This is a genomic window from Streptomyces sp. NPDC054834, from assembly GCF_053611185.1.
In genome coordinates, this window is the sequence record NZ_JBSGZV010000001.1 from 57142 (window position 1) to 113269 (window position 56128).

Annotated in this window: 53 protein-coding genes, 1 tRNA gene and 1 pseudogene (2 of these 55 running past the window's edge); 26 read left to right on the forward strand and 29 right to left on the reverse strand. The window is 70.8% G+C overall.

Features of this window, described 5'->3' with window-relative positions:
* A protein-coding gene (locus tag ACWGJM_RS00260; protein WP_453409403.1) for a sensor histidine kinase crosses the window boundary here: on the reverse strand, positions 1-1242 show its 5' portion. 60 nt of this gene lie to the left of the window's left edge; the window shows 1242 of its 1302 coding nt (coding positions 1-1242); the start codon lies at positions 1240-1242; the stop codon falls past the left edge of the window.
* 167 nt (positions 1243-1409) lie between these two features.
* On the opposite strand from ACWGJM_RS00260, the gene ACWGJM_RS00265 reads away from it, so the two are divergent.
* The 7 genes from ACWGJM_RS00265 to ACWGJM_RS00295 all read left to right on the forward strand — a co-directional run bounded on the left by ACWGJM_RS00265 (position 1410) and on the right by ACWGJM_RS00295 (position 7018).
* Positions 1410-2270 (forward strand): hypothetical protein, encoded by an 861-nt coding sequence (locus tag ACWGJM_RS00265; protein WP_453409404.1) that lies wholly within the window; start codon positions 1410-1412, stop codon positions 2268-2270.
* 14 nt (positions 2271-2284) lie between these two features.
* Positions 2285-2358, forward strand: a tRNA-Gln gene (locus tag ACWGJM_RS00270).
* Positions 2359-2482: 124 nt separating this feature from the next.
* Positions 2483-3931, forward strand: a complete 1449-nt coding sequence (gene glmU / locus ACWGJM_RS00275) for a bifunctional UDP-N-acetylglucosamine diphosphorylase/glucosamine-1-phosphate N-acetyltransferase GlmU (protein ID WP_453409405.1) — start codon at positions 2483-2485, stop codon at positions 3929-3931.
* Positions 3932-4019: 88 nt separating this feature from the next.
* On the forward strand, positions 4020-5000 hold the full coding sequence (locus tag ACWGJM_RS00280; RefSeq protein WP_453409406.1) for a ribose-phosphate diphosphokinase: 981 nt from the start codon (positions 4020-4022) through the stop codon (positions 4998-5000).
* A gap of 196 nt (positions 5001-5196) precedes the next feature.
* Positions 5197-5793: a 50S ribosomal protein L25/general stress protein Ctc gene (locus ACWGJM_RS00285; RefSeq protein WP_453409407.1), complete on the forward strand. Its 597-nt coding sequence runs from the start codon at positions 5197-5199 to the stop codon at positions 5791-5793.
* A gap of 73 nt (positions 5794-5866) precedes the next feature.
* On the forward strand, positions 5867-6469 hold the full coding sequence (pth, locus tag ACWGJM_RS00290; RefSeq protein WP_453409826.1) for an aminoacyl-tRNA hydrolase: 603 nt from the start codon (positions 5867-5869) through the stop codon (positions 6467-6469).
* A gap of 42 nt (positions 6470-6511) precedes the next feature.
* Entirely contained in the window at positions 6512-7018 is a 507-nt protein-coding gene (locus tag ACWGJM_RS00295; protein WP_453409408.1) for a hypothetical protein, read from the forward strand.
* Positions 7019-7092: 74 nt separating this feature from the next.
* Here the strand turns inward: ACWGJM_RS00295 and ppc are convergent, their stop codons facing one another.
* Positions 7093-9825: a phosphoenolpyruvate carboxylase gene (gene ppc, locus ACWGJM_RS00300; RefSeq protein WP_453409409.1), complete on the reverse strand. Its 2733-nt coding sequence runs from the start codon at positions 9823-9825 to the stop codon at positions 7093-7095.
* A gap of 310 nt (positions 9826-10135) precedes the next feature.
* On the opposite strand from ppc, the gene ACWGJM_RS00305 reads away from it, so the two are divergent.
* The 4 genes from ACWGJM_RS00305 (at position 10136) to ACWGJM_RS00320 (ending at position 12375) form a co-directional block, all read left to right on the forward strand.
* The gene (locus ACWGJM_RS00305) at positions 10136-11143 is read left to right on the forward strand and encodes an acyl-CoA desaturase (RefSeq protein ID WP_453409410.1); all 1008 of its coding nucleotides are present in this window, start codon (positions 10136-10138) and stop codon (positions 11141-11143) included.
* A complete protein-coding gene (locus ACWGJM_RS00310) occupies positions 11140-11817 on the forward strand; it encodes a TetR/AcrR family transcriptional regulator (protein ID WP_095754963.1) in 678 nt (225 codons plus the stop codon). Before ACWGJM_RS00305 ends, ACWGJM_RS00310 begins: the two co-directional genes overlap by 4 nt.
* A gap of 61 nt (positions 11818-11878) precedes the next feature.
* Entirely contained in the window at positions 11879-12130 is a 252-nt protein-coding gene (locus ACWGJM_RS00315; protein WP_453409411.1) for a type II toxin-antitoxin system Phd/YefM family antitoxin, read from the forward strand.
* Entirely contained in the window at positions 12127-12375 is a 249-nt protein-coding gene (locus tag ACWGJM_RS00320) for a type II toxin-antitoxin system RelE family toxin (RefSeq protein WP_453409412.1), read from the forward strand. The genes ACWGJM_RS00315 and ACWGJM_RS00320 overlap by 4 nt, the downstream gene beginning before the upstream one ends.
* On the opposite strand, the gene ACWGJM_RS00325 is transcribed toward ACWGJM_RS00320, so the two are convergent.
* Together ACWGJM_RS00325 and ACWGJM_RS00330 are read right to left on the reverse strand one after the other, a co-directional pair.
* Positions 12350-12754, reverse strand: coding sequence for a VOC family protein (locus tag ACWGJM_RS00325; protein ID WP_453409413.1), 405 nt, complete (start codon positions 12752-12754; stop codon positions 12350-12352). The two genes, ACWGJM_RS00320 and ACWGJM_RS00325, sit on opposite strands and share 26 nt — an antisense overlap.
* A complete protein-coding gene (locus ACWGJM_RS00330) occupies positions 12754-13563 on the reverse strand; it encodes a trans-aconitate 2-methyltransferase (RefSeq protein ID WP_453409414.1) in 810 nt (269 codons plus the stop codon). Before ACWGJM_RS00330 ends, ACWGJM_RS00325 begins: the two co-directional genes overlap by 1 nt.
* Before the next feature lie 89 nt (positions 13564-13652).
* On the opposite strand from ACWGJM_RS00330, the gene tamR reads away from it, so the two are divergent.
* The gene (gene tamR / locus ACWGJM_RS00335; protein ID WP_453409415.1) at positions 13653-14150 is read left to right on the forward strand and encodes a MarR family transcriptional regulator TamR; all 498 of its coding nucleotides are present in this window, start codon (positions 13653-13655) and stop codon (positions 14148-14150) included.
* On the opposite strand, the gene ACWGJM_RS00340 is transcribed toward tamR, so the two are convergent.
* Positions 14109-14876: a LuxR C-terminal-related transcriptional regulator gene (locus ACWGJM_RS00340; RefSeq protein ID WP_390739876.1), complete on the reverse strand. Its 768-nt coding sequence runs from the start codon at positions 14874-14876 to the stop codon at positions 14109-14111. The two genes, tamR and ACWGJM_RS00340, sit on opposite strands and share 42 nt — an antisense overlap.
* A gap of 232 nt (positions 14877-15108) precedes the next feature.
* Between ACWGJM_RS00340 and ACWGJM_RS00345 the strand changes: the two genes are divergently transcribed.
* Positions 15109-15564, forward strand: a complete 456-nt coding sequence (locus tag ACWGJM_RS00345) for a GNAT family N-acetyltransferase (RefSeq protein ID WP_453409416.1) — start codon at positions 15109-15111, stop codon at positions 15562-15564.
* A gap of 5 nt (positions 15565-15569) precedes the next feature.
* Here the strand turns inward: ACWGJM_RS00345 and galK are convergent, their stop codons facing one another.
* Genes galK through galT form a run of 3 tightly spaced genes read right to left on the reverse strand, consistent with a single transcriptional unit; the run spans position 15570 to position 18750 of the window.
* Positions 15570-16724: a galactokinase gene (gene galK / locus ACWGJM_RS00350; RefSeq protein ID WP_453409417.1), complete on the reverse strand. Its 1155-nt coding sequence runs from the start codon at positions 16722-16724 to the stop codon at positions 15570-15572.
* Positions 16724-17692 carry a UDP-glucose 4-epimerase GalE gene (gene galE / locus ACWGJM_RS00355; RefSeq protein WP_453409418.1) on the reverse strand — a complete coding sequence of 323 codons (969 nt, stop codon included), beginning with the start codon at positions 17690-17692 and terminating at the stop codon, positions 16724-16726. The genes galK and galE overlap by 1 nt, the downstream gene beginning before the upstream one ends.
* A complete protein-coding gene (galT, locus tag ACWGJM_RS00360) occupies positions 17689-18750 on the reverse strand; it encodes a galactose-1-phosphate uridylyltransferase (RefSeq protein WP_453409419.1) in 1062 nt (353 codons plus the stop codon). The genes galE and galT overlap by 4 nt, the downstream gene beginning before the upstream one ends.
* A 121-nt stretch (positions 18751-18871) precedes the next feature.
* On the opposite strand from galT, the gene ACWGJM_RS00365 reads away from it, so the two are divergent.
* Both ACWGJM_RS00365 and ACWGJM_RS00370 read left to right on the forward strand, forming a co-directional pair.
* Positions 18872-20557 carry a sodium:solute symporter family protein gene (locus ACWGJM_RS00365; protein WP_453409420.1) on the forward strand — a complete coding sequence of 562 codons (1686 nt, stop codon included), beginning with the start codon at positions 18872-18874 and terminating at the stop codon, positions 20555-20557.
* Between the two features lie 21 nt (positions 20558-20578).
* Positions 20579-20914, forward strand: coding sequence for a hypothetical protein (locus ACWGJM_RS00370; RefSeq protein ID WP_453409421.1), 336 nt, complete (start codon positions 20579-20581; stop codon positions 20912-20914).
* A gap of 16 nt (positions 20915-20930) precedes the next feature.
* On the opposite strand, the gene ACWGJM_RS00375 is transcribed toward ACWGJM_RS00370, so the two are convergent.
* The 4 genes from ACWGJM_RS00375 to ACWGJM_RS00390 form a co-directional block, all read right to left on the reverse strand.
* Entirely contained in the window at positions 20931-21608 is a 678-nt protein-coding gene (locus ACWGJM_RS00375) for a helix-turn-helix transcriptional regulator (RefSeq protein ID WP_453409422.1), read from the reverse strand.
* Positions 21609-21811: 203 nt separating this feature from the next.
* Entirely contained in the window at positions 21812-23614 is a 1803-nt protein-coding gene (locus ACWGJM_RS00380) for an outer membrane protein assembly factor BamB family protein (protein ID WP_453409423.1), read from the reverse strand.
* Positions 23615-23675: 61 nt separating this feature from the next.
* Entirely contained in the window at positions 23676-25445 is a 1770-nt protein-coding gene (locus tag ACWGJM_RS00385; protein ID WP_453409424.1) for an outer membrane protein assembly factor BamB family protein, read from the reverse strand.
* Positions 25446-25649: 204 nt separating this feature from the next.
* The gene (locus ACWGJM_RS00390; protein ID WP_453409425.1) at positions 25650-27458 is read right to left on the reverse strand and encodes an ABC-F family ATP-binding cassette domain-containing protein; all 1809 of its coding nucleotides are present in this window, start codon (positions 27456-27458) and stop codon (positions 25650-25652) included.
* A 182-nt stretch (positions 27459-27640) separates the two neighbouring features.
* Here ACWGJM_RS00390 and ACWGJM_RS00395 point away from each other — a divergent pair, with 182 nt between their 5' ends.
* Entirely contained in the window at positions 27641-28234 is a 594-nt protein-coding gene (locus tag ACWGJM_RS00395; RefSeq protein WP_453409426.1) for a Uma2 family endonuclease, read from the forward strand.
* A gap of 288 nt (positions 28235-28522) precedes the next feature.
* Here the strand turns inward: ACWGJM_RS00395 and ACWGJM_RS00400 are convergent.
* The 7 genes and pseudogenes from ACWGJM_RS00400 to rsmI all read right to left on the reverse strand — a co-directional run.
* A pseudogene (locus ACWGJM_RS00400) lies at positions 28523-28690 on the reverse strand (hypothetical protein); the annotation flags it as partial.
* A gap of 69 nt (positions 28691-28759) precedes the next feature.
* Positions 28760-29668, reverse strand: coding sequence for a 4-(cytidine 5'-diphospho)-2-C-methyl-D-erythritol kinase (locus tag ACWGJM_RS00405; RefSeq protein ID WP_453409427.1), 909 nt, complete (start codon positions 29666-29668; stop codon positions 28760-28762).
* Complete coding sequence (rsmA, locus tag ACWGJM_RS00410; protein WP_453409428.1) at positions 29665-30570, reverse strand: 16S rRNA (adenine(1518)-N(6)/adenine(1519)-N(6))-dimethyltransferase RsmA; 906 nt, start codon at positions 30568-30570, stop codon at positions 29665-29667. The genes ACWGJM_RS00405 and rsmA overlap by 4 nt, the downstream gene beginning before the upstream one ends.
* Before the next feature lie 33 nt (positions 30571-30603).
* The gene (locus ACWGJM_RS00415; protein ID WP_453409429.1) at positions 30604-31998 is read right to left on the reverse strand and encodes a ubiquitin-like domain-containing protein; all 1395 of its coding nucleotides are present in this window, start codon (positions 31996-31998) and stop codon (positions 30604-30606) included.
* Positions 31999-32130: 132 nt separating this feature from the next.
* Positions 32131-33039, reverse strand: a complete 909-nt coding sequence (locus ACWGJM_RS00420; protein ID WP_453409430.1) for a TatD family hydrolase — start codon at positions 33037-33039, stop codon at positions 32131-32133.
* 34 nt (positions 33040-33073) lie between these two features.
* A complete protein-coding gene (locus tag ACWGJM_RS00425; protein ID WP_453409431.1) occupies positions 33074-33496 on the reverse strand; it encodes a hypothetical protein in 423 nt (140 codons plus the stop codon).
* 243 nt (positions 33497-33739) lie between these two features.
* The gene (gene rsmI, locus ACWGJM_RS00430; protein ID WP_453409432.1) at positions 33740-34591 is read right to left on the reverse strand and encodes a 16S rRNA (cytidine(1402)-2'-O)-methyltransferase; all 852 of its coding nucleotides are present in this window, start codon (positions 34589-34591) and stop codon (positions 33740-33742) included.
* A 136-nt stretch (positions 34592-34727) separates the two neighbouring features.
* On the opposite strand from rsmI, the gene ACWGJM_RS00435 reads away from it, so the two are divergent.
* The 3 genes from ACWGJM_RS00435 to ACWGJM_RS00445 all read left to right on the forward strand — a co-directional run bounded on the left by ACWGJM_RS00435 (position 34728) and on the right by ACWGJM_RS00445 (position 39983).
* Complete coding sequence (locus ACWGJM_RS00435; RefSeq protein ID WP_453409433.1) at positions 34728-36464, forward strand: dolichyl-phosphate-mannose--protein mannosyltransferase; 1737 nt, start codon at positions 34728-34730, stop codon at positions 36462-36464.
* Positions 36465-36590: 126 nt separating this feature from the next.
* On the forward strand, positions 36591-38210 hold the full coding sequence (locus tag ACWGJM_RS00440; RefSeq protein ID WP_453409434.1) for a penicillin-binding transpeptidase domain-containing protein: 1620 nt from the start codon (positions 36591-36593) through the stop codon (positions 38208-38210).
* A 105-nt stretch (positions 38211-38315) separates the two neighbouring features.
* Positions 38316-39983: a penicillin-binding transpeptidase domain-containing protein gene (locus tag ACWGJM_RS00445; RefSeq protein ID WP_453409435.1), complete on the forward strand. Its 1668-nt coding sequence runs from the start codon at positions 38316-38318 to the stop codon at positions 39981-39983.
* A gap of 7 nt (positions 39984-39990) precedes the next feature.
* Here the strand turns inward: ACWGJM_RS00445 and ACWGJM_RS00450 are convergent, their stop codons facing one another.
* On the reverse strand, positions 39991-40338 hold the full coding sequence (locus tag ACWGJM_RS00450) for an SsgA family sporulation/cell division regulator (RefSeq protein ID WP_453409436.1): 348 nt from the start codon (positions 40336-40338) through the stop codon (positions 39991-39993).
* Positions 40339-40480: 142 nt separating this feature from the next.
* Here ACWGJM_RS00450 and ACWGJM_RS00455 point away from each other — a divergent pair, with 142 nt between their 5' ends.
* From ACWGJM_RS00455 to ACWGJM_RS00480, 6 genes are all read left to right on the forward strand, one after another.
* Positions 40481-41542 (forward strand): energy-coupling factor ABC transporter permease, encoded by a 1062-nt coding sequence (locus tag ACWGJM_RS00455; protein ID WP_453409437.1) that lies wholly within the window; start codon positions 40481-40483, stop codon positions 41540-41542.
* Between the two features lies 1 nt (position 41543).
* On the forward strand, positions 41544-42305 hold the full coding sequence (cbiQ, locus tag ACWGJM_RS00460) for a cobalt ECF transporter T component CbiQ (RefSeq protein ID WP_453409438.1): 762 nt from the start codon (positions 41544-41546) through the stop codon (positions 42303-42305).
* On the forward strand, positions 42293-43078 hold the full coding sequence (locus ACWGJM_RS00465) for an energy-coupling factor ABC transporter ATP-binding protein (RefSeq protein ID WP_453409439.1): 786 nt from the start codon (positions 42293-42295) through the stop codon (positions 43076-43078). Before cbiQ ends, ACWGJM_RS00465 begins: the two co-directional genes overlap by 13 nt.
* Complete coding sequence (locus ACWGJM_RS00470; protein ID WP_453409440.1) at positions 43075-43539, forward strand: MarR family winged helix-turn-helix transcriptional regulator; 465 nt, start codon at positions 43075-43077, stop codon at positions 43537-43539. The genes ACWGJM_RS00465 and ACWGJM_RS00470 overlap by 4 nt, the downstream gene beginning before the upstream one ends.
* 99 nt (positions 43540-43638) lie before the next feature.
* Entirely contained in the window at positions 43639-44085 is a 447-nt protein-coding gene (locus tag ACWGJM_RS00475; RefSeq protein WP_453409441.1) for an organic hydroperoxide resistance protein, read from the forward strand.
* 77 nt (positions 44086-44162) lie between these two features.
* Positions 44163-45338: a serine hydrolase domain-containing protein gene (locus ACWGJM_RS00480; RefSeq protein WP_453409442.1), complete on the forward strand. Its 1176-nt coding sequence runs from the start codon at positions 44163-44165 to the stop codon at positions 45336-45338.
* A 45-nt stretch (positions 45339-45383) separates the two neighbouring features.
* On the opposite strand, the gene ACWGJM_RS00485 is transcribed toward ACWGJM_RS00480, so the two are convergent.
* The 6 genes from ACWGJM_RS00485 to ACWGJM_RS00510 all read right to left on the reverse strand — a co-directional run bounded on the left by ACWGJM_RS00485 (position 45384) and on the right by ACWGJM_RS00510 (position 51121).
* Complete coding sequence (locus ACWGJM_RS00485) at positions 45384-45656, reverse strand: DUF1876 domain-containing protein (RefSeq protein ID WP_453409443.1); 273 nt, start codon at positions 45654-45656, stop codon at positions 45384-45386.
* An 88-nt stretch (positions 45657-45744) separates the two neighbouring features.
* Positions 45745-46635, reverse strand: coding sequence for an NAD(P)-dependent oxidoreductase (locus ACWGJM_RS00490; RefSeq protein WP_453409444.1), 891 nt, complete (start codon positions 46633-46635; stop codon positions 45745-45747).
* Between the two features lie 60 nt (positions 46636-46695).
* The gene (locus ACWGJM_RS00495) at positions 46696-47541 is read right to left on the reverse strand and encodes an EamA family transporter (protein WP_453409445.1); all 846 of its coding nucleotides are present in this window, start codon (positions 47539-47541) and stop codon (positions 46696-46698) included.
* Positions 47538-48053 (reverse strand): YbaK/EbsC family protein, encoded by a 516-nt coding sequence (locus ACWGJM_RS00500; protein ID WP_453409446.1) that lies wholly within the window; start codon positions 48051-48053, stop codon positions 47538-47540. The genes ACWGJM_RS00495 and ACWGJM_RS00500 overlap by 4 nt, the downstream gene beginning before the upstream one ends.
* 130 nt (positions 48054-48183) lie before the next feature.
* Positions 48184-50415 (reverse strand): MMPL family transporter, encoded by a 2232-nt coding sequence (locus ACWGJM_RS00505; protein ID WP_453409447.1) that lies wholly within the window; start codon positions 50413-50415, stop codon positions 48184-48186.
* Between the two features lie 103 nt (positions 50416-50518).
* Positions 50519-51121 carry a TetR/AcrR family transcriptional regulator gene (locus tag ACWGJM_RS00510; RefSeq protein ID WP_453409448.1) on the reverse strand — a complete coding sequence of 201 codons (603 nt, stop codon included), beginning with the start codon at positions 51119-51121 and terminating at the stop codon, positions 50519-50521.
* A 165-nt stretch (positions 51122-51286) separates the two neighbouring features.
* On the opposite strand from ACWGJM_RS00510, the gene ACWGJM_RS00515 reads away from it, so the two are divergent.
* A complete protein-coding gene (locus tag ACWGJM_RS00515; protein WP_453409449.1) occupies positions 51287-54751 on the forward strand; it encodes a S41 family peptidase in 3465 nt (1154 codons plus the stop codon).
* A 70-nt stretch (positions 54752-54821) separates the two neighbouring features.
* Here the strand turns inward: ACWGJM_RS00515 and ACWGJM_RS00520 are convergent, their stop codons facing one another.
* The 3 genes from ACWGJM_RS00520 to ACWGJM_RS00530 form a co-directional block, all read right to left on the reverse strand.
* On the reverse strand, positions 54822-55076 hold the full coding sequence (locus ACWGJM_RS00520; protein ID WP_453409450.1) for a hypothetical protein: 255 nt from the start codon (positions 55074-55076) through the stop codon (positions 54822-54824).
* A 123-nt stretch (positions 55077-55199) separates the two neighbouring features.
* Positions 55200-56084 carry an SDR family oxidoreductase gene (locus tag ACWGJM_RS00525; RefSeq protein WP_453409451.1) on the reverse strand — a complete coding sequence of 295 codons (885 nt, stop codon included), beginning with the start codon at positions 56082-56084 and terminating at the stop codon, positions 55200-55202.
* Positions 56081-56128 carry the 3' end of an alpha/beta fold hydrolase gene (locus ACWGJM_RS00530; protein ID WP_453409452.1) on the reverse strand. 876 nt of this gene lie beyond the right edge of the window, so only the last 48 of its 924 coding nucleotides appear in the window; the start codon falls outside the window, past its right edge — the gene reads right to left on this strand; it ends in the stop codon at positions 56081-56083. The genes ACWGJM_RS00525 and ACWGJM_RS00530 overlap by 4 nt, the downstream gene beginning before the upstream one ends.

Consider the following 56128-nt stretch of genomic DNA (forward strand, 5'->3'; position numbering starts at 1 on the left):
GAACACCCCACCCAGCGCCGCGACCCGCTCCCGCATCCCCACCAGCCCATTACCACCCGACGGCAACCCCACCGCCGACGCCGGCCCCAGCTCCGGCGGCGGCTCGTTCTCCACCTGCATCGCGATCTCCGACACCCGATGCGCGAGCCGCACATACGTCTTTGCACCCGCCGCATGCTTGTGGACGTTCGTCAACGCCTCCTGCACCACGCGGTACGCCGTCTGCTCGATCTCCCGCGCATACGACCGCGCATCCCCCTCCACCGACAGATCCACCACCATCCCCGCGGCGGCCGACTGCCCCACCAGCTCATCCAGCTCCGACAGATACGGCCCGTCCTCCTCCACGGCCCGGGAAGCAGCCTTCGCGGCAACCACATCCACAGCCGCCAACTGCGCCTGCACGGCCCGCCGTTCCACACCGTCCCCCGAGCGCAGCACCCCCAGCATCTCCCGCAACTCGGTCAACGCCTGACGCCCCATGTCCCCCACCAGCGCCGCGTTCCGCGCCGCCTTCTCGGGATCCTTCCGCGCCACCGCCTGCAACGCGGCCGCGTGCACCACCATCAGGCTCACCCGGTGCGCGACCACGTCATGCATCTCCCGCGCGATCCGCGTCCGCTCCTCGCCACGCGCCCACTCGGCCCGCTCCTCCGCCCGCTCGGCCAGCAGCTGAAGCTCCCGCTCCAGACTGTCCGCCCGCTCCCGCAGACTCTCCATGAGCCGGCGCCGGGCACCGACGTACAGGCCGAGGAGAACCGGGGGCGCCGTCAGCCCGAGCGAGGTCGTGATCGCGGCGAACGGGACGAACCAGTCCCCCAGCGTCAGATCCCCCCGCGCCATGTCCTGCCGCACCCGCACGAACGTCACGATCATCGTCCCCACCAGGGACATCCCCGCCAGCGCCACGATGATCCGACGCGGCAGCTCGCAGGCGGCGAGCGTGTACAGGCCCACGATGCCCATCAGGAAACCCATCTGGGCCGGCGTGATCGCGATCGCCACCAGCACCACCGCGATCGGCCACCTGCGACGAATCAGCAGCACCGAACCCGTGAGCAACCCGAACACAATGCCGACGCCCAACGGAATACCGGCATCACGCGCGAACGGGATCCCCTCCGCGCCGCACTCCAGAGCCGACACCAGCGCGAGACTCCCGTCGAGCACCGCACTGCGCCACCTCGCCCACCACCACGGGCCGGTCGGGCCCGTGTCGTGCTCTTCCCCCGTCGTGGTCATGCGTCCAGCCTACGTTCGGCGGGTGGCGCTTTTTCCGGTGAGTTTCGCGGACTGGCCTACACCACACTCCGTAATCGAATAACAGCGAAACCGGCCGGTATCCCTCGAACTGCTGAACCACACCCGTTCGAGCCCGGAAGCGGGCATTCCGCCCGGACGGTATGCCTATGGCACATTCAGCAGGCAAGTACGCGGACTTCGAGGGGTTGCGGGAGCGGGCGGTCGCCTTGCGGCGGGCGGGGCTCAGTCTTCGACAGATCCGGGACGAGCTGAAGATCTTCAACAACGACATCCTCAACCAGTTGGTGAAAGGGGAACCGCCGCCGGAGTGGACGAAGCGGCCGAACGCGAAGGACGACCTGCGAGCGAAGGCCCGGGAGCTGCGGCTGCAAGGGTGGACGTACGACCAGATCGAGGTGGAGCTGGGGTGTTCGAGGAGCTCGGTGTCGCTGTGGGTGCGGGATCTACCGAAGCCGGAGCCTCGCTACACCCAGCAGGAGCATCGTGAACTCATGCAGGCTGGGCTGGCGCGCCTGCGCCATGCACAGGACGAGGAACGCAAGCGGGTCAAGGACGGCGCAGCCGAGGAGGTCGGCGACCTCAGCGACCGGGACTTGTTCATGGCTGGCGTCGCGCTCTACTGGGCTGAGGGGCAAAAGAGCAAGCCGTACCAACGCCGTGAGGTGGTCACCTTCGTCAACAGCGACCCTGCGGTGATCCAGGTCTTCCTCGCCTGGCTCGACTTGCTGGGCGTGGGCCGTGAGCACCTCGGGTTCCGGGTAATGATCCACGAGAGCGCAGATGTAGTCGGCGCCGAGCGGTACTGGGCTGACCTCGTCGGGATCGACACGTCCGCCCTGCAACGGACGACGCTGAAGAAGCACAACCCCAAGACCGTCCGCAAGAACATCGGCGATGACTATCACGGCTGTCTTGTCGTCCGGGTACGGCAAGGAGCCGAACTCTACTGCCGCATCGAGGGCTGGTGGAGGGCAATAGCTGCTGGCGCCACCGCGCGACTCCGGTAAGGTCTGAGGCGCTGTCCCCCGTGGTGTAACCCGGCAGCACACCAAGTTTTGGTCTTGGCAGGTCAAGGTTCGAATCCTTGCGGGGGAGCTACGGTGCACAACACTTCAGTTCGGGCCCTGACCTCACCGTCAGGGCCCGCTCTCATGTCCCCCGAGAAACGCCCCGGTATCCTGCGGATGTCCCCACCCGTCCAAAGCCGAAGGGCAACCCCGTGAGCGCCATTCGCCCGGCAGCCGTCGTCGTTCTCGCAGCGGGTGAGGGCACCCGTATGAAGTCGGCCACACCGAAGGTCCTGCACGAGATCTGCGGCCGTTCCCTGGTGGGCCATGTGCTGGCCGCCGCCGATGAGTTGAACCCCCAGAACCTGGTCGTCGTGGTCGGGCACGCCCGCGAGCAAGTGACCGCCCACCTCGGCAAGGTCGACCCGAACGTGCGCACGGCGGTGCAGGAGAAGCAGAAGGGCACCGGGCACGCCGTACGGATGGGCCTGGAGGAGCTCGGCAGCGGGGTCGACGGAACCGTTGTCGTCGTCTGCGGGGACACCCCCCTCCTCACCGGCGAGACCCTCCAGCGGCTCGCCGAGACGCACCACGCCGACGGCAACGCCGTCACCGTGCTGACCGCCGAGGTCCCCGACGCCACCGGATACGGCCGCATCGTCCGTGACGATGCCACCGGTGCCGTCACCGCGATCGTCGAGCACAAGGACGCAACCGCCGCCCAGCGGGAGATCCGGGAGATCAACTCGGGTGTCTTCGCCTTCGACGGGCAGCTGCTCGCCGACGCGCTGAAGAAGGTGCGGACGAACAACAGTCAGGGCGAGGAGTACCTGACGGACGTGCTCGGGATCCTGCGTGAGGCCGGTCACCGGGTCGGGGCTTCCGTCGCGGGTGATCACCGTGAGATCGCCGGGATCAACAACCGCGTGCAGCTCTCGGAGGCGCGTCGCATCCTCAACGACCGGTTGCTGGAGCGGGCGATGCTCGCCGGTGTGACCGTCATCGATCCGGCGACCACCTGGGTGGACGTCACGGTCACCTTCGAGCAGGACGCCGTCGTCCACCCGGGGACGCAGCTCCACGGATCGACGCACCTCGGCGAGGGCGCCGAGGTCGGGCCGAACAGCCGGCTGAAGGACACCCACGTCGGCGCCGGGGCCCGGGTGGACAACACCGTGTCCGACGGGGCTCGCATCGGTGCGCAGGCGAGCGTGGGGCCGTACGCCTATCTCCGTCCCGGGACCCGGCTCGGCGTGAAGGGCAAGATCGGGACGTACGTGGAGACGAAGAACTCTTCCATCGGTGAGGGGACGAAGGTCCCGCATCTGTCGTACGTGGGTGACGCGACGATCGGTGACCACACGAACATCGGTGCCGCGAGTGTCTTTGTGAACTACGACGGGGAGAGCAAGCACCACACCACCGTCGGTTCGCACTGCAAGACGGGTTCGGACAACATGTTTGTGGCGCCTGTCACGGTCGGGGACGGTGCGTACACCGCCGCGGGGTCCGTGATCACGAAGGATGTGCCGCCCGGTTCGCTGGCCGTGGCCCGTGGTCAGCAGCGGAATATCGAGGGTTGGGTGGCTCGTAAGCGTCCGGGGAGTGCGGCCGCGAAGGCGGCTGAGGCGGCTTCTGGGCAGGGGTCGCGCGAGGGCTGACCGGAAACGGGTGCGTCAAACACGGCGTACCGTGATAAGTGCACATCCTGCACCCCACCTGCTGAGAGACCTCTGAGGAGACAGTGCTGTGACCGGGATCAAGACGACCGGCGAGAAGAAGTTGATGTTCTTCTCCGGCCGCGCCCACCCCGAGCTTGCCGAGGAGGTTGCCCAGCAGCTGGGTGTCGGGGTTGTCCCGACGAAGGCCTTCGACTTCGCGAATGGCGAGATCTATGTGCGGTATCAGGAGTCGGCGCGTGGTGCGGACTGTTTCCTGATTCAGAGCCACACGGCTCCGATCAACAAGTGGATCATGGAGCAGTTGATCATGATCGACGCGTTGAAGCGTGCGTCGGCCCGCTCCATCACCGTCATCGTGCCGTTCTACGGTTACGCGCGGCAGGACAAGAAGCACCGTGGTCGTGAACCGATCTCGGCGCGTCTGATCGCGGACATGATGAAGACGGCGGGTGCGGACCGCATCCTGACGGTGGATCTGCACACGGATCAGATCCAGGGCTTCTTCGACGGGCCGGTGGACCACCTGTTCGCCCTTCCGCTGCTGGCGGACTACGTGGGCGGGAAGGTGGACCGGAACAAGCTGACCGTGGTTTCCCCGGACGCGGGCCGTGTGCGGGTGGCGGATCGTTGGTGCGACCGGCTCGGTGCGCCGCTCGCCATCGTGCACAAGCGGCGTGACAAGGACGTGGCGAACCAGGTGACCGTCCACGAGGTCGTGGGTGAGGTCAAGGGGCGTGTGTGTGTCCTCGTGGATGACATGATCGACACGGGTGGGACCATCTGTGCGGCCGCCGACGCGCTGTTCGCGCATGGTGCGGAGGATGTGATCGTGACGGCGACGCATGGTGTGCTGTCGGGGCCGGCGGCGGATCGGCTGAAGAACTCGCGGGTGAGTGAGTTCGTGTTCACGAACACGCTGCCGACGCCGGGTGAGCTGAACCGGGAGCTGGACAAGATCACGGTGTTGTCGATCGCTCCGACGATCGCGAGTGCGGTGCGTGAGGTGTTCGAGGACGGTTCGGTGACGAGCCTGTTCGACGAGCAGTGAGGTTTCTTCACTAGCGCTCGCTGAAGATCCTTTTGGTACGGCCTCCCTTGCCGAGTAGACTGCTTCAGTTGCTCGGCGAGGGAGGCCGTACCCGTTTTCGGGGCTGTACGGCGATCCGTTATCGACGCGCTCTTCGTAGCAGGCCGTTCGTGGCCGGGTGACCACGTCCGTTTCCTATGTTCTACGAGGAGTGAACATGTCCGAGGTGAAGATCACCGCCGAGACCCGTAGCGAGTTCGGCAAGGGTGCCGCCCGTCGTATCCGCCGTGACAGCAAGGTTCCCGGTGTGCTGTACGGCCACGGTTCCGACCCGCTGCACCTGACCCTGCCGGGCCACGACCTGCTCCTGGCGCTGCGTACGCCGAACGTCCTGATCTCCCTGGACATCGACGGCAAGACCAACGAGCTGGCGATCCCGAAGTCCGTGCAGCGTGACCCGATCAAGGGCTTCCTGGAGCACGTGGACCTGCTGCTGGTGAAGCGCGGCGAGAAGGTCAACGTCGAGATCCCGGTGCACGCCGAGGGCGAGCTGGCCCCGGGTGGCAACCTGCTGGAGCACGTCCTGAACGCGCTGCCGGTCGAGGCCGAGGCCACGCACATCCCCGAGTCGGTCACGGTGTCGGTGGAGGGTCTGGCGGCCGGTGCCTCGATCCACGCCAAGGACATCACGCTGCCGAGCGGTGTGACCCTGGCCGTCGATGAGGACGCGGTCGTTCTCCAGGTCCTGGCCGCGCAGGTCGAGGAGGCCCCGGAGGGCGAGGGGACCGAGGGCGAAGAGGTCGCCGAGGCCTGATCCTCGTTTCTCATCATCGTTTCGTCAGCCGCTGTTCCCGTGGGGGGCAGCGGCTGGCGCGTATCAAGGAGACATAGACGTGACCGCTGGCGCCAACGCCCCCTGGCTCGTCGTGGGGCTCGGTAATCCGGGGCCCGAGTACGCGATGAACCGGCACAACGTGGGTTTCATGGTGGCCGATCTGCTGGCCGAGCGGATCGGGGGGAGGTTCAAGCGTGCGGGCAAGGCGCAGGCGCAGGTGGTGGAGGGGCGGATCGGTCCTCCGGGGCCGGCGAACCGGCGGGTGATTCTGGCGAAGCCGATGTCGTACATGAATCTGTCGGGTGGTCCGGTGAACGCGTTGCGGGACTTCTACAAGGTGCCGGTGGCGAACATCGTGGCCGTGCATGACGAGCTGGACATCGATTACGGGACGTTGCGGCTGAAGCTGGGCGGCGGGGACAACGGGCACAACGGGTTGAAGTCGATGACGAAGGTGATGGGGTCGGACTATCACCGGGTGCGGTTCGGGATCGGGCGGCCGCCGGGGCGGATGCAGGTCGCCGATTTCGTGTTGAAGGATTTCTCCTCCGCCGAGCGGAAGGAGTTGGACTACTTCGTGGACCGGGCGGCGGACGCGGTGGAGTGTCTGGTGATCGAGGGGTTGGAGCGGGCGCAGGGTACGTACAACTCCTGACTTGTCGCCCGGGGAGGTTGACCGGTCGTAGGGGGATGGCCAATGATCCCCGCCATGCCTGCTGCCGCTGCCACTCGTTCTCGTCAGGCCTCGTCCGTTGCGCTCCGGTTCGGTCGGGTCGCTGCGATGGGGACGGTCACGGCGCTGATCCTGATCGCGGGGGTGTGGGCGTCGTGGGGTACGGCGCAGCACGTGATGCTGGCGAAGGGGCGGGAGCACGGCACGATCACGGTGGCGTCGTGTGGTGAGGAGACGTGTACCGGGTCGTATCGGCCGGTGTCTTCGGGGTCGAGGGCGCGGGGTCGGGTGGTGATCGCTCAGACGGTGGCGGTGCGCCGGGGTGGTGTGTACAGCGTGGTGGTGAAGCCGGGGACGGACGAGGTGGTGCGTTCGGGGCCGGCGGGGATTCTTTACGCGTGGGTGCCGTTGGGTGGTGCGCTGTTGCTGGCGTCGGTGGTGGTGGCGGGTGGTCTGCGGCGGACGCGGGCGGCCTGGGTTTTGGCGGGGTCGGGGGTCGGGCTGCTGACGGCGGCGTTCGTGACGGTGTGACCTCTCCGCCTTATGTACGGAACGACAAGTGCCCCCGGGTTCGGGTGAACCCGGGGGCACTGTCTTTGTGCGGGTCAGCCGGTGTTGCGCAGGCCGGCGGCGACGCCGTTGACGGTCAGCAGCAGGGCGCGGGAGAGCAGCGGGTCGGGCTGTTCGCCGGCGGTCGCGGCGTCGCGCTGGCGCTTGAGGAGGGCGACCTGGAGGTAGGAGATGGGGTCCAGGTAGGCGTCGCGGATGGCGAAGGTCTGCTTGAGGACGGGGGTGGCGTCGAGCAGTTCCTTCTCGCCGGTGATCTTGAGGACTTCGGTGACGGTGAGCTCGTGTTCGGCCTTGATGGTGTCGAAGACGTGCTTGAGTTCGTCGGGGACGAGGGTGTCGACGTAGTGCTGGGAGATGCGCAGGTCGGTCTTGGCGAGGGTCATCTCGACGTTGGAGATGAAGTTGCGGAAGAAGTGCCACTGTTCGTGCATCTCGTCGAGCACGGTGTCGAGGCCGGCGGCGCGTAGGGCCTTGAGGCCGGAGCCGACGCCGAACCAGCCGGGGACGATCTGCCGGGACTGGGTCCAGCCGAAGACCCAGGGGATGGCGCGCAGGCCGTCGAGCGAGACGCCGGAGCCGGGGCGGCGGGAGGGCCGGGAGCCCAGGTGCAGGTCGGCGAGCTGGTCCACCGGCGTCGACGCGAGGAAGTACGTCGGCAGGTCCGGGTCCTCGACGAGGCGGCGGTAGGCGGCGTGGGCGGCGTCGGAGGCGACGTCCATGGCGGCGTCCCAGCGGGCGAGGGCCTCGTCGGACTGGCGGGGTGCGGTGTGCAGGGCGGAGGCCTGCAGGGTCGCGGCGACCGTCAGTTCCAGGTTCTCCCTGGCCAGGGAGGGGATGAGGTACTTGTCGGAGATGACCTCGCCCTGTTCGGTGACCTTGATCTCCCCTTCGAGGGTGCCCCAGGGCTGGGCGAGGATGGCGTCGTGGCTGGGGCCGCCGCCGCGGCCGACGGTGCCGCCGCGGCCGTGGAAGAGGCGGAGGCGTACGCCGTAGCGGTGGGCGACGTCGCGGAGGCGGCGCTGGGCGCGGTGGATCTCCCACTGGCTGGTGGTGATGCCGCCGAACTTGGAGGAGTCGCTGTAGCCGAGCATGACCTCCTGGACGTCGCCGCGGAGGGCGACGAGGCGGCGGTAGGAGGGGTCGGAGAGCATGTCCTCGAGGATGGTGTCGGCGGCCTTGAGCTCGTCGGTGGTCTCCAGGAGGGGGACGATGCCGATCTTGGCCCAGCCGGCGTGGAGGTCGAGGAGGCCGGCTTCGCGGGCGAGGACGGCGGCGGCGAAGACGTCGTCGGCGCCCTGGCACATGGAGATGATGTAGGACTCGATGACTTCGGGGCCGAAGACTTCGAGGGCCTTCTTGACCGTCTGGAAGACGCCGAGGGTCTTCTGTCCGGCGGCGTCGACGGGGGCCGGGGTGGGGGCGAGGGGCCTTCTGGAGCGGAGTTCCTTGGCGAGGAGCTTGGTGCGGTAGTCGCGGGGCATGTCGGCGTAGCGCCAGGATTCCTCGCCGAGGCGGTCGAAGAGCTGGCCGAGGGCGTGGTGGTGGGCGTCGGCGTGTTCGCGTACGTCCATGGTGGCGAGCTGGAGGCCGAAGGCGGCGAGGGTGCGGATGGTGCGGGCGAGGCGGCCGTCGGCGAAGAGGCCGCCGCGGTGTGCGCGCAGTGAGGTCTGGATGGTCCGCAGGTCCTGGAGGAGCTCGGTGGTGCCGAGGTAGTCGCGGCCCTCTTCGTGGGGGGTGCCCTTGGCGAGGCGTTGCTTGGTGTTGGCGAGCTTCTGCCGGATGCAGGTGGCCTTGAGACGGTAGGGCTCTTCGGCGTTGAGGCGCTTGTAGCGGGGGCTGATCTCGGGCAGGAGTTCGAGGTCGGTCCGGAGGGATTCGAGGAGTTCCTCGGTGGCGCCGGTGTAGCGGATGGAGTTGGAGAGCAGGCCGCGGAGTTCGTCGACGGTGTCCAGGGCGTCGTTGATGCCGTGTTCGTGCTGGAGGATGAGGACGTCCCAGGTCACCTGGGGGGTGACGTTGGGGTTGCCGTCGCGGTCGCCGCCGATCCAGGTGCCGAAGGTGAGGGGGCGGGTGTCGTCGGGGAGCTTCACCCCGACCCGTTCCAGTTCGGCGGTGAGGTCCTCGAGGACGTCGCCGACGGCGCCGGCGTGGAGTTCGTCGAGGTAGTAGATGGCGTTGCGGGCCTCGTCGGCGGGTTCGGGGCGGACGACGCGGAGTTCGTCGGTCTGCCAGACGAGGTCGATGTTCTCGGCCAGCCGGGTGTCGTGGCGGCGGCGGTCGGAGTCGATGACGGGGGTTTCCAGGAGCGCGGCGATGCGCCGGAGCTTGTTGAGGACCGACCGGCGTGCGGCTTCGGTGGGGTGTGCGGTGAACACCGGGCGGACGTTCAGGTGGGTGACCGATTCGCGGACGTGCTCGGGGTCGGCGTCCTTGAGGCGGTCGGCGGTGCGGGCGAGGAGGCCGCCTTCGGCGGCGCGCTTGGCGCGCAGTTCGCGGCCGCGGTGGACCTGCTCGGTGACGTTGGCGAGGTGGAAGTAGGTGGAGAAGGCGCGGACCAGCTTGGCCGCGGTCTCCAGTTCGGTGCCGCGCAGCAGCTCGGCGGCGGCCTCGCCGTCCTCGCGGGTGAGGCGGCGGACCCTCTCGACGAGATCGAGCAGTTCGGGGCCCTCCTGGCGGACGAGGGTCTCGCCGAGGAGGTCACCCAGTCGCCGGATGTCGGCGCGCAGCTCGGTGCTGGTCGTGGTGGTCTGGTCGTCGGCACTGCTCACAGGTGCGGCTCCTTGCAGTGTTGAAGCTCGTCTGGGAGGGGACCCGTGTGTCTGGGCCGTCTGCCGCGCGGCGGGCGCCGCATACGGGCCGGGCATCCGGGAAGAAAACAGAGCGGACCGCGCTGTCCGACCGACTCCAAGGATAGGTGTCCGCTGGGACGCGCAGGCTCTTGGGCTCTTGCCGCCGGTCGACACGCTGCCATACTTACGACGCCGTAGGTTACGGAACCGTAGGGAAGTACCGCTCGAGTCCCGCTGGTTCCCTTCCGACCGGCACCTGTCTCGACCCTCGACCCCACAGGGGACGCGCATGACCTCAAGTTCCGATGTGATGGAAGACGCCCCGCAGCCGACCGACAGCCCGAGTTCCTCCGCCACGCTGGGCGGCGAGCAGAAGCGTTCGATCGAGCAGATCACGCTGCTCCTCTTCATCACCGTTCCGTTCGTGGCGCTGCTGGCGGCGGTGCCGCTGGCGTGGGGGTGGGGGGTGAGCTGGCTGGACCTCGGTCTGCTGGTTTTCTTCTACTTCCTGGGCTGCCACGGCATCACGATCGGTTTCCACCGGTACTTCACGCATGGTTCGTTCAAGGCCAAGCGGCCGTTGAGGATCGCTTTGGCGATCATGGGTTCGCTGGCGGTCGAGGGTCCCCTGGTCCGCTGGGTGGCCGACCACCGCAAGCACCACAAGTTCTCCGACGCGGAGGGTGACCCGCATTCGCCGTGGCGGTTCGGGGAGACGGTGCCGGCGCTGATCAAGGGCCTGTGGTGGGCGCACATCGCCTGGATGTTCGATGAGGAGCAGACGCCTCAGGACAAGTACGCGCCGGACCTGATCAAGGACCCGGCGATCCGGGCGGTCTCGCGCCAGTTCGTGCTGTGGACGGTGGTGTCGCTGGCGCTGCCGCCGCTGATCGGCGGCCTGGCCACCATGTCGTGGTGGGGCGCGTTCACCGGTTTCTTCTGGGGTTCACTCGTCCGGGTTGCCCTGCTGCACCATGTGACGTGGTCGATCAACTCGATCTGTCACGCGGTCGGCAAGCGCCCCTTCAAGTCCCGGGACCGTTCGGGGAACGTGTGGTGGCTGGCGGTCCTGTCCTGCGGCGAGTCCTGGCACAACCTGCACCACGCCGACCCGACGTCGGCGCGGCACGGTGTGGAGCGGGGCCAGCTGGACTCCTCCGCCCGGTTCATCCGCTGGTTCGAGAAGTTGGGCTGGGCGTACGACGTGCGCTGGCCGTCACGCTCCCGTATCGATTCGCGCCGTAACCCCCGGGAAGGCGGCTCCGGGCGCCGGAAGGAGACGGCCGAGGCGGCATGATTGACGCCGTGGCGACCGACTCCAGCAGCACCCCGAGCAATGAGAAGCCGCGGCGAGCGCGTCGCACCCGGATGACCGGTGCCGAGCGCCGCCAGCAGCTGCTGGAGATCGGTCGCACCCTCTTCGCGGCGAAAGGTTTCGAGGGCACGTCGGTGGAGGAGATCGCGGCGAAGGCCGGGGTGTCCAAGCCGGTGGTGTACGAGCATTTCGGCGGCAAGGAGGGGCTGTACGCGGTGGTGGTGGACCGCGAGATGCGGCGCCTGCTGGACATGGTGACCAGTTCCCTCACCGCTGGGCATCCCCGTGAACTGTGCGAGCAGGCCGCGTTCGCGTTGCTGGACTACATCGAGGAGTACACGGACGGTTTCCGGATCCTGGTCCGCGACTCCCCCATCCCGCAGTCCACGGGTTCCTTCGCCTCGTTGATCTCCGACATCGCCACCCAGGTGGAGGACATCCTGGGCCGCGAGTTCAAGTCCCGCGGCTTCGACCCGAAGCTGGCCCCGCTGTACGCGCAGGCCCTGGTCGGCATGGTCGCGCTGACCGGGCAGTGGTGGCTGGACGTGCGCCGCCCGAAGAAGGCCGAGGTGGCCGCGCACCTGGTGAATCTGGCGTGGCACGGGCTGGACGGGCTGGAGCCGAAGCCGCGGTTGATCGGGCACCGGAAGAGCTGAGTTCACCCGAAGAGGTGACATCAATAGACCACAAGGTGCATCTTGTGGCATCTTGCGGGGCATGACTGAGATCCCTATCAGCGCAGCCCGTTCCCAGCTCGGTGACCTGGTCCGCCGTGCGGCTCACAGCCGGGAGACCATCGCCCTCACCGACCACGGGCACGTCGCGGCGCTCCTCGTCTCTCCCCAGGTGATAGAGGATCTCGAAGACGCCTTGGCCGTCGCCGACTACCAGCGGCGCAAGGCTGAGGGCACGCTGGGGGAGGGCATCCCCCACGAGGAAGTCGGACGCATCCTGGGGCTGCGTCCGTGACCTACCGCATCATCTGGGAGCCCGGCGCCACGAACCAGGCCGTGCGGTTCCTCAAGGACGACCCCGTCGGGCTCGCGTCCGTCTACGAAACCGTCGACACCCTCGCCAAGACACCGCGCCCCACCGACTCCACCGCATATGGCTCCAACATCCGGCGCCTGCGCGTGGGCGTGTACCGCGTCCTCTACGTGATCGACGACGACGTGGTCCGCATCCTCATCACGCACCCGGGCCGGACGGCCTGACCGGCTCCAGGAACTCCAGCCGGTTCCCCACCGGGTCCTCGGAGTAGAAGCGCCGGTGGCCGGGCAGGTTGTCGTCCCAGGTCACCGGTGCTCCGAGCGTCGCCAGCCGGGCCGCGTACGCCTCGATGTCCCGCACCCGCAGCCCAGGATGGGCCTTCTTCGCGGGATGAAAGCCACATTTTCCGCCTCCGGCGGGGGCCGCCTCGATCCCCAGATGCAGCTGCACGGCCCCCGCCTGGAACCAGCAGCCCCCGCGCGCCGCGAGCACCGGCGGCTTGGGGATCTCCGCCATGCCGAGGACGTCCACGTAGTACGCCCGCAGCAGGTCCTCGCTCCCTGGCGGGGCCGCCAGCTGCACGTGGTCCACAGCAGTGAGCATCACGCCTCCTTCGTGGCGACCGCGAAGATCCGCCGGAACGGGAACGGCGTGCCGTGCGGGCCCGCCGGGTAGGCCTCGCGCAGAGCCGCCCGGTACTCGGCCAGGAAGTCCTCGCGCGCCTCGGGCTCGTCGGCCAGCGCGGTGAGCACGGGCCGCAGGCCCGTGCCCTTGACCCAGTCCAGGACCGGGTCCTCCCCCTGGAGCAGATGGATGTACGTCGTCTCCCACACGTCCGCCGCACAGCCCAGCCCGGTCAGCCGGTCCAGGTACGCCTCGGGCGCGAGCACCGCGTCCTCGTGGCGCAGGACGTCCGCGAGGCGGTCCTTCCAGCGGGCGGAGTGGGCCAGGGAGCGCATCAGCCGGTGGCTGGGGGCGGAGAAGTTGCCGGGCACCTGGAAGGCGAAGGTGCCGCCGGGGCCCAGGGCCGCGATCCAGTCGGCGAAGCGCTCGGCGTGGCCCGGGACCCACTGGAGCGTGGCGTTGCTGAGGATCAGGTCGTGCGGTTCGGCGGGCGTCCAGGTCCGGGCGTCGGCGGGGGCGAAGTCGAGGCGGCCGCCGGCCGTGGGGCCCGCGTGGTCGACGTGGGCCTTGTCGAGCATCTCGGGCGAGTTGTCGTAACCGGTGATGTGCGCGGTGGGCCAGCGTGCGGCGAGCAGTGCGGTGACGTTGCCGGGGCCGCAGCCGAGGTCGGCGATGCGGGGCGGGTCGCCGGGGAGGTCGGGGACGCGGGCGAGGAGGTCGGCGAAGGGGCGGGCGCGGTGGCCGGCGTGCCGGAGGTACTGGGCGGGGTCCCAGGCGTGAGTGGTCATGTCCTCCACCTTCCCAACCAAAGTATCTTGACGTCAAGAGGCTTCACATCAAGAGACTTCATGTCGACACAACCACTACACTGATCGTCATGGAGGACGAGGTCGATCGGCTGGTCGCTGCGTGGCGCCGGGAGCGCCCGGACCTCGACGTGGAACCGCTCGAGGTGCTCAGCCGGGTCAGCAGACTGGCCCGGCACCTGGACCGGGCGCGCCGGCTGGCCTTCGCCGAGCACCAGCTTGAGCCCTGGGAGTTCGACGTGCTGACCGCGCTCAGGCGCGCGGGGACGCCATATCAGCTCTCGCCGGGGCAGTTGCTGACCCAGACCCTGGTCACCTCGGGCACGATGACCAACCGCATCGACCGGCTGGCCAAGAAGGGCCTGGTGGAGCGGCTGCCCGACCCGAGCGACCGGCGGGGCGTGCTGGTCCGCCTGACCGGCGAGGGCCGGGACCGCGCGGACCAGTCGCTGGCGGGCCTGCTGGACCAGGAACGGGCGATCCTCGGGGAGCTGACCAGCGCCCAGCGCAGTGAACTGGCCGGACTGCTACGCCAGCTGACCGCCCCGTTCGACAACATCCCCGGCTAGGTCGGCCGGGCCCACCCCGGCCCGCCGGGCCAGGGCGACGGCCGCCAGGGTGGAGTGGACGCCCAGTTTGCCGAGGACGTTCTGCATGTGGGTGCGGACGGTGTGCGGGGACAGGAACAGCCGTTCGGCGACCGCCTTGCGGCCGAGGCCCGCGACCATGCAGCGCAGCACCTCCCGCTCGCGCGGGGTGAGGGACTCCACCAGCCGCTCGCTCTCGGTGCGGTGCTTGCGCGCGGCGGTCAGTTCCCGCAGGACCCCGGTGAGCAGGGCCGGCGGCAGATGCGTCTCGTCGCGCAGGACACCCCGGATGACGTTCAGCAGCCGGGACAGCGAGCAGTCCTTGGCGACCCAGCCCGATGCGCCGGCCTGGAGCGCGAGGGCGGCCCGGCGCGGGTCGTCCTTCTCGGCGAGGACCACGGTCCGTACCGCCGGCTGCGCCGTCCGGACGCCCGCGACCAACGAGATCCCGTCGACGAGGCCTTCCTCGTCGCCGTCCTGCACCGGTACGGCCGGGCGTATGCCGGGCACATGGCCGCCCAGGTCGGCGTCGACGAGCAGCACGTCGTAGCGGCGGCCCTCGGCGGCCGCCCGCTCCAGGCAGCGCAGCGCGGCCGGGCCGCTGCCGGCGGCGGAGACGTCGACGTCGGGCTCGGCGGCCAGGGCGGCGGCGAGCGACTCGGCGAAGATGCGGTGGTCGTCGACGACCAGGACTCGGATGCGAACCACTGAAACCCCCCACTGGTCCGGGAAACGACGACCTTGCGGGTACGACCCCACGGTTGACGGAAACACAACCGCACGGCCGCCGCCGTGCGGACACTGCTACCCCCACCGCGGGCGTCGTACCCGCGTGTCTCGCCCCCTGATCAGCACCGGCCCCCACCGGTGCTGCACATCAGGGTACGGACCGGGGCGGGCGGCGGAAGGCTATTTGCAGAACTGGCCGTCCGGCGCGTTTATGGTGTGCCGCATGTTTCGTATTGAGGCGGAAGTCGACAAGGCCCGACATGATCTGCTCCGCTCCCGCCTGCGCGACGCCAACACGGCCGCCTCGCCCGTCCTCGCCGCCCTGCGCGGCACCCCGGGTGAACGGGAGCGTCCGCTGCACGTGTGGGCGTCGGACGAGACGGGTGATCTCGCGGGCGGACTGGTCGGCCACACCTGGGCGACCTGGCTGCACGTGACGTACCTGTGGGTCGACGCCCGGCACCGCGGCGCGGGCCTGGGCTCCCACCTGCTCAAGGAGGCCGAGCGGATCGCCCGCGCCGACCGCGGCTGCCACAGCGCCCGCCTGGAGACCTGGGACTTCCAGGCGCCGGACTTCTACCGCGGGCAGGGCTACGAGGTGGTGTGCGTGATCCCCGGCTATCCGCCGGGGATCACGGAGTACACGTTGACGAAGCGCCTCGGCTGACCGGCTCAGCCGACCCGCCGCGCCCCCGCCGCCGGTACCGCCTCGAACACGCGGGGGGCCGTGAAGCCGGCCGCCGCGAAGGCCTCCCCGACGGCCTTGCCGATGGTGTCGACGTCGGCGGCCTCCGCGAGCACGATCGCCGAGCCGCCGAAGCCGCCGCCGGTCATCCGGGCGCCCAGGGCGCCGCTCGCCAGCGCGGTGTCGACGACCAGGTCCAGCTCGGGGCAGGAGATGCGGAAGTCGTCCCGCAGGGAGGCGTGGCCCTCGGTCAGCACCGGGCCGATCGCCCGCGTCTCGCCGGCCCGCAGCAGGGCGACGACCCGGTCGACCCGCTGGTCCTCGCTGACGACGTGGCGCACCAGGCGGCGCACCTCCTCCTCGTCGCCCAGCCGTTCGAGGGCCTCGTGGAGTCCGTCGTACGGGATGTCCCGCAGGGCGTCCACGCCGAGCAACGCCGCGCCCTTCTCGCAGCCCGCGCGCCGCTTGCCGTACTCACCGCCGCTGTGGGCGTGCTTGACCTGGGTGTCGACGACCAGCAGCCGCATGCCCTCGGCCGCGAGGTCGAAGGGGATCTGCTGCTGGGACAGGTCGCGGGTGTCGAGGAAGAGGGCGTGGCCCTCCTCGCAGCACGCGGACGCCGTCTGGTCCATGATGCCGGTGGGCGCGCCGACGTAGACGTTCTCGGCGCGCTGGCACAGGCGGGCCATCTGCCAGCGCTGGAGGCCGAGCTCGTACAGGTCGTTCAGGGCGAGGGCGACGACGACCTCGAGGGCCGCCGAGGAGGACAGGCCCGCGCCGGTCGGGACGGTCGAGGACAGGTGGATGTCGGCGCCGGTGACCGGGTGGCCGGCCTCACGCAGCGCCCAGACCACGCCCGCCGGGTACGCCGTCCACGCGCGGTCGCTCTCCGGGGCGAGCGCGTCCAGGGAGAGCTCCACGACACCGCCCTCGACGTCCGCCGAGTGCAGGCGCAGCACGCCGTCGCCGCGGCGTGAGACCGCGGCCGTCGCCACGTGCGGCAGGGCGAACGGCATGACGAAGCCGTCGTTGTAGTCGGTGTGCTCGCCGATCAGGTTGACCCGGCCGGGCGCCGACCAGACGCCCTCCGGTTCGGCTCCGTACAGTGCGCCGAAGTCCTCGCGGACCTGCTGTGCCCCCACTAGTGCTCCCTTGCGATGTGCTGGGCGAACTCCCAGGCGTCGGCGACGATACCGGCGAGGTCCGAGCGGGTCGGCTGCCAGCCGAGGCGCTCGCGGGCGGCCTGGGCGGAGGCGACCAGGACCGCGGGGTCGCCGCCCCGGCGGGGGGCCACGACCTCGGGGATCGGGTGGCCGGTGACCTTGCGGACGGTCTCGACGACCTCGCGGACGGAGAAGCCCTCGCCGTTGCCGAGGTTGCAGATCAGGTGCTCGCCGGGCTGCGCGGCCTTCAGGGCCAGCAGGTGGGCCTCGGCGAGGTCCGCGACGTGGATGTAGTCGCGGACGCAGGTGCCGTCCGGGGTCGGGTAGTCGTCGCCGAAGACGGAGATCGACTCGCGGCGGCCCTGCGCGACCTGGAGGACCAGGGGGATCAGGTGCGACTCGGGGTCGTGGCGCTCGCCGTACGCGCCGAACGCGCCGGCCACGTTGAAGTAGCGCAGCGACACGGCACCGAGCCCGTGGGCCGCCGCCTCGCCGGTGATCATGTGGTCGACGGCGAGCTTGGAGGCGCCGTAGGGGTTGGTGGGCCTGGTCGGTGCGGTCTCGACGATCGGGACCTGCTCCGGCTCGCCGTACGTGGCGGCCGTGGAGGAGAAGACGAGCTTGCGCACGCCCGCCTCGCGCATCGCGCCGAGCAGGGCCATGGTGCCGCCGACGTTGTTGTCCCAGTACTTCTCCGGCTTCACCACCGACTCGCCGACCTGGGAGGACGCGGCGAAGTGCAGGACGCCGTCGTAGGAGGAGTCGAGCCACTTGCCCGCGTCGCGGATGTCGCCCTCGACGAACGCGGCCCCGGCGGGCACGCCCTCGCGGAAGCCGGTGCTGAGGTTGTCCAGGACGGTGACCTCGTGTCCGGCTTCCAGCAGGTGCTGGGCGACCACGCTGCCGACGTAACCCGCGCCGCCCGTCACCAGGTACTTCCCGCTCATGAACTCGCTACCTCTCGCAGTCGCTGAGCCGCGCGCTCCGGCGGCACGTCGTTGATGAACACGCTCATGCCGGATTCGGAACCGGCGAGGAACTTCAGCTTGCCGGAGGTGCGGCGGATGGTGAAAAGCTCGAGGTGGAGCGCGAAGTCGTCCCGTGTGACGCCCTCGAAGTCCTCCAGTTGCCCGAACGGCGCCTGGTGCCAGGCGGCGATGTACGGCGTAGGAGGCTCACCGTCCCCGAAGATCCGGTCGAAGCGCCTCAAGAGTTCCAGATAAACCTTGGGGAATTCTGAGCGTGCCGCCTCGTCCAGGGCGAGCAGATCGGGGACGCGGCGCTTGGGGTACAGGTGGATCTCGTACGGCCAGTGCGCTGCGTACGGCACGAAGGCCACCCAGTGTTCACCCTCAAGGACGACCCGCTCATCGGCGAGTTCCCTCTCCAGGATGGCGTCGAAGAGGTTCTCCCCGCCGGTGGCGTCCTTGTGTGTCGCGAGCGAACGCAACATGAGCGCGGTGCGGGGGGTGGTGAAGGGGTACGCGTAGATCTGTCCGTGCGGATGCCCGAGCGTCACCCCGATCTCGGGTCCCCGGTTCTCGAAGCAGAACACCTGCTCGACCGAGGGGAGGTGCGACAGCTCGGAGGTCCGGTCGGTCCAGGCGTCCAGCACCAGTCGCGCCTGCTCCTCGGTCAGGTCGGCGAAGGAGGCGTTGTGGTCGGAGGTGAAGCAGACGACCTCGCAGCGGCCGGAGTCGCCGGCCAGCGAGGGGAAACGGTTCTCGAAGACGACGACGTCGTACGACGAGTCGGGGATCTCGCTCAGCCGGTCCCCGTGCGACGGGCACAGGGGGCACTCGTCGGCCGGCGGGTGGTAGGTGCGGCCCTGCCGGTGCGAGGCGATCGCCACCGCGTCGCCGAGCAGCGGGTCGTGGCGTACCTCCGAAGTGGTGACCGTGCGGTCCAGCGGGCGCCGGTCCACCGCGTCGCGCACCGCGTCGTCCTTCAGGTCGTAGTAGATGAGCTCACGACCGTCGGCCAACCGGGTCGAGGTCTTCTTCACCGCGACTCTCCATCCGTACACCCAGCAAGGCACCAAACAGAACCGAACACATCAAACCACAAACCCCCACGTCCGTCACCATCACAATCAAACAAAGAACACCAAGCAAGGTGAAAGCCGCATGCGAACCCCCATGTACCTGGCCGCGGAGCTACGGCTCCCGACCAACTGGCTCGACTACACGATCCTCGCGATCTACTTCGTCGTCGTCCTGGGCATCGGTTTCGCCGCCCGCAGGTCGGTGAAGACCAGCCTCGACTTCTTCCTCTCCGGACGCTCGCTGCCCGCCTGGATCACCGGCCTCGCCTTCATCTCGGCGAACCTGGCGGCCACCGAGATCCTGGGCATGGCGGCCAACAGCGCCCAGTACGGCGCCTACACCGTCCACTGGTACTGGATCGGCGCCATCCCCGCCATGGTCTTCCTCGGCCTGGTGATGATGCCCTTCTACTACGGCAGCAAGGTCCGCTCGGTGCCCGAGTTCCTGCTGCTGCGCTTCGACAAAGGGGCCCACCTGCTCAGTTCGATCCTGTTCGCGTTCGCGGCCATCCTGATCTCCGGGGTGAACCTCTACGCCCTGGCGATCGTCGTCGAGGCCCTGCTGGGCTGGCCGCAGTGGGTGGCCATCGTGGTCGCAGGCGCCTTCGTCCTCGCCTACATCACTCTCGGCGGTCTGTCCTCCGCCATCTACAACGAGGTGCTCCAGTTCTTCGTGATCCTGGCGGCCCTCATCCCCATCACCGTCCTCGGGCTGAAGAAGGTCGGCGGCTGGGGCGGCCTGACCGACAAGCTCACCGCGCTGCACGGTCACAACTTCACCACCGCCTGGGGCGGCACCGGCATCGGCAGCCCCAACCCGCTGGGGGCCAACTGGCTGACCATCGTCCTCGGCCTCGGCTTCGTGCTGTCCTTCGGCTACTGGACGACGAACTTCGCCGAGGTGCAGCGCGCCCTGTCCGCGAAGAACCTCTCCGCCTCCCAGCGCACCCCGCTGATCGCCGCGTACCCGAAGGTCTTCATCGTCTTCCTGGTGATGATCCCGGGCCTGGTCGCGGCGGCGCTGGTGCCGAAGATCGGCACGGCCGGCTCCGGCCTCCAGTACAACGACGCCATCCCCTACCTGATGGAGCAGCTGCTGCCCAACGGCGTGCTCGGCATCGCCGTGACCGGTCTGCTCGCCGCCTTCATGGCTGGCATGGCGGCCAACGTGTCGTCCTTCAACACCGTCTTCACCAACGACATCTGGGGCAGGTACGTGGTCCGGCACCGCCAGGACGAGTACTACGTGCGCTTCGGACGGCTGATCACGGCGGTCGGCGTGGTGGCGTCCATCGGAACGGCGTTCCTCGCGTCGTCCTTCTCCAACATCATGGCGTACCTCCAGACGCTGTTCTCCTTCTTCAACGTGCCGATGTTCGTCGCCTTCATCGTCGGCATGTTCTGGAAGCGCGCGTCCGCCAAGTCCGGGTTCTGGGGTCTGCTCGCCGGGACGGTGACCGCGATGGTCAACTACTTCGTGTTCTACAAGAAGGGCATCATCGGCATCCCCACGGACCAGGGCGCCAACTTCGTCTCCGCGATCGCCGGGTTCGTCGCCGGCGCGGTGGTCATGGTCGTGGTGTCGCTGTTCACCCGGCCGAAGCCGGAGCACGAGCTCCAGGGGCTGGTGTACGGCACCAGCTCACCGGGCATGGCCGAGCCGGCCGCCGCCGGGGACGACGCCTGGTACCGCCGGCCGGCGCTGCTGGGCTGGGGCGCGGTGATTCTGGCCGCCGCCTGCTACGTCCCCTTCTCGTTCTCACTCTGATCGCGGGAGGATGGAGAGACCATGTCCGAGTCCGAACACTCCTGGTACTCCGAGGAAGACGTCCAGCGGGAAGTCACCGAGCTGGAGCAGAAGTCCGAGACGGCCGCGCGGATCTTCGACCTGCGGCGGATCATCGGCGGGCTGTTCGTGCTGTACGGGATCATCGTGACGATCGCCGGGATCACCGACTCCCAGGCCGAGATCGACAAGGCGCAGGGCATCAACATCAACCTGTGGACCGGGATCGGGATGCTGCTGCTGGGGTTGTTCTTCCTGGTCTGGCTGAAGCTGCGGCCCACGCCTCCGCCGGTTCCGCCTGTCCTGCCGGACGAGGGGCGGGACGGCGAGCGCGAGTGAGCGGGCGCCGGGTGGGCTACGACTCCGGCCCGGCCGACGCACGGTCCAGCAACCCCGTCCGCGCGGCCAGCGCCGCCGCCTCCAGGCGGGAGCCCACGCCCAGTTTCATCAGGACCCGCTGGACGTGGGTCCGGGCCGTCGACGGGGCGATGCCCATGCCGGCCGCGATCAGGCGGGTGTCCTCGCCGTCGGCGACCCGGACCAGGACCTCCACCTCGCGCGGGGTGAGCATCTGGAGGAGGCGCTGGCCCTCGTCGTCGGGCTGGGCGGCGGGGTTGAGCAGCTCGCTGAAGGCGCCCTGCAACAGCTGGGGGGCGACGGCCGCCTCCCCGGACCTGGCCTTCATGATCGCCCGCTCGACACCCTCGATGCGCTCGTCATGCCGGACGTAGCCGGAGGCACCCGCCGCGAAGGCCGCCGCGATGCCCCGCGGCGACGGGACCGGGCCCAGCACCAGGACCGCGACCTGCGGGCGCTCCCGCTTGATCTTCACCACGGGGTCGAAGGCCCCCGGCTCGGCGGGCGCCGCCGTGCCCAGCAGGCACACCTCGGGCGCCCGGCTGATCACCAGGTCCGCCGCGCCCGCGGCCGGTGCCGCCGCCGCGAGGACCCGGTGTCCCCGCAGCTTCAGCGCCGATGCCAGCGCCTCCGCGAGCAATCGGTGGTCGTCGACCACCATGAGCCGCACTCCCATAGAGCAACCCCCCAGTCCCCCCCATGGATGCCCCACTATGGATGCCCACGGTCCACTTGGACAGAGGGCCCCCCGGCACCCCGCCCTTCATGCCCCCGGAAGCTACACGCTTGTTCGACGTCGCGCTGCCCCTACTGGTGAGAAGTGCCCCGGATCGCTGAAATTCCTGCCATTCCGAACAATCGACGGCGCCTGATGGGTGATCAGTTCTTGGTGCCGAACGCGACGACCAAGTCCTTCTCGCTGTCCGAGGAGGACGACCTGTCCGCGTAGATCGCCGACATGTACAGGCGGCCCTGGGAGTAGAGGAGCTCCGCGTACTCCGGCAGCATGTCGGTCTCCGCGTCGTGCACCGACTCGGTGGCCGGGTTCTCCAGCAGCTTGGTCTCCTTGGAGGAGCCGCCGGCGATGCTGACGATCTGCCCGCCCTTGTTGTAGGGCGGACGCTTGTACGCGAGCAGGTTGCCGCCGTCCATGCGCAGCGGGGAGATCGTGTAGCCGTCGCCGGCGTCGGCGCGCTGGCCGGTCTGCTTGCCGGTGCCCAGGTCGAAGGCGACGATCTCGTTGGTCCTGCTGTACTGGCCGGTGCCGTCGTGTTCCTCGGTCGGCACGTACAGCTTGTCGTTGCCGACGGCGATCTCCTTGCAGTACTCGATGCGGGTGATGCCGTCGCAGCGGCCGCCGAAGGAGTCGGCCGGCGCGGAGATCCGGGTGCGCAGCTCACCGGTCTTGTTGTCGATGGAGAAGTAGTCCGAGATGCCGCTGCCGTCGCCCGCGCTGCCGCTGACGTCGGCGGCGACCACCAGCGGGTCGGTGGAGACGACGCTGGCGTACTCGATGCCCTGGGTCATCTTGTACTCGGAGATCACCTTCCCGGACTTCGGGTCGATGGTCTGGATGTGCAGTTGGCGGTTGTCGTACTCGCCGCACTTGCGCACCGCCACCAGCTTCTCGCCGCCGCCGTACCCGGCGTCGTAGCAGGTGTCGCCCGGCTTCGGCTGCCACAGCACCTTGCCGGAGGCGATGTCGAAGGCGGCGCCCCCGTTGGTGCTGCCGACGGCGACGGTGTTCTGCGCGACCGTCACGTTCTCGAAGCTGATCGGGTAGTCACCGGAGTCGACCGACTTCGTCCACAGTTTCTTGCCCGCGTCGAGGTCGATCGCGGCGATCTGGCTGCACCCCTCGGAGGAGCCCTTCGCGGGCATCTTCGGCTGGAAGGCGATCGCCGTCCGGCCGTCGGACGTGACGTGGTTCGTGGCCGCGCAGACCGGGCCGGGCAGCTTGATCGTCCACAGCTCGGTGCCCTTGGCGGGGTCGTAGCCGATGATCTGGGCGACGCCGCTCTTGGCGTACACCTTGTCGGTGATCCAGGAGCCGGCGGTGGAGACGGTGTCGTTCGCCTTGGGCAGCGGGATCTTGAAGAGCTGCGTGGCGGTGGTGTCGGCGGGCACCTTCTCCTTGCCGCCGGTCGAGGTGCCGCCGGTGCCGCCACCCTTGTCGTCGTTGCCGCCCGTGCCGCCGCTGGAGCTCGCGGTGTCCTTCTTCCCGCTGTCGGCACCGCCGGACTTCGCGTACCAGATCCCGCCGCCGATGATCAGCGCGACCGCGACCAGCGCCGAGACGATGATGACCAGCGAGCTGTTCACCTTGCGCCCGCCACCGCCCGGCTGCCCGGGCTGCGGGTGCATCGGCATGGTCGGCTGGCCCGGGTAGCCGTAGCCGGGCTGGCCGTACGCGGTCGGCGGCTGGGCGTACGGGGCCTGCGGCTGGGCGTACGGATTCGGCTGCCCGCCGGGGTAACCGTAGCCCTGCGGGGGCTGCGGGGGCTGCGGCGCGTGCGGATAGCCGTAGCCGGGCTGCGGCGCAGGAGGCTGCGGGGCCGGCGGGGTCTGCGGCTGCTGGGCCGGGGGCGGCGGAGGCGTCTGGGCGGCCGGCGGGGTCTGCGGCGGGCCGAAGCCGCCCTGCTGCGGGGGCTGGTTCGGCGGCGGAGGCGGCGGCTGGGTCATGGCTGATGTACCTCGGGAGAAAGCTCGGAGAGCGGAGCGGAAGGCGGCGGAGGAACCGGTCTCACTTGCCGAAGGCGAGCATCAGCTTCTCCTTCGCGTCGTCGTTCCCGGACAGCCGGGTGGAGGAGATGTAGAAGCGCCCGTCGACCCAGGCCACCGCGCCGTCGTAGAAGCCGTCCTCGATCTCCGCGGTGCCGCTGGGGTTCTGAAGCAGCTTCGTCGCCTTGTGACCGGAGCCGCCGGTCGGGATCGACACGACCTGGCCGCCCGTGTCGTACGACGGGTGCACGTACGCGACGAGCTTGCCGCCCTCGACCTCGACCGGGACCATCGACTCGTCCGTCGGGGACTTCACGCGCCACTTCGCCTTGCCGGTCGTGAGGCTGATCGCGACGATCTCGTTGGCGCCGCTGGTGGTGTCGGTCGGCAGGTAGAGGGTGTTGGCGTCGGCCGCGACGCCCTGGCAGCCCTGGAGGTCACGTTCGAGGATGGCCCAGCCGCAGCTCGGGGCGAACTTCTCGTCGGCCTTGACCTCGGAGCGGAACCTGCCGTCGGGGGTGAAGGTGGAGATGTTCCAGGCCTTCTTGTCCTCGTTGGTCAGATAGACCACGAGCGGCTTGACGGAGTAGGTGCGCGCGACCTTCCAGCCCTTCTTGACCTTCTGGGTCCACTTGACCTTGCCGGTGGCCGGGTCGAGCCACTGGATCTCGTCGTGCTCGTCGCTGCCGGTGGCGTCGCAGGAGGCGACGGAGATCAGCCGGTCGGTGCCGCCCGCGAACGCGGTCGGGAAGCAGTCGGTGCCGTACTTCTTCTTGTCGTACAGCTTCTTGCCGGTGCCGAGGTCGTACGCCGTGCCCGACTGGGAGCGGCCCACCATCAGCGTCTTGCCGCTGATGGTCAGTTCGACGCTGATCGCGCTGTCGAACAGCCCGCCGTCGGCGACCTCGCCGCTCCAGCCCTTCTCGCCCGTGTTCAGGTCGATCTGCTGGAGCTGGTTGCACTTGGCGCGGTCGCTGGTGCCGCTCATGTACGCCACGACGACCTTGTCGTCGGCCGACTTCCGCGGGGTGACCGCGCAGATCTTCTGCGGGAAGGTGATGGGGGACCAAGTGGGGTCGCCGTCGCCCACGTTGTAGGCGAAGACCTGCTTGTAGGCCGCCTTCACCGCCGTCTTGCCGGTGATCCACATGCCGGGCGCGTCGGCGCCGGAACGGGGCGCGTCCGGTGCCGTCTTGTACCAGAGCACCTTGGCCTCGCCGGGCTTGCGGCCCGCGTTGAGGTCCTTCGGGTCCGAGCCGCCGTCGCCGCTGCCGTCACCGGGGTTGGCCGGGGTGCCGGTCGCGGTGAAGTTGCCGCCGTCGCTCTTCTGCGCGACCGGCTTCTTCTGGCCGCCGTCGTCACCGCCGGCGACCGCGTACACGGTGCCGCCGATGACCAGCAGCGCCGCCACCGCCGCCCCGATGACGAGCGCGGGCTTGCCCTTGAAGGGGCCGCGCGGGCCACCGGGCGGCGGGGTGCCGGGCGCGCCGGGGTACTGCGGCTGCTGCGGGTAGCCGTACCCGGGCTGCTGCCCGTACGGGCCCGGCTGCTGCGGCTGCCCGTACGGGCCGGGCGTGCCGGGCGCCGCGTACGGGCCCGGCTGGGCGTAGGGGCCGGGCTGCTGCGGATAGCCGTATCCCGGCTGGGGCTGCGGCGGTCCGGCGGGCGGGGTCTGCGCAGGCGGCTGGGCCGGTGGCGGGGGCATCGGGGCGCCGAATCCGCCCTGGGGCGGCGGGGCCTGCGGCGGGCCGAAACCGCCCTGCTGCGGTGGATGATCAGGCGGCTGGGTCATCAGCGCGTCTCCCCCTCGTTCACTGATTTTTAGCCAGTTCTCAGACCGCTCTTTCTACCACTCGGGTCCTACAGCGCAGCGGGCCGGACCAACCCCTGTTCCCAAGGGAGGACCGGCCCGTGATGCCGTCGTAATGCGCGGGGGTCTGGGGGGGGTGTCCCCCCGGAAAACACAGCACGCCCCTTCACCGGGCGCGCGCCCTGCCTACGCGTTCTCGGCGAGTTCCAGCCAGCGAAGCTCCAGTTCCTCGCGCTCTGAGGCCAAGTCCCGCAGCTGGGCGTCGAGTTCGGCGACCTTGGCGAAGTCCGTGGCGTTGTCCGCGATCTGGGCGTGCAGCTTGGACTCCTTCTCGGAGATGCGGTCCAACTGCCGCTCGATCTTCTGGAGTTCCTTCTTGGCGACGCGCTGGTCGGCGGCGCTCTTCTCCGCGACGGCCGGCTTGGGTGCCGAGGCGGCGGCGGAGGCGGCGACCGCCTCCTCCATGCGCTGCCGGCGCTCCAGGTACTCGTCGATGCCGCGCGGCAGCATCCGCAGGGTGCCGTCGCCGAGGAGGGCGTACACCCGGTCGGTGGTGCGCTCGACGAAGAACCGGTCGTGGGAGATGACGATCATCGAGCCGGGCCAGCCGTCGAGGACGTCCTCGAGCTGGGTGAGGGTCTCGATGTCGAGGTCGTTGGTGGGCTCGTCGAGGAAGAGGACGTTGGGCTCGTCCATGAGCAGCCGCAGCAGCTGGAGCCGGCGCCGCTCACCACCGGACAGGTCCCCGACGGGCGTCCACTGCTTCTCCTTGTTGAAGCCGAACGTCTCGCACAGCTGACCGGCGGTCATCTCCCGCCCCTTGCCGAGGTCCACGCGCTCGCGGACCCGCTGCACGGCTTCCAGGACCCGCAGGTTCGGGTCGAGTTCGCCGACCTCCTGGGAGAGGTAGGCGAGCTTGACGGTCCTGCCGACGGCGATGCGCCCGCCCACCGGCTGCGTCTCGCCCTCCGTGCGGGCCGCGTCGGCCATGGCCCGCAGCAGGGAGGTCTTCCCGGCGCCGTTGACGCCGACCAGGCCGATCCGGTCGCCCGGTCCGAGCTGCCAGGTGACGTGCTTGAGCAGCACCTTGGGGCCGGCCTGGACGGTGATGTCCTCCAGGTCGAACACCGTCTTCCCCAGCCGGGAGGAGGCGAACTTCATCAGCTCGCTGCTGTCCCGGGGCGGCGGCACGTCCGCGATGAGCTCGTTGGCGGCCTCGACGCGGAAGCGCGGCTTGGACGTACGGGCGGGCGCCCCGCGCCGCAGCCAGGCCAGCTCCTTGCGGACCAGGTTCTGCCGCTTGGTCTCCTCGGTGGCCGCGATGCGCTCGCGCTCGGCCCGCGCGAAGACGTAGTCGGAGTAGCCGCCCTCGTACTCGTACACGGCCCCCCGCTGGACGTCCCACATGCGCGTGCACACCTGGTCGAGGAACCACCGGTCGTGGGTGACGCACACCAGCGCGGAGCGCCGCTCGCGCAGGTGCCGGGCCAGCCAGGAGATGCCCTCGACGTCGAGGTGGTTGGTGGGCTCGTCGAGGACGATCAGGTCCTGCTCCTCGATGAGCAGCTTGGCCAGCGCGATCCGCCGCCGCTCGCCACCCGACAGCGGCCCGATGACGGTGTCCAGCCCCTTCGGGAAGCCCGGCAGGTCGAGCCCGCCGAACAGCCCGGTCAACACGTCCCGGACCTTGGAGTTCCCGGCCCACTCGTGGTCGGCCATGTCACCGATGACCTCGTGCCGGACGGTGGCCGCGGGGTCGAGGGAGTCGTGCTGGGTGAGCACCCCGATCCGCAGCCCGCCGGAGTGCGTGACCCGCCCGGTGTCGGCCTCCTCCACCTTGGCGAGCATCCGGATGAGGGTGGTCTTGCCGTCGCCGTTGCGCCCGACGACCCCGATCCGGTCCCCTTCGGACACGCCGAGCGAGACACCGTCCAGCAGCGCACGGGTGCCGTACACCTTGCTGACGTTCTCGACATTGACCAGGTTGACGGCCATTTCACTCCTGCCGGCGGGACTGTATCGACGTGCGGCTCCGCCGCGTGGGTCAGCCTTCTAGCGTAGGGCCTGCGGCACGCGGGGCGGCGCGTGGAGGGGCGGTCACTCTTTGTGATGACGTGATCGCGATACGGCCGCTACCTTGGAGGACAGGCAGCAGGATCCCGTCCATGGGAGGAACCATGACCGCCGAGTCCATGTCGCAGCACAGCCACTGGCACGTGCCGCCCAAGGACGGCTACACCGTGGACGACCTGTTCACACTGCCCGATCTCCCGCCGCACACCGAGCTGATCGACGGGAGCCTCGTCATCGTGGGTCCGCAGCGCAATTTCCACGCAGACGTGATCGACCTGCTGGTGAGCGGCCTCCGACGAAGCGTGCCGGAAAAGTTCAGGGTGAAGCGGGAAATGACCGTCGTCCTCGACCGGCGCAACGGCCCGGAGCCGGATGTCAGCGTGGTCCTGGCCGATGCGGTCAGCGGACCGGACCAGACGAGCTACGAGGCGCGGGACGTAGTACTGGCCGTGGAGGTCGTGTCCCCGGACTCGGAATCCCGGGACCGGACGACCAAGCCGCAGAAGTACGCCACTGCGGGCATCCCCAACTTCTGGCGCGTCGAGCGTGACGGAACCAGTCGCGGCCCTCTGGTCCACGTCTACGAACTCGACCCGGTCACCCACGCGTACGTGCACATGGGCATGCAGCGGGACCGCGTCAAGGTCTCCGTGCCGTACGGCATCGACATCGACCTGACCGCCATCGACGAGCTCTGAGAGAGTGCCCGTCAGACCACTGTCGCCCCCGGCGCCGGCACCCCGAAGCCGTCCTCCACGCGAGAGCCGGGTGTACCAGGCGTACTCCCGGCGGTCCATGACCCTCTCCCGCCGCACGGGCCCGTCCTCGCCGGCGAGGACGCGCAGTTCGGCCTCCACGCCGGTCTCGGCCCAGTGCCGGGCACGCGCCATCAGTTCGGCGCGCACGGGGCCGGGGACCCGGGCGGGGTCGTGGAGGAGTTCGTCCACCATCTCCACCGAGCCGCCGTCGACCGCCCGGAGCAGCGGGGTGGAACCGTCCGGCAGCGGCCGCAGTGGATCGGCTCCCGCGTCCACCAGCGCCCCGGCGATCTCCTCGTCGTAGGCCGCGACGGCCGCACAGAGCAGGGGCAGGCCCGTCTCGGGGTCGACGGTGTCGGGATCGGCCGTGTCCAGCAGTCTGCGGGCCCGGTCCACGTCTCCTTGGCGTACCGCGGCGACGAGTTCCTCGGTGATCAGGTCTTCCCCCCTTTATGTCCAGCCGGTTTACTCCGCCGCCGCTGACACCACGGCCGCCCCCGGCGCGGGCGCCGTCGCGATCCGCACCGTCCGGCACGTGCCGGACGCCCGCAGCGCCTCGGCCACCGCTGTCGCCGCCTCGGGATCGCGGACCAGGAAAGCCGTCGTGGGGCCCGAGCCCGAGACCAGCGCGGTGAGGGCGCCGGCCGTGCGGCCCGCGGCGAGGGTGTCGGCGAGCTCGGGGAAGAGGGAGAGGGCGGCGGGCTGGAGGTCGTTGGAGACGGCGGCGGCGAGCGCGTCGGGGTCGCCCTTGGCGAGGGCGTCGAGCAGGTCGTCGGAGGCGACGGGCTCGGGGATGTCGCGGCCCTCGGCGAGCCGGTCGAACTCGCGGAACACGGCCGGGGTCGACAGCCCCCGGCCGGCCATCGCGAACACCCAGTGGAAGGTGCCGCCGACCTCCAGCGCGGTCAGCAGCTCGCCCCGCCCGGTGCCGAGCGCCGCCCCGCCGACCAGACTGAACGGCACGTCGCTGCCCAGCTCGGCGCAGATGGCGAGGAGCTCGGCGCGGGAGGCGCCTGTCCCCCACAGCGCGTTGCAGGCGACCAGCGCGCCCGCGCCGTCCGCGCTGCCGCCCGCCATGCCTCCGGCGACCGGGATGTCCTTGGCGATGTGGATGTGCACGGCGGGCTCGATGCCCCGGCGCTCGGCGAGGGTGAGCGCCGCGCGCGCGGCGAGGTTGGTGCGATCCAGGGGGACCTGCTCGGCGTCCGGCCCGGCGCAGGTGATCCGCAGCTCTTCGGCCGGGGTGACCGTGACCTCGTCGTACAGGCCGACCGCGAGGAAGACGTTGGCCAGGTCGTGGTAGCCGTCGGGGCGGGCGGCGCCCACCGCCAGCTGGACGTTGACCTTGGCGGGGACGCGTACGGTGACGCTCACTTACCGGACTCCTCGTTCGGGGGTGCGGGGGCCGCCCCCCGCGGTGACGCGGCTTCCGCGATACGCGCGAACTCCTCGACGGTCAGGGACTCCCCGCGTGCCTGCGGCGAGACCCCGGCGGCGACCAGGGCCGCCTCGGCCGCGGCCGCCGACCCGGCCCATCCGGCGAGGGCGGCCCGCAGGGTCTTGCGGCGCTGTGCGAACGCCGCGTCGACCACCGCGAAGACCTCCCTCTTCGACGCCGTGGTCTTGACCGGCTCGGCCCGGCGGACGAGCGAGACCAGGCCGCTGTCGACGTTGGGCGCGGGCCAGAAGACGGTGCGGCCGATGGCGCCGGCCCGCTTGACCTCGGCGTACCAGTTCGCCTTCACGGACGGGACGCCGTACACCTTCGAGCCGGGCGCGGCGGCGAGGCGGTCGGCGACCTCCGACTGGACCATGACGAGGGTGCGCTCGATGCTCGGGAAGGTGTCCAGCATGTGCAGCAGCACCGGCACGGCCACGTTGTACGGGAGGTTCGCCACCAGCGCGGTCGGGGCGGGGCCCGGCAGTTCGGTGACGTGCATCGCGTCGGAGTGGACCAGGGCGAAACGGCCGGCGCGCTCGGGCATGCGGGCGGTGATGGTGGCGGGCAGGGCCGCGGCCAGGACGTCATCGATCTCGACGGCGGTGACGCGGTCGGCGACCTCCAGCAGGGCGAGGGTGAGGGAGCCGAGCCCCGGGCCGACCTCGACCACCAGGTCGTCCGGGCGGACCTCGGCGGTGCGGACGATACGGCGGACCGTGTTCGCGTCGATCACGAAGTTCTGGCCGCGCTGCTTGGTGGGGCGCACTCCGAGGGCGGCCGCCAGTTCACGGACGTCGGCGGGGCCCAGGAGGGCGTCAGGGGTGGGGCTGCTCACCCGACAAGGGTACGGGGCCGCGGCCCGCGCCCTTCACCCGTGCAGCCGAGTCCCGCAGTGCGGCCAGGGAGCGGCCCCCCGCCGTACGTACAGCTTCTTCGCCCGGTAGGTCTGTTCCGCGGCCGGGGCGTCCTGGGGGCGGCCGGTGCCGCCGAGGCTGTGCCAGGTGCGGGTGTCGAACTGGTAGAGGCCGCCGTAGGTGCCGGAGGAGTCCACCGCTTCGGGCCGTCCCCCGGACTCGCAGGCCGCGAGCCCCTTCCAGTCGAGGTGTTCGGCGCCCTGCACGGACGGGGGATGCGCCTTGGTACCCACCTTCACCAGCTGTGTCAGGGGCGTGCGCACCACCTCGGACCCTTCCCGGCGCGGCTGCTGCTTGACCCCGTTCACGGTCCTCTGGAAGTAGGTGACCCGTCTGAGTCCCGGCTGCCCGGCCCGCTCGACGACCTCGGTGCCCTTGAACAGGGAGGGGTCGGCCGTCCGCCGTACGTCGAAGGGGATCGCCTCCTCGCGGACCTCCTTGGCACCGGTGATCCTCAGCACGGTCACCGTCTGCCCGTCGCGCGGGAAGCTGCCGTGCGGCACCGAGGTGGTGTCCTGGCCGTGCAGGGTGATCCCGGCCTCCGTCACCGCCTCCCCCACGGTCGCCGCGTTGGTGCGGATGGTGCGGGCGCGGCCGTCCGCCATGATCGTGACAGTGCGTTCGGTGCGCACGTCGAGCGCGAGCCCGGCCCGTCCGATGGGCCGGGTGAGCGAGGTCGACAGGTACGCGCCCTCCGGCCGCACCCCCAGCTGTTCGAGCGCCTCCCGCACCGTGTGCGCCGTCGTCCACACCTCGCGCCGGTGCCCGTCGAGCGTGAGCCGTACGGGACGCCCGTAACGCACCTCGACCTCGTCGCCGCTGGTCAGTGCCGCGCCCGGGGCGGGCACCACCACGTCGTGCGCGCCGACCGGCACGCCTTCCTCGGCCAGCAGTTCGCTCACGTCGTCGGCGAAGGTGTGCAGGGTGCGCGGTCTGCCGTCGACGTCCATCTCGATCGCCTTGTCCTTGGCGACGAACGCGGTGGTGCCGCCCGCGAGGAAGGCGACGACCAGCGCCTGCGGCAGCAGCCGGCGCACGGCTGCGGACTCCGGGCGCTCGGCGGAGCGCGCCCTGCGCCGGCGCGCGGCCCGCCCGCCGGCCGCGGCAGGCTCCACGATGCCGGCGGGCGCCACGGCCGCGGCGGGCGCGTCGGGCTCCGGGGCCACCGTCTCGGGCACGCTCGCCACCCGCCTCGGCAACGGCAGCACCGGCTCGGTGACGAAGTACGCCTCGGCTTCGTAAGCGGGCCGGTAGGTGTCCTCGTACATCGTGTACGGCGGGGTCTCCGCGCTTTGCACGGAGGCGTCATGGCCGTACGGGCCGTACGTCTCGTACTGCGACTTGCTCACGCCGACACGCTCCAGGAGGCCAGATGGGTCCGGATCGGGCCCCCAGAACCTAGCGGAGCGGGCGTCACTCTCCAAAGCGACGCGACTACGGACGGTCGCCCCTCGAAGTGACGAAACCCGTCGAACTGGCGGTCAGTAGTCGAAGGCGCGGGCCGTGTTCGCGCCCAGCGCCGTCGCCAGGGTCTCCTCGTCGATGCCGCGCACGGCGGCCATGGCGCGCACGGTGACGGGCACGAGGTAGGGCGCGTTGGGCCGTCCGCGGTAGGGCACCGGCGTCAGGAAGGGCGCGTCGGTCTCCACGAGGACCAGCTCCAGCGGGGCGACGGCGAGGGCGTCGCGGAGGTTCTGGGCGTTCTTGAAGGTGACGTTGCCGGCGAAGGACATGTAGTAGCCCTCGCGGGCGCAGATCTCGGCCATCTCCGCGTCACCGGAGTAGCAGTGGAAGACGGTGCGCTCGGGGGCGCCCTCCTCCTTCAGCACCCGCAGGACGTCGGCGTGGGCGTCGCGGTCGTGGATGACGAGTGCCTTGCCCCGGCGCTTGGCGATCTCTATGTGGGCGCGGAAGGACCGCTCCTGGGCCGCCTTGCCCTCCGGGCCGGTGCGGAAGTAGTCGAGGCCTGTCTCGCCGACGCCCTTGACCTGCGGCAGCCCGGCCAGCCGGTCGATCTCGGCGAGCGCCTCGTCCAGCGCGGTGTCACCGCCGGGCTCCCGCGCGCCCTGCCTCGACCAGCCGTCGGGGTCTCCGTGGACGATGCGCGGGGCCTCGTTCGGGTGCAGGGCGACCGTCGCGTGGACGCCGTCGTACGCCGCCGCCGTCTCGGCGGCCCACCGTGAGCCCTTGATGTCGCAGCCGACCTGGACGACCGTCGTCACCCCCACCGACGCGGCCTTCGCGAGGCCCTCCTCCACCGTGCCGGACTGCATGTCCAGGTGGGTGTGGGAGTCGGCGACGGGCACCCGGAGGGGTTCCGGGAGCGGCGGTGCTGCGTCCTTGTCGTGCTTGTCGTGCTGGCCGCCCGCGGCGGAGGCGTTCGAAGGCATGCCCCGATCCTACGAAAGGGGCATGCCCTGCCGGTCAGCTCGCCTTGCGCTGGAAGTGATGGAGGAGATCGGACAGGTGCCAGTGGTGGTCCTGCTTGACCACGGCCTCCGCGGCCTCCGCGGCCCCTGCGGGGACCTTCGGCGCCTCGACCGGTCCGGCCTGCGGTACGTGGTGCCGCTCGGTCGCGCCGCGTACCGACGAGACCTGGCCCGCCCGCATGATCCGCACCACGTGGCCGTCGCAGTTCTGGCACGCGGGCCGGCTCAGCGGCGACGGCACGACCTGGCCGGCTGCCACGTATATGACGAACTCGTGGCCGTCGGCGTCCATGTGGTGCTCTATCTCGTACGACTGTTCCCAGCCGTGCCCGCACCGCATGCAGGCGAAGGAATACGACTCGTGTACGACTGCGGTCGCGGTACCGCGCGGGCCGGTCTGCCCAGCGATCTCACTCATGCCAGCTCCTCCCCTTGGGGGCGAGGGACAGGTGCGTCCCTGCGACCAGTGGACTCTTCCGCCGACGTGAACGCAGCAGGGCCTGTCGACTGTTGGAGGCGATTTGGACGTCGCTTGCCAAACCGGCCCGGCGGCGGGGTCTGCGCTTTGCCTTGGGCGGCAGTGCTTTGCCCGCCCATGGGGCGCACGCTCATGGGAGAAGAGGCCTGCTCAGAGGGGGTGTGAGCCCCTTCACACCCCCTCTCACACCCCTTCGGCGCGCTTCGCCGCCACGACCGCGTCGAACACCTCGCGCTTGGGGATCCCGGCCTCCACGGCGACCGCCGCGATCGCCTCCTTGCGGCGCTCCCCGGCCTCCTCCCGGACCCGGACCCTGCGCACCAGTTCCGCGGCGTCCAGCTCCTCGGGCCCACGCTCGGGCGCCCCCTCGACGACGACGGTGATCTCGCCGCGCACCCCCTCGGCCGCCCAGGCCGCCAGCTCGGCGAGCGGGCCGCGCCGCACCTCCTCGTACGTCTTGGTCAGCTCGCGGCAGACGGCGGCCCGCCGGTCGCCGCCGAAGACCTCGGCCATCGCGGCGAGGGTGTCGTCGAGGCGGTGCGGGGCCTCGAAGTACACCAGCGTGCGCCGCTCCTCGGCGACCTCCCGCAGCCGGGTGAGCCGCTCCCCCGCCTTCCTCGGCAGGAAGCCCTCGAAGCAGAACCGGTCCACGGGCAGCCCCGACAGGGCGAGCGCGGTGAGCACGGCCGACGGCCCGGGGACGGCGGTGACCCGGACGTCCCGCTCGACGGCCGCGGCGACCAGCCGGTACCCGGGGTCGGAGACCGACGGCATCCCGGCGTCCGTCACCAGCAGCACCCGCGCGCCGTGCACGAGTTCCTCGACCAGCTCCGGTGTCCGGGCGGACTCGTTGCCCTCGAAGTACGACACCACGCGCCCCTTGGGCGTCACGCCGAGGGCCTGGGTCAGCCGGCGCAGCCGGCGCGTGTCCTCGGCGGCGACGACATCGGCGCCGGCCAGCTCCTCGGCCAGCCGGGGCGGCGCGTCCGCGATGTCGCCGATGGGGGTGCCCGCCAAAACAAGGGTTCCAGTCACCCCGCCATCCTCTCAGGGGCCCGGCGGGGCTTTCGGCGGCCCGGCGGGGCTTCGGCGGGCCGGCGGAGGCGGACGCATCCGGACCTGTACCACCCATGCACGGGACTCACACAGAACGGTTCCCTACGATGGCGCGGTGACCAGTACCGCGTCCTCCACGGACATCCGGCAGGGCCGGGCCCCGCACGACGAGCGGCCGGCGTGGCAGCAGCGGCTGCGCCGATTCGGCTACACGGCGGGGCCGACAAGCGATCTCCGCGACCGGCTGGTGCCGCCGTACGCCCAGCCCAGCCCCCGTCTGTGGGCGGCCCTGGGCGTGCCGGAGATCGCCACGCGCATCAGCCGCTGGTCGGGCTGGGCCGGTCCGGTGCTGGTGACGCTGATGGCAGGCCTGATGCGGTTCTGGAACCTGGGCAGCCCGAAGAAGGTGATATTCGACGAGACGTACTACGCCAAGGACGCCTGGGCGCTCGTCCACCGCGGCTTCGAGGTCAACTGGGACAAGAACGCCAACGACCTGATCGTGCAGGCGAACGGCCACGTCGCCGTCCCGACGGACGCGGCGTACGTGGTGCATCCGCCGGTCGGCAAGTACGTCATCGGGCTCGGTGAGCTGGTCTTCGGCTTCGACCCGTTCGGCTGGCGTTTCATGACGGCGCTGCTCGGCACGCTCTCGGTCCTGCTGCTGTGCCGCATCGGCCGCCGCATGTTCCGCTCGACGTTCCTCGGCTGCCTGGCCGGGGGGCTGATGGCGGTGGACGGCCTGCACTTCGTGATGAGCCGGACCTCGCTGCTCGACGGCGTGCTGATGTTCTTCGTGCTGGCCGCGTTCGGCTGCCTGATCATCGACCGGGACCGAACGCGCGAGCGGCTCGCTGCCGCGCTGCCCGTCGACGCCGACGGCCGCCTGCGCCCGGACGCCGACGTGGCCGACACCCTCCGCTTCGGCTGGCGCCCCTGGCGCTGGGCGGCCGGCGTGCTGCTCGGCCTCGCGATCGGCACCAAGTGGAACGGCCTGTACATCCTGGCCGCCTTCTGCCTGATGGCGCTGTTGTGGGACGTCGGCGCCCGCAAGGTGGCCGGCGCCTGGCACCCCTACCGGGCCGTCCTCAAGTACGACACCGGCCTCACCTTCCTGGCCACGGTCCCGGTGGCCATCGGCGTGTACCTCGTCTCCTGGACCGGCTGGATCCTCTCCCCGGCCGACGGCTCCGGCGGCTACTTCCGCAACTGGGCCGCCACCGACGGCAAGGGCGGCAGCTGGACCTTCCTGCCCGACTGGCTGCGCAGCCTGTGGCACTACGAGCACGAGGTCTACAAGTTCCACGTCGGCCTGTCCTCGCCGCACACCTACCAGTCCAACCCGTGGAGCTGGATCGTCCTGGGCCGCCCGGTCTCGTACTTCTACGAGTCCCCCTCCCCCGGCGCCGACGGCTGCCCGGCCGACGCGGGCCAGAAGTGCGCCCGCGAGGTCCTCGCCATCGGCACGCCCCTGCTGTGGTGGACGGCCTGCCTGGCCATCCTCTACGTCCTGTGGCGCTGGGCCTTCCGCCGCGACTGGCGCGCGGGCGCCATCGCCTGCGGCATCGCGGCCGGCTATCTCCCCTGGTTCATGTACCAGCAGCGCACGATCTTCCTTTTCTACGCCGTCGTCTTCGTCCCCTTCCTCTGCCTGGCGGTGGCCATGCTGATCGGCGCGATCATCGGCCCCGCCAGATCCACCGACACCCGCCGGGTGATCGGCGCGACGGGAGCGGGCGTACTGGTCCTCCTGATCGCCTGGAACTTCATCTACTTCTGGCCGCTGTACACGGGGACGGCGATCCCGCTCGACGAGTGGCGTTCACGTATGTGGCTGGATACCTGGGTCTAAGCCACATGCGGGCACATCCCTGATCTCCGTTCGGACACCGTTCCGAAAACTCTCCTCACAGGACCCCCTCATGCCACTTACAGTGCGGGCACGGGAAGTAACGGAAACGGGGGAGGAGCGCGCGGGATGCGCAAGGGGGTCAAGGTCGCCGTCATAGGCGGCGTGGTCGTGCTGCTGGCGGGCGGGGCGGGGTACGCGGGGTACAACGTCCTCTCCGCGCTGCACGACGGCGGGGGGACGGCGGCCGTGAAGACCGGGCCGCCGGACAAGGGCGAGGTGAAGGACACCACCGCCAAGTTCTTCGCGGCGTGGGAGAAGGGGAGGGCGGCGACCGCGGCCTCGTACACGAACTACCCGGAGGACGCCGAGTCGCTGCTGACGGCGTACGGGCAGACCGCGCACATCACCGAGGTCCGCATCACGCCCGGCACCGCGCGCGGGGACACCGTGCCGTTCACGGTGAAGGCGACCGTGTCGTACGACGGGAAGTCCAAGGCCCTCGACTACGCGAGCCGGCTGACGGTGGTACGCGGCGAGACCACGCACCGGCCGCTGGTCGACTGGCGGCCGTCCGTCGTCCACCCCGAGCTGCGCAAGGGCGACACGCTCGTCACGGGCGACGCGGCGACACCGCCCATCGAGGCCGTGGACCGCGACGGGAAGGTGCTGACGAAGGAGAAGTACCCCTCGCTCGGGCCGATCCTGGACGAGCTGCGCGGCCGGTACGGCGACAAGGCGGGCGGCACGCCCGGCGTCGAGCTGGTGATCAAGCACGCCGACCAGAACGCCGCCGACACCACCCTCCTCACCCTCGCCAAGGGCAAGGAGGGCAAGCTCCGGACGACACTCAGCGCCGGCGTCCAGGCGGCGGCCGAGACGGCCGTGCAGAAGTACGCCGAGTCGTCGGTGGTGGCCGTCAAGCCCAGCACCGGCGAGGTGCTCGCGGTCGCCAACCACCGGAACGACGGCTTCAACGCCGCCTTCCTCGGCGAGCTGGCCCCCGGCTCCACCATGAAGATCATCAGCGCCGCCACCCTCATCGACAACGGCATCACCAAGGCCACCGGACCGGCCCCGTGCCCGCCCACCGCGACCTGGCAGAGCCAGACCTTCAGCAACCTCAAGGACCTGGCCCCCGACGAGCACGCCACCCTCTCCGACAGCTTCGCCCGCTCCTGCAACACCGCCTTCGTGAAGTTCGCGGACTCGGTGAAGGTGGACTCCCTCACCAAGGAGGCCCAGGACCGGTTCGGACTCGGGCAGGACGACTGGAGGGTCGGCATCCCGTCCTTCGACGGCCGGGTCCCGGCCTCCGGCGGCCCCGACACGGCCGCCAACATGATCGGGCAGGGCCAGGTCCAGATGAGCCCGCTGAACATGGCGTCGGTGACCGCGACCGCGATGACGGGCACCTTCCGGCAGCCGGTCATCGTGTCCCCGAAGCTGGACGGGCGGGACATCGCCACGGCCCGCGGCCTGTCGCCGGCCACGGTCGCCCAGCTCCGGGCGATGATGAACCGCACCGCCACCAGCGGCACCGCGGCCGGCGTGATGTCCGGCCTCGGCCCGAGCGGCAGCATCGGTGCGAAGACCGGCTCCGCCGAGGTCGACGGGCAGGCGAAGTCCAACAGCTGGTTCACCGGTTACCGGGGCGACATCGCGGCCGCTGCGATGACCCAGGACGGCGGCCACGGCATCGACGCGGCCGGTCCGATTGTCGCAACCCTGCTACGGACGGGTGGCTGAGATCACCCACGCCGGAAGGGGCTCTAGTGTGGATGCCGTCGTTGGGGAGTGTGAGGGCTAAGAGGGCATCGGGGACACCGGGGATTCGCGGAGGATCGAAGAGCAGTGGGCAAGAGAAGACGCGTCGCCGAGCGACGGAAGACCAGTCCCGCCATGCTCGGCGGGATGATCGCCGTGGTCGTCGGCGGCGCCGGTTTCGGTGTCTACGCGCTGTACGGCGGCGGCGCGTCGGCCGACGACCGTACGCACTCCGCCTCCGAGCACAAGACGGTGAAGACCGGCCCGCTCTCCGCAACCGAGGTGCGCACCACCGCCGAACGCTTCCTGACCGGCTGGCAGCAGGGCAAGGTCACCCGGGCGGCGGCCGCCACCGACGATTCGAGCGCCGCCACCTCGCTGCTCACCGGCTACACCAAGGACGCCCACGTCAAGGGCGTCACGCTCACCGTGGGCACCCGCACCGGCGCCAAGGTCCCGTTCTCCGTGAAGGGCACGGTGTCGTACAAGGGCATCAGCAAGCCGCTGGCGTACGACAGCACGCTCACCGTCGTCCGGCGCAAGAGCGACGGCAAGCCGCTGGTCGACTGGCACGCCTCCGTCGTCCACCCCGACCTGAAGGACGGCGACACGCTGGTCACCGGCGAGTCCGGCACCCCGCCCGTCAAGGCGCTGGACCGTGACGGCGGGGAGCTGACCGCCGCCAAGTACCCGTCGCTGGGCACAGTGCTGGACGGACTGCGCGAGAAGTTCGGCAAGGTCGCGGGCGGCAAGGCGGGCGTGGAGCTGCGCGTGGTCCGCGGCAAGGCGTCGACGAAGGCGAAGCTGTCCGACAAGACGCTCATCGAGCTGAGCAAGGGCACGCCGGGCACGGTGAAGACCACGCTCGACCCCGCCTTCCAGGCCGCCGCCGAACGGCAGGTCGGCAAGCAGAAACGGGCGTCGGTGGTGGCCATGCGGCCCTCGACCGGCGAGATCCTCGCGGTGGCCAACACCGACCACGGCTGGAACACGGCCTTCCAGGGCTCCCTCGCCCCGGGCTCCACGATGAAGATCGTGACGTCCACGATGCTGTTCGAGAAGGGGCTCGTCACCCCGGACGCGTCGCACCCCTGCCCCAAGAAGTACAAGCTCGCCGGCTGGACGTTCCACAACGACGACGACTCCGAGATCAAGCACGGCACGTTCAAGATGAGCTTCGGGGCCTCCTGCAACAACGCGTTCATCAACTTCGCGCCGAAGCTGTCCGACAGCGACCTGACGAAGGAGGCCCAGCAGGTCTACGGCCTCGGCATGAACAACTGGGCCATCGGCGTCCCGTCGTTCGACGGCTCCGTCCCGGTGCAGAGCGGCGCGCAGATGGGTGCCTCGCTGATCGGGCAGGGCGGGGTCCGCATGAACCCGCTGAACATGGCCTCGGTGGCGTCGACGGTGGAGACGGGCGTCTTCCACCAGCCGTACCTGGTGTCCCCGAGCGTGGACCACCGCACACTGGCGAAGGCCTCGCGCACGATGTCGTCGAAGACGCAGTCCGAACTGAAGGACGTCATGCGGTACACGGCCGCCTACGGCACGGCGGCCAAGGCGATGTCGGGACTGGGTCCCGACTACGGCGCCAAGACGGGCTCGGCCGAGGTCGACGGTCAGAAGAAGCCCAACGGATGGTTCACGGCGTACCGCGGCGACCTCGTGGCGGCCGGTGTGGTCCAGGCGGGCGGGCACGGCGGTGACACGGCGGGACCGATCGTGGCCTCGCTGCTGAAGATGGGCGGCTGAGCCCGGGTCAGCCCCGTACGGGCTCGCGGACCAGATAGGTCCGGCGCAGGAACCGGATCAGCGCCTTCGACTCGAACTGCACCACCGAGACGCCCCGCTTGTCGTGGAACTCCACCACGGCCTGCACCCGGCCGCACGGCCACACCCGTACGTCCCCGCTCGCGACCGGCACCCGCAGCCCCTGCTCGAGCAGCGACCGGGAGAGGGTCCACTCGTGCGGTCCGGGCAGGCCGACCCGTACGGCACGCGGGTCGGTATCGGGGTCGTAGCGAAGGACCACCGGCACGGCCGGATCCTCCGGGATGTCGTCGTCGGTGAATATGTGGGCGCGTGCGTACTGCTCGACTACAGACATCGGGCGGCCCCTTACCTTCGGTGACCTGTGCGGAAGCTGTGTGTCCGCCTCTACTCCAATGTCGCATATCTCACGTATTGCGCGCTCCGCGCTGCCGACTCGCTCTTGCAAGAGGTTCGCAACAACCCACTAAAATCAAACGGTGCACGTTCCTGACGGATTCATCGACGCCCCCACCTCCGCTGTCACCGGCGTGGTCGCCGCCGGTGCCCTCGCCGTGAGCCTGCGCGGCGCGCGGCGCGAACTCGACGAACGGACCGCCCCGCTGGCCGGGCTGGTGGCGGCGTTCATCTTCGCGGTGCAGATGCTGAACTTCCCGGTCGCGGCCGGCACCAGCGGGCATCTGCTCGGCGGCGCGCTCGCCGCGATACTCGTCGGGCCCTACACGGGGGTCCTGTGCGTCTCCGTCGTCCTGCTCATGCAGGGCATCCTCTTCGCGGACGGCGGGCTGACCGCGCTCGGCGTCAACATCACCGACATGGCGATCGTCACGACCGTGGTGTCGTACGCCGTCTTCCGCGGCCTGGTGAAGGTGCTGCCGCGCCGGCGGCGCTCGGTCACCGTCGCCTCTTTCGTCGCCGCGCTGGTGTCCGTGCCGGCCGCCGCGGTCGCCTTCACGCTGATCTACGCAGTGGGCGGCACCACCGACGTGGCCCTCTCCAAGGTCGCCACCGCGATGATCGGCGTCCATGTCCTCATCGGCATCGGCGAGGCCGCGATCACCGCGCTCACGGTCGGTGCCGTGATCGCCGTGCGGCCCGACCTGGTGTACGGCGCCCGCGGTCTCCAGCAGCGGCTGAAGCTGCGCGTGAACGGCGAGCTGGTCGACGCCCCCGGGACACCGGTACCGGCCGCCGCCCGGACCTCGCGCCGGAGGCTGTGGCTCACCGGCCTGGTCACCTCGCTCGTGCTCGCCGGGTTCGTCAGCTTCTACGCCTCCGCCAACCCCGACGGCCTGGAGAAGGTCGCCCACGACAAGGGCATCGACAAGAAGGCGGAGCGGCACGCGAGCTCCGACTCCCCGCTGGCCGGCTACGGCGTCAAGGACATCTCGGACACCCGTCTCTCCGGCGGCCTGGCGGGCGTGATCGGTGTCGGGGTCACGGTCGTCGCGGGCAGCACGGTGTTCTGGGTGGTCCGCAGGCGCCGCGGCGGCGATCCCGCCGGGGCCCGCCGTACGAGCGAACCGGTCGAGGCCTCCTGAGATGGGCGCCGGACACGCGCACCGGCTCTACCGGCACGGGCACTCCCCCGTGCACGCCCTGCCGCCGCACACCAAGCTGGCCGCCGCCTTCGCCTTCGTGGTGGTCGTGGTGTCGACCCCGCGCGAGGCGATGTGGGCGTTCGGGCTGTACGCCGTCCTGCTCGGCGTGGTGGCGTACGCCGCGCGCGTGCCCGCCGGCTTTCTGCTGAAGCGGCTGCTGATCGAGGTGCCGTTCGTCGCCTTCGCCGTGCTCATGCCGTTCGTGGCGGAGGGCGAGCGGGTCGATGTCCTCGGGCTCTCGCTGAGCGTGAACGGCCTGTGGGGCGCCTGGAACGTGCTCGCCAAGGGCACCCTGGGCGTCGCCGCCTCCGTCCTGCTCGCGTCCACCACCGAACTGCGCGAGCTCCTCCTCGGCCTTCAGCGCCTCAAACTGCCGCCGCTCCTCGTGCAGATCGCCTCCTTCATGATCCGCTACGGCGACGTCATCACCGACGAGATGCGCCGCATGCGGATCGCCCGGGAGTCGCGCGGCTTCGAGGCGCGGGGTGTACGGCACTGGGGCGTGCTCGCCAAGTCGGCCGGCGCGCTGTTCATCCGCTCCTACGAACGCGGCGAGCGCGTGCACCTGGCCATGGTGAGCCGCGGGTACGCCGGTTCGATGCCGGTGATCGACGAGGTGACCGCGTCCCGGGCGCAGTGGTCGTACGCCCTCACCCTCCCCTCGGCCGCCCTCGTCGTCTGTCTGCTGGGATGGGTGCTGTGACTACTGCTTCGACCACTGCTGCGGCCGCCGCTTCCCTGGAGGTCTCCGGCCTCGCCTTCGCCTACCCCGACGGCCACCAGGCCCTCTTCGGCGTGGACTTCACCATCGCGCGCGGCGAGCGGGTGGCGCTGCTCGGCCCGAACGGTGCCGGCAAGACCACGCTCGTACTGCACCTCAACGGCATCCTGGGCGGCGGCGCCGGCACGGTGACCGTGGCCGGGCTGCCGGTCGGCAAGAAGCACATGGCCGAGATCCGGCAGAAGGTCGGCATCGTCTTCCAGGACCCCGACGACCAGCTGTTCATGCCGAGCGTGCGGGAGGACGTGGCGTTCGGACCGGCGGCGGCCGGGCTGAAGGGGCCGGTGCTGGAGGAGCGGGTGCGCACCGCCCTGGAGCGGGTCGGTATGCAGGACTTCGCCGACCGGCCGCCGCACCACCTCTCCTTCGGCCAGCGGCGCCGGGTGGCGGTGGCGACCGTGCTCGCCATGGAGCCGGAGATCCTCGTCCTGGACGAGCCCTCCTCCAACCTCGACCCGGCCTCCCGCCGCGAGCTGGCCGACATCCTGCGCTCGCTGGACGTGACGGTCCTGATGGTCACGCACGACCTGCCCTACGCGCTGGAGCTGTGCCCGCGCTCGCTGATCCTCAGCGACGGCGTGATCGTCGCCGACGGCCCGACCGGCGAGCTCCTGTCCGACGACGCGCTGATGCGCGCCCATCGCCTGGAACTGCCCTTCGGCTTCGACCCGCGGTCCGTGACAATGGGCGCGTGACACATCAAGAGGAGTCCGGGTCGCCGCTCCTTGACGAGCAGTTGTGCTTCGCGCTGTACGCCGCCCAGCGCGCGGTGACGGCTGCGTACCGCCCGCTCCTCGACGAGCTCGGACTCACCTACCCGCAGTACCTGGTCCTGCTGGTGCTGTGGGAGCGCGGCGAGACGACCGTGAAGGAGCTGGCCGGCGCCCTGCGCCTGGACTACGGCACGGTGTCGCCGCTGCTGAAGCGGCTGGAGGCGGCGGGTCTGGTCCGCCGCGAGCGCTCGGCGCGGGACGAGCGCTCGGTACTCGTCGCCTGCACAGGGCGCGGGGAGGACCTGCGTGAGCGCGCGGCGCGCGTACCCGGCACACTCCTGGCGACGACGGGGCTCGATGCGGCGGAAGTCGCGCGGTTGCGCGAGGAGCTGTGGAGGCTCGCGGAACGCACCGCCCGAGCGGCCACCACCCGGCAATCGTAGTTACCCGCAGTTACCTGCCCCGGCCGGAGACAGCCGACCTACCGGCCAGTACCTTGTGCACGATGTACTTGTGCGCACCTGTTCCGGGGAAGGCCGACCATGACTGACGGCACCGCTGTCGACACCCGCCCGACGAAGATCATGTACGTCGCCGAAGCCACCGCCCACGGCGGCCGGAACGGCTATGTCACCAGCCAGGACGGCCACATCGACCTCACGGTCGCGATGCCTCCGGCGCTGGGCGGCGACGGCAACGGCACCAACCCCGAGCAGCTCTTCGCGGCCGGCTACAGCTCCTGCTTCCACAACGCCCTGATCCTGGTCGGCAACCGGGCGGGCTACGACCTCACCGGCTCCACGGTCGCCGCGAAGGTCGGCATCGGCCCCAACAAGACCCGCGGCTACGGTCTCGCGGTCGCCCTCAGCGTCTCCCTGCCGGTCCTCGACCCGGATGTCGCCGGCAAGCTGGTGGACGCGGCGCACGAGGTGTGCCCGTACTCGAATGCCACGCGCGGCAACATCGATGTAACGATCGTCCTCGGCTAGCGAAACGCAGGAATCCCAGGCTCAGGGGCAGCGTTGCCGCCACTGTCGAAGGTGAGCCGGAGGGGAAGTGCAGGACCATGGACGCGGACGTGAACGGGGCGGTGGCCGAGGGCTTCGAGCCGGTCAGGGAGGCGTTCGCGGCGAACTTCGAGCTGCGGGGCGAACGGGGCGCGGCCGTGGCCGTGTACCGGGACGGGCACAAGGTCGTCGACCTGTGGGCCGGCACCAAGGACGTCGACGGCACGGCTCCCTGGGAGCGGGGCACCGCCCAGATCGTGCGCTCCGCGACGAAGGGCGTCGCCGCCGCCGCGCTGCTGCTCCTGCACCAGCGCGGTGAACTGGACCTGGACGCCCCGGTCGGCGAGTACTGGCCGGAGTTCAAGGCGGCGGGCAAGGAGCGCACCCTGGTCCGGGACCTGCTCGCGCACCGGGCCGGTGTCCCCGTGCTGGACCGGCCGCTGACGCCCGAGCAGGCCGCCGACCCCGACCTCGGCGCGGCGGCCGTGGCCGCCCAGGCACCGGCGTGGGAGCCGGGCACCGACCACGGCTACCACGCGCAGACCTACAGCTGGCTCACAAGTGAGCTGCTCCGCCGGGTCACCGGCCGCCCGATCGGCGAGTGGATCGCCGCGGAGATCGCCGGGCCGGCCGGCGCCGACCTGTGGGTGGGCCTGCCGGAGGCGGAGGCCGGCCGCGTGGGCCGGATCGGCCCGGTCGAGGCCCCCGAGACGGCCGGCGCGCTGAAGACCCGCCCGAAGCGCGCGGTCGCCGAGGCGTACGCCGACCCCGGTTCCCTGACCCGCCGTGCCTTCGCCGCGATCACCCCGATGCCCGACGAGAACTCCCCCGCCTACCGCGCCGCCGCCCTGCCCGCCTCCAACGGCATCGCGACCGCCGACGGCCTGGCACGCTGCTACGCGTCCCTGATCGGCGAGGTGGACGGCGGCGCGCGCCTGTTCACCCCGGAAACGGCGGACCTGGCGCGCACCGGGCGCTCCCACGGAGCCGACCGCGTGCTCGTGGTGCAGACGCGGTTCGGCCTCGGCTACATGCTGCACGGCAGCGCGTCCCCGCTCCTGACCCCCGGCTCCTTCGGCCACCCCGGCCGGGGCGGGGCCCTCGGCTTCGCCGACCCCGGGGCGGGGCTCGCCTTCGGCTACGTCACCAACGGCCTGCGCCAGAGCGTGACGGCGGATCCGCGGGCGCAGGCACTGGTGCGGGCGGTGCGGCAGTCCCTGCCGGCCGCCCGCTGACAGCCGGCGCCGACAGGTCCTACCGCCCGCCTGCAAGTGCGCCACTCACACGTTGATCGCGTGAGACGTCCGTCCGGACGCCTCGTCGATCTCTCCGTGGGCCTTGGTCAGCAGTTGCATGGCCAGGTCGTTGAGGGCGCGGCCGCCCGCTATCTCCTCGCCGACCCGTGGCTGATTGGCGTCGGTGCGGTGGCGGCTGGCGTGGCCGTGCGCCCGCACCTCCGTGCCGTCGGGCAAGCGGACCAGGGCCGCCGCCCGCGTGTGCTGTTCGTCTTCCTCGAACTCGAGCTCGATGTGCCATCCCACTGCGGTACGCATGTCGACCACCTCCGGAACCATTGATTCCAGAGTGCTCCTCGAAGGCCTGCGCCGTCACGTCGGGGCGCCACCGCGCAGGCCGGGTCCGTCACTTCTCGTCGAAGCTGGCGAAGTACGCGGCGGCCATGTCCTCGTCCGCGTGGCCCTGTGCGGCGGCCCGCGCGAACCGCTCGGCGGCCGCCTCCGCGACGTCGAGACGGGCGCCGCCCCGCTCGCCGGCCCGGACGATCAGCCGGGCGTCCTTCTCGGCGGTGGCCACCGCGAACTGGGCCGGTGTCAGCCGCCCCTCGAGCACCAACTGGGACTTGGCCCGCAGGTAGCCCATGTCGAGCGGGCCGCCCTCGATGAGGTCGAAGAAGCTCTGCGGGTCCACGCCGAGCGCCTTCGACAGCGCCAGCACCTCGCCGGCCGCCGCGGTGGCCGCCAGGACCCAGCTGTTGGCGACCAGCTTCAGCCGGGTGGCCCCGGCCGCCGCCGCGTCCTCACCGGCCCACACGGTACGGGCTCCGACCGCGTCGAACACGGGCGTGACCGTCTTGCGCCCCTCCTCGGGCCCGGCGGCCAGCACGGTCAGCTGTCCGGCCTCGGCGGGCTGGCGGGTGCCCAGCACCGGGGCGTCGTAGAAGACCAGGCCGTGCTCGCGGGCGAAACCGGCCAGGTCGGCGACGGCCTCGAGCCCGGCGGTGGTGGACTGCACCCAGACGGCGCCGGAGCGCAGGCCGGGAAGGGCCTCGCGCATGACCTCCCGGACCGCGTCGCCGTCGTACAGCATGGTCAGCACGACGTCGGCGCCCTCGACGGCCTCGTCGGGCGTGCCGGCGATGTACGCGCCGTCCGCGGCAAGCGGCTCGGCCTTGGCGCGGGTGCGGTTCCAGGCGCGGACGGCGTGTCCGGCCCTGGCGATGCAGCGGGCCATCGCGGCACCCATGATGCCGGTGCCCAGAACGCTGACGGTGAGCTTGTCGGTCATGGCGGTCACTTCCTGTTCCCATGTCGCCGTACAGGCCTCAGCTTCCCGTAGACGGCAGGGACACGCCCGCTATCCGGCGTGCAGCATCAGCCCGATGCCGAGCACCATGAGCCCCGCGGCGGCGATCCGGGGCAGGCCGAAGCGCTCCTTGAAGAACAGTGCCCCGATGGCCGCGCCGACGATGATCGAGGATTCCCGGAGGGCGGCGATGGGCGCCAGCTCGGCCCGTGTCTGGGCCCACAGGACGAGGCCGTAGGCGGCGACGGAGAGGGCGGCGCCGAGCAGACCGAGGGCGGCGCTGGGCCGCAGGACGGCGACCGTCTCCCCGCGCCACCGCCAGACCGCGTATCCGGAGATCCACAGCCCCTGGAGCACCATCAGCCAGGCGATGTACCCGAGGGCGGAGCCGGAGGTCCGCACGCCGAGCCCGTCGACGACGGTGTACGCGGCGATGGACAGCCCCGTCGCGAGGGCCGCCCCGATCGCCGCCCAGTCGGGCCGCCGTCCGCGCAGCCCCCACACGGCGACCCCGGTCAGCCCCGCGCAGGACAGCGCGACCCCCGCCGCGGCCCATCCGTCGGGCACCTCGTGCGCGAAGACGGCGGCGAACACGGTGACGACCAGCGGCGCCGAGCCGCGGGCGATGGGATAGGCCTGCCCGAAGTCACCCAGCCGGAAGGAGGTCATCAGCAGAACGACGTACACGAAGTGGATGCCCGCCGAGGCGATCAGATAAGGCCACGCCCGCCCCGCCGGGGCTGTGGCGAAGCACGCCAGGACCAGCCCGATCAGCACGCCGCCCGTCAGGATGAGGGTGAAGCCGACGAGCTTGTCGGTGATCCGGTGCGCGATGGCGTTCCAGCAGGCGTGGGTGACGGCGGCGAGCAGGACGGCGGAGGTGACCAGCGGTGTCACGAAGTGGGCTCGCGCACGTCCACGAGGGTGGCTCCGGCGTGGGCGACCAGCGTCCCGGGTGCCATGGGGAAGACGGTGTACGGGGTTCCGGCGGCGGCCCAGACGAGGTCGTGGTCGAGGAGTTGCCGGTCGGCGAGCACCCGCGTCCGGGTCCGGTGCCCGAAGGGCGGCACCCCGCCGATGGCGTACCCGGTCGTCTCCCGTACCACCTCGGCCTTGGCCCGGGTGACGCGAGCGGCACCGAGTTCGGCGCGTACCCGCTCCACGTCCACCCGCGAGGCCCCGTCCATGAGCACCAGTACCGGCACCCCGTCCGCCGCGAAGATCAGCGACTTGCAGATCTGGCTCAGCTCGCACCCGATCGCGGCGGCGGCCTCACCGGCCGTGCGGGTCGCCTCCGGGAAGCGGCGGATGCGGGAGCGGAGCTCCCCGAGGCCGAGTTCGTCCAGGGCGGCGGCGAAACGCGGGTGGGCCGGGGTGCCGTCGGCGTCAGTGGCGGTTGTCGTCGTCATGCGGGGCACGGTAGCGGTGCGTGTACCGCACAGGCGAGCCCGTTTCGGGCGGGCGCGGGCACGAGGAAGCCGGTGAGGGCGCGCCGTCCCCACGGCACCCTCACCGGCGATTGTGGTCAGGAGCGGGGCGTCAGACGCGCACCAGCTCCCGGTCCTCGTCCGCGTCCCCGTCCCTGTCCTTGGCGCGGAGCTCGTCCCGCGCCCGCAGGCCCTCGCCCTCGACGTCCACGTTGGGCAGCACGCGGTCCAGCCACTTCGGCAGCCACCAGGCCTTCTTGCCGAGGAGCGCGAGCACCGCCGGAACGATGGCCATGCGGACGATGAACGCGTCGAAGAAGACCGCGATCGCGAGGCCGAAGCCGATCATCTTGATCATCGACTCGCTGGAGCCGATGAAGCCGGAGAAGACGGCCATCATGATCACGGCCGCCGCCGTCACCACCCGCGCGCTGTACTTGAAGCCGGTTACCACGGCCTGGCTGGGCTTCTCCCCGTGCACGAACGCCTCCCGCATCCGGGTCACGAGGAACACCTCGTAGTCCATCGCGAGGCCGAAGACGACGCCCACCATGAAGATCGGCATCATCGACATGATCGGGCCGGTCTCCTCGACGTTCATCAGGCCCGACAGCCAGCCCCACTGGAAGACCGCGACCACCGCGCCCAGCGCGGCCGTCACCGACAGGAGGAACCCGAGGGCCGCCTTCAGCGGGACCAGGATCGAGCGGAAGACCACGATCAGCAGCAGGAAGGCCAGGCCGACCACCAGGGCCAGGTACGGCAGCAGCGCGTCGTTCAGCTTCTGCGAGAAGTCGATGTTCATCGCCGTGGAGCCGGTGACCAGCACCTCGGCGTCGGTCTTCGCGGTGATGTCCGCGCCCTTGTCACGGATGGCGTGGACCAGATCCTCGGTGGTGGTCGAGGACGGCTTGGAGTCGGGGATGACGGTGATCGTCGCGGTGTCGCCGGCCGTGTTGGGCGCGGCCGGGCTGACCGTGACGACGTCCTTCAGGCCCTTGATCTCATTGCCGACCTTGGTGAAGGCGGCCTTGGGGTGGGCGCTGTCCTTCGCGTCCACCACGATCATCAGCGGCCCGTTGAAGCCCGGCCCGAAGCCCTCGGAGAGGAGGTCGTAGGCGCGGCGCTGGGTGGTCGAGGTCGGCTGGGAGCCGTCGTCCGGGAGGCCGAGTTCCAGGGATGAGGCGGGGATCGCCGCCGCGCCGAGTCCGACCACGCCGAGCAGGAGGACGGCGACCGGGCGGCGTACGACGAAGCTCGCCCAGCGCGTGCCCATGTTGGGGCGGCCTGCCTGCTTCGGCTTCCGGCCACCGCCGAGCAGCTTGCTCTTCTCGCCGGCCGGCTTGACCTTGCGGCCCGCGTAGCCGAGCAGCGCCGGGATCAGCGTCAGGGCGATCAGTACGGCGATGGCGACCGTTCCCGCCGCCGCGACGCCCATCTTGGTCAGCATCGGGATGTTGACGACGGACAGGCCGACCAGGGCGATGACGACGGTCAGACCGGCGAAGACCACCGCCGAGCCCGCCGTGCCGACGGCGCGTCCGGCCGCGTCCTCGCGGTCGCGTCCCTCGGCGAGTTCGGCGCGGTAGCGGGAGACGATGAAGAGGGCGTAGTCGATGCCGACGGCGAGGCCGATCATCGACGCGAGGGTGGAGGTCGTCGAGCCGAGGTCCAGGGTGGAGGCGAGCGCGGTGATCGTGGAGACGCCGATGCCGACGCCGACGATCGCGGTCAGCAGTGGGAATCCGGCCGCGAGCAGCGAGCCGAAGGTGATGACGAGGACGACCGCGGCGACCGCGATGCCGATGACCTCGCTGGAGCCGGTCTCGGGCGTGGCGTTGAGCGCGTCACCGCCGATCTCCACGGTGAGCCCGGCGTCCCGCGCGTGCTGCGCGGCCTCCTTGAGCGCGTCCTTCGTCGAGTCCTCCAGCTCCATGCCGGAGACCTTGTACCGCACCGAGGCGTAGGCGACCGTGCCGTTCTTGCTGACGGCGTGTTTGGCGTACGGGTCGTCGACGGAGGAGACCTCGGAGCCGCTCTTCAGCTCCTCGACCGCCTTGTGGACGGCCTTCTTGTTCTCCTTGTCGGTCATCTTCTCGCCGCTCGGCGCCTTGAAGACGACCCGTGCGGTGGCGCCGTCGGCGGTGGTGCCGGGGAAGCGCTGTTCCAGCAGGTCGAAGGCCTTCTGCGCCTCGGTGCCCGGAATGGAGAAGGAGGTGTTGCCGGCAGCCGGCGCGGAGGCGGCGCCCACCCCGGCGAGGGTGAGCAGCGCGACCCATATCAGGGCGGCGAAGTGCCGTCGCCGGAAGGCGAGTCGGCCGAGTTTGTAGAGGAACGAGGCCACGGAGGCGTACTCCCGGTCAGGTCGTGGGGTTCTTCTGGGCAGGGTCGATCAGCCCGACGACGTGAGCGGGTACGTCAGGTGGTGGGCTTGCTGGGGAGAGGGTTCAGCTGGTGGGCGCGCCGAGGGCGGGGAGGACCACGGCGTCGATGTACGAAAGGAGGAAGGCCTGCGTCGGCGGCTGCTCGTCGATCATCGCGCGGGCGGCGAACCCACCGATCATCATGTGCATCACGTAACCGATCGCGGGGTTGTCCGCGCGGACCTCACCCCGGTCGATCGCTCGTTGCAGCACGCGGCGGAACTCCGCCATCTCCGGCTCGATGAGGTGGTCCTTGAAGGCCCTCAGGAGGTCCGGGTTGGAGTGGATCGCCATGGCCAGGCCCCGCATCAGCGCGGAGTTCTGCTCCATCTCGCAGTCGTCCGCGCGCAGGGTGAGGGCGTGCAGATCACCCCTGAGCGACCCGGTGTCGACATCGTCGGCGGAGTGGCCCGGCTTGTCGTGCCGCACGGCCTTCGCCACCAGCTCGGCCTTGCCGCCCCACTGGCGGTAGAGGGTGGCCTTGCTGGACCGGGTGCGGGCGGCCACGGCGTCCATGGTGAGGGCGTCGTAGCCGACTTCCCGGAGCAGGTCGAGCACGGCCTCGTACAACTCGGCCTCGCGCTCGGGTGTGATCCGACTGCGGCGCGCGGTGGCGACCTCGGTCATCTCTCTCACCCTTCCGCTCCGAACGACTCGGTTGCGTACAGGACGAATGTAGCGCAAGGCGCCAGCGAAACGAAACCGTTTCGTACGTGTGCTGCGTCACGCCTGGTCGGAGCGGGGCGTTTTTCACGAGTTGCTCCAGCCCGTCCCCGGGGAAAGCCTGGGGAGGTGAGCTATCTGCGCCTGCCGCATCTCAGCGGCGAACAGCTGTGCTTCGTGGCCGAGGACGACCTCTGGCTGACGTCCCTCGACACCCCGGGCCGCGCCTGGCGGCTCACGGTCGACCGTACCAAGGCCGGTCATCCCCGCTTCTCGCCCGACGGACGCCACATCGCGTACACGACCTGGCGCAGTCTGGTGCCCGAGATCCACCTGGTCGCGGTCGACGGCGAGCCGGCGCGGCAGCTGACCTACTGGGGCAGCCCGGACACCCAGGTGTGCGGCTGGACCCCGTCCGACGAGCACGGACACAGCGACATCCTCGCCGTCGCCTCCCACGGCGAACCCTTCTCGTACTTCACCTGGGCCTACAAGGTCACCCCCGCCGGCGACCCGGGCCGCAAACTGCCCTGGGGCCCGGTCTCCGACATCCAGGTCGCCGACGTCGACGGCGAGCACAAGACCCTGCTGCTGACGGGCACCCCGCCGCACGAACCGGCCGCCTGGAAGCGGTACCGGGGCGGCGCCATGGGCCGGCTGTGGCTGCACGGGCAGCGGCTGCTGCCCGACATCGGCGGGCATCTGCACTCCCCCATGTTCGTCGGCGGCCGCATCGCCTTCCTCTCCGACCACGAGGGCATCGGCAACCTCTACTCCTGCGCCTACGACGGCACCGACCTGCGCCGGCACACCGACCACGACGCCTTCTACGCCCGGCACGCCTCCAGCGACGGCACCCGGGTCGTCTACCAGTGCGCGGGCGACCTGTGGATGGTCGACGACCTGGCGCCGGACTCGGAACCGCACAAGCTGGACGTGCGCCTGTCCGGGCCGCGCGCGGGCCGCCGTCGGTACCCGATCCCGGCCGCCCAGCACGTGGACGGCATCTCCGTGGACGAGACGGGCCGGGCCAGCGCCGTCGTCGTACGCGGCTCCCTGTACTGGCTCACCCACCGCGACGGCCCCGCCCGCACGATCACGGACACGCCCGGGGTGCGCGTCCGGCTCCCGGAGATGCTGGGCTCGACCGGTCAGGTCGCCCACGTCACCGACGCCGAGGGCGAGGACGCGATCGAGATCGCCCAGCTCCCCCGCGCCACCGGCGACCGCGCGCCGCGCCGGCTTGCCTCCGGACGGCTGGGCCGCGTCCTGGAAATGGTCTCGGACCCCGACGGCGAACGCCTGGCCCTCGCCGCCCACGACGGCCGGCTGCTGCTCCTCGACGTCACGGAGAACACGAACACGCCGGCCTCCGGCGACGATGACGCCTCCGGCAACACCGGCTCCGCCGCCTCGGGCGGCTCCGGCGACTCCAGCTCCGACGCCCCGGGCGGCTCCAGCGGCCCCGGCGACCTCGGCGGATCCGGCGAGTCCGGCAGCTCCGACGAGTCCGGCGGCTCCCGCAGTTCCAGCAGCACCGACGAGTCCGGCAGCGTCGGCGGCTCCGGCGGCGGGGTCACCGAGCTGATCCGGTCGGTCAACGGGCCCGTGCGGGATCTCGCGTTCTCCCCGGACGGGGCGTGGCTGACCTGGTCGCATCCCGGGATCGGGCGCACGCTGCGGCAGATCAAGATGGCCCGGATAAAGGACGGGCTGATCGTCGACGTCACCAACGGCCGCTTCGAGGACGAGAACCCGGTGTTCACCTGGGACGGCCGCTATCTGGCCTTCCTGTCCTGGCGGGGCTTCGACCCGGTGTACGACGTGCACACCGGGGACCTGTCCTTCCCGCTCGGCTGCAAGCCATACCTCGTCCCCCTGTCCTCGGCGACCCCCTCCCCCTTCGCCCTGAACCCGGAGGGCCGGCCGGCGGCCGGTGGCCTGGACCCGGTCGAGGACGAGAACGGCGGCGAGGCGGGCGCGGTGACCGTGGAGGTCGAGGGGCTGGAGAACCGGGTGACGCCGTTCCCGGTCACCGCCTCCAAGTACTCCGCGCTGCAACCGGTCGCGGGCGGCGGCCTGGTCTGGCTGCGCTGGCCGATCTCGGGCGCGCTGGGCGAGACGTTCGCGAACCCGGACGACACCACCGGCCGGCCGACGCTGGAGTACTTCAACATCACCAAGGGGAAGAAGTCCGAACTCGTCGGCCACCTCGACTGGTTCGCGGTGAGCGGCGACGGCACCCGGCTGGTCGTGGTCGACGAGGGCGACCTGCGTGCGGTGCCGTCCACCGAGCCCGGCGACGCCGACACGACGACCTGGATCGACGCCCGTCGGATCCTGCACGAGGTCGACCCGGCCGCCGAGTGGCGCCAGGCGTACGACGAGGCCGGCCGTCTCACCCGCGCCTACTTCTGGGACCCGGGGATGTGCGGCATCGACTGGGACGCGGTCCTCGACCAGTACCGGCCGCTGGTGGAACGCGTCGCCTCCCCCGACGAGTTCGCCGACCTGCTGCGCGAAGTGCTGGGCGAGCTCGGCACCTCGCACGCCTACGTCAGCGCCGCCCGCCGCAACGAGGGCCCGGCGCACTACCAGCGCCTACAGGGCCTGCTGGGCGCCAACTTCGTACGCCGCGACGGCGGTTGGACGGTCCGGCGGATCCTGCCCGGCGACTCCTCCGACTCCAGGGCCCGCTCCCCGCTGGCCGGCACCGGCATCCGGGGCGGCGCGGTCCTGACCCACGTCGACGGCCGGCCGGTGGATCCGGTGGCGGGACCGTACCCGCTGCTCGCGGGGGCGGGCGGTACGACGGTGGAACTGACCTTCGCGCCGCCGGAGGGCGAGGAGGGCCCGGCCCGGCGGGTCGCCGTCGTCCCGCTCATCGACGAGCGGCCCCTGCGCTACCAGGACTGGGTCGCCAAACGCCGCGCGCTGGTACACGACTTGAGCGGTGGCAAGTGCGGCTACCTGCACATCCCCGACATGGGCGGCTCCGGCTGGGCGCAGTTCAACCGCGACCTGCGCATGGAGCTGTCCCGGCCGGCGCTGATCGTCGACGTGCGCGGCAACGCGGGCGGGCACATCAGCGAGCTGGTCATCGAGAAGCTGAGCCGGAGCATCATCGGCTGGGACCTGACCCGGAACGCCCAGCCGGTGTCGTACACCTCCAACGCGCCCCGGGGGCCGGTGGTGGCGCTGGCCGACGAGGCGACGTCCTCCGACGGCGACATGATCACCGCCGCCTTCAAGCTGCTCAAGCTCGGGCCGGTGGTCGGGCAGCGCACCTGGGGCGGGGTGGTCGGGATGACCGGGCGGCACCGGCTGGGCGACGGCACGGTGATCACGGTGCCGATGAACGCGGCCTGGTTCGACGCGTACGGCTGGTCCGTGGAGAACCACGGCGTCGCCCCCGACGTGGAGGCACTGCGCACCCCGCTGGACTGGGCGGAGGGCCGGTACGCGCAGCTGGTCGACGCGGTGGAGCTGGCGCTGGAGCTGCTGACCACCGAGCCCGCGGCGGTCCCGCCGGACTACCGCGACGTGCCGGACCGTTCACGGCCCAAGCTGCCGCGACGGCCCACGGACCGGTGAGCGACGTGTGCGCGGGAAGCGGGAAGGGGCGCCCCTCGTCAGGGGCGCCCCTCCGGGTCAGGAGACCGCGTCAGGCGTCGTAGTCCTGGCTGAAGCGGTCCTGCATCTCCTGCTCGGTGTCGTCGATGTCCTGACGACCGCGCTCACGCGGCTGCTGCCCACGCTGCGGGGGCTGCTGCTGGCCGCGCTGCGGAGACTGCTGCGGCCCGCGCTTCGGGGGCTGCTGGCCACGCTGGCCGGCCTTCTCACGGGCCTCGCCCATCTTCTGCTTGCCCTGCTCCTGCATGCCGCGGGCCTTCTCCTGGAACTGGTCCTTCATACCCATGTGGGTTCACTCCCGTGGTGGGTGGGGGGGTTGGCCCCTCGGTGGGGCCTCGACCAGATTCACACGGGCGGACACAGTACGCATTTCGATCACTAACGGTACGTAACGTCCGCTGGTCCAGGGCTAGTTTCGCCGCACCGAACGCTCCTGCTCGTCGGCCTGTCCGCCCGCGCCCACCAGGCCCGTCCGCATGCCCCGCAGCCGGGGCGCGAACCGGCGCATCTCCCGCTGGCCCACCGTCCCGATGAGACCCGGCAGATACCCGCGCACGCCCTGCATCCCGCGCAGCCACCACTGCCCGTACACATGGCTCGAGCGCCGCTCGATCCCGGCCACGATCCGGTCGACCGCCGGGCCCAGCGGATAGGTCTTGTTGGACGGCCACGGCAGCCGCTGCCTGAGCTCGCGCATCACCTCGTCCTGGTCGGCGCCGCGCACCATGTCCGTGTCGGTCCACGACAGATAGGCCACGCCGACGCGGACTCCCTGATGACCGACCTCGGCGCGCAGGCTGTGCGCGTACGCCTCCACACCGGCCTTGGACGCGCAGTACGCGGTCATCATCGGCGCCGGGGTGATCGCGGCGAGCGAGGCGACCTGGAGCAGATACCCCCGGCTCTCCGTCAGCACCGGCAGGAAGGCACGGGCGGTCACCGCCGAGCCGATCAGATTGACCTCGATCACCCGCCGCCAGGCCTCCGGGTCGGAGTCCACGAAGGGACCGCCGGTCGCCACCCCGGCGTTGGCGACCACGATGTCGACCTTGCCGAACCGTTCCTTGACCTCCCGGGCGACCCGGGTCATCGCCTCGTGGTCGGTGACGTCGGCGTACCAGTGGTCGCTGTCGCTGTGCAGCCGCCCGGAGACCTCCTTCAGTGCCTCCGGCTCCAGCCCGACCAGCGCCACCCTGGCGCCGCGCGCGGAGAGCTTGCGCGCGAGCAGCTCACCGACGCCGCGCGCGGCTCCGGTGACCACCGCGACCTGTCCCTCGAGATCCACCCTGCTCATGCGCTCTCCTTGGCCGTGTCCGTCACGTACCCGGTGACCAGTTC

Bases quoted from the DNA above. Each gene is read 5' to 3' on its own strand.
- ACWGJM_RS00295 (WP_453409408.1), top strand. From the start codon at position 6,512: ATGATCCCCGCCATGCCTGCTGCCGCTGCCACTCGTTCTCGTCAGGCC.
- ACWGJM_RS00265 (WP_453409404.1), top strand. From the start codon at position 1,410: ATGGCACATTCAGCAGGCAAGTACGCGGACTTCGAGGGGTTGCGGGAG.
- ACWGJM_RS00375 (WP_453409422.1), bottom strand. From the start codon at position 21,608: ATGGGAGTGCGGCTCATGGTGGTCGACGACCACCGATTGCTCGCGGAG.
- galE (WP_453409418.1), bottom strand. From the start codon at position 17,692: ATGAGCGGGAAGTACCTGGTGACGGGCGGCGCGGGTTACGTCGGCAGC.
- ACWGJM_RS00510 (WP_453409448.1), bottom strand. From the start codon at position 51,121: ATGACCGAGGTCGCCACCGCGCGCCGCAGTCGGATCACACCCGAGCGC.
- ACWGJM_RS00310 (WP_095754963.1), top strand. From the start codon at position 11,140: ATGATTGACGCCGTGGCGACCGACTCCAGCAGCACCCCGAGCAATGAG.
- ACWGJM_RS00325 (WP_453409413.1), bottom strand. From the start codon at position 12,754: ATGCTCACTGCTGTGGACCACGTGCAGCTGGCGGCCCCGCCAGGGAGC.
- ACWGJM_RS00440 (WP_453409434.1), top strand. From the start codon at position 36,591: ATGCGCAAGGGGGTCAAGGTCGCCGTCATAGGCGGCGTGGTCGTGCTG.
- ACWGJM_RS00525 (WP_453409451.1), bottom strand. From the start codon at position 56,084: ATGAGCAGGGTGGATCTCGAGGGACAGGTCGCGGTGGTCACCGGAGCC.
- ACWGJM_RS00385 (WP_453409424.1), bottom strand. From the start codon at position 25,445: ATGACCCAGCCGCCTGATCATCCACCGCAGCAGGGCGGTTTCGGCCCG.
- ACWGJM_RS00380 (WP_453409423.1), bottom strand. From the start codon at position 23,614: ATGACCCAGCCGCCGCCTCCGCCGCCGAACCAGCCCCCGCAGCAGGGC.
- ACWGJM_RS00285 (WP_453409407.1), top strand. From the start codon at position 5,197: ATGTCCGAGGTGAAGATCACCGCCGAGACCCGTAGCGAGTTCGGCAAG.
- ACWGJM_RS00365 (WP_453409420.1), top strand. From the start codon at position 18,872: ATGCGAACCCCCATGTACCTGGCCGCGGAGCTACGGCTCCCGACCAAC.
- ACWGJM_RS00390 (WP_453409425.1), bottom strand. From the start codon at position 27,458: ATGGCCGTCAACCTGGTCAATGTCGAGAACGTCAGCAAGGTGTACGGC.
- ACWGJM_RS00500 (WP_453409446.1), bottom strand. From the start codon at position 48,053: ATGACGACGACAACCGCCACTGACGCCGACGGCACCCCGGCCCACCCG.
- ACWGJM_RS00485 (WP_453409443.1), bottom strand. From the start codon at position 45,656: ATGCGTACCGCAGTGGGATGGCACATCGAGCTCGAGTTCGAGGAAGAC.
- ACWGJM_RS00420 (WP_453409430.1), bottom strand. From the start codon at position 33,039: ATGCCTTCGAACGCCTCCGCCGCGGGCGGCCAGCACGACAAGCACGAC.
- ACWGJM_RS00425 (WP_453409431.1), bottom strand. From the start codon at position 33,496: ATGAGTGAGATCGCTGGGCAGACCGGCCCGCGCGGTACCGCGACCGCA.
- ACWGJM_RS00465 (WP_453409439.1), top strand. From the start codon at position 42,293: ATGGGTGCTGTGACTACTGCTTCGACCACTGCTGCGGCCGCCGCTTCC.
- ACWGJM_RS00475 (WP_453409441.1), top strand. From the start codon at position 43,639: ATGACTGACGGCACCGCTGTCGACACCCGCCCGACGAAGATCATGTAC.
- ACWGJM_RS00330 (WP_453409414.1), bottom strand. From the start codon at position 13,563: ATGACCACTCACGCCTGGGACCCCGCCCAGTACCTCCGGCACGCCGGC.
- ACWGJM_RS00395 (WP_453409426.1), top strand. From the start codon at position 27,641: ATGACCGCCGAGTCCATGTCGCAGCACAGCCACTGGCACGTGCCGCCC.
- ACWGJM_RS00480 (WP_453409442.1), top strand. From the start codon at position 44,163: ATGGACGCGGACGTGAACGGGGCGGTGGCCGAGGGCTTCGAGCCGGTC.
- ACWGJM_RS00315 (WP_453409411.1), top strand. From the start codon at position 11,879: ATGACTGAGATCCCTATCAGCGCAGCCCGTTCCCAGCTCGGTGACCTG.
- tamR (WP_453409415.1), top strand. From the start codon at position 13,653: ATGGAGGACGAGGTCGATCGGCTGGTCGCTGCGTGGCGCCGGGAGCGC.
- cbiQ (WP_453409438.1), top strand. From the start codon at position 41,544: ATGGGCGCCGGACACGCGCACCGGCTCTACCGGCACGGGCACTCCCCC.
- ACWGJM_RS00450 (WP_453409436.1), bottom strand. From the start codon at position 40,338: ATGTCTGTAGTCGAGCAGTACGCACGCGCCCACATATTCACCGACGAC.
- ACWGJM_RS00370 (WP_453409421.1), top strand. From the start codon at position 20,579: ATGTCCGAGTCCGAACACTCCTGGTACTCCGAGGAAGACGTCCAGCGG.
- ACWGJM_RS00520 (WP_453409450.1), bottom strand. From the start codon at position 55,076: ATGGGTATGAAGGACCAGTTCCAGGAGAAGGCCCGCGGCATGCAGGAG.
- ACWGJM_RS00345 (WP_453409416.1), top strand. From the start codon at position 15,109: ATGGTGTGCCGCATGTTTCGTATTGAGGCGGAAGTCGACAAGGCCCGA.
- ACWGJM_RS00305 (WP_453409410.1), top strand. From the start codon at position 10,136: ATGACCTCAAGTTCCGATGTGATGGAAGACGCCCCGCAGCCGACCGAC.